General features: G+C 69.9%; 44 protein-coding genes and 1 other RNA gene (1 of these 45 cut by a window edge). 20 read left to right on the forward strand and 25 right to left on the reverse strand.

Annotated features, from left to right (window positions below; genetic code table 11):
- Nucleotides 1–893, reverse strand: partial view of a DNA polymerase III subunit gamma/tau gene (dnaX, locus tag D3A59_RS08200; protein ID WP_119154426.1) — the 5' end (the start) only. 1141 nt of this gene lie to the left of the window's left edge; 893 of the gene's 2034 nt are visible here — the first part of the coding sequence; its start codon is at nucleotides 891–893; its stop codon lies off the left edge, out of view.
- A gap of 61 nt (nucleotides 894–954) precedes the next feature.
- On the reverse strand, nucleotides 955–1647 hold the full coding sequence (locus D3A59_RS08205; RefSeq protein WP_119154427.1) for an MgtC/SapB family protein: 693 nt from the start codon (nucleotides 1645–1647) through the stop codon (nucleotides 955–957).
- 146 nt (nucleotides 1648–1793) lie between these two features.
- Between D3A59_RS08205 and ffs the strand changes: the two genes are divergently transcribed.
- Together ffs and D3A59_RS08215 are read left to right on the forward strand one after the other, a co-directional pair.
- Nucleotides 1794–1891: signal recognition particle sRNA small type (ffs, locus tag D3A59_RS08210), an RNA gene on the forward strand.
- Between the two features lie 223 nt (nucleotides 1892–2114).
- The gene (locus tag D3A59_RS08215) at nucleotides 2115–2414 is read left to right on the forward strand and encodes a hypothetical protein (RefSeq protein ID WP_119154428.1); all 300 of its coding nucleotides are present in this window, start codon (nucleotides 2115–2117) and stop codon (nucleotides 2412–2414) included.
- A 23-nt stretch (nucleotides 2415–2437) separates the two neighbouring features.
- Here the strand turns inward: D3A59_RS08215 and D3A59_RS08220 are convergent, their stop codons facing one another.
- Both D3A59_RS08220 and D3A59_RS08225 read right to left on the reverse strand, forming a co-directional pair.
- The gene (locus D3A59_RS08220) at nucleotides 2438–3016 is read right to left on the reverse strand and encodes a 5-formyltetrahydrofolate cyclo-ligase (protein ID WP_119154429.1); all 579 of its coding nucleotides are present in this window, start codon (nucleotides 3014–3016) and stop codon (nucleotides 2438–2440) included.
- 59 nt (nucleotides 3017–3075) lie between these two features.
- Nucleotides 3076–5358, reverse strand: coding sequence for an HDOD domain-containing protein (locus D3A59_RS08225; protein WP_170162322.1), 2283 nt, complete (start codon nucleotides 5356–5358; stop codon nucleotides 3076–3078).
- Between the two features lie 259 nt (nucleotides 5359–5617).
- On the opposite strand from D3A59_RS08225, the gene trxA reads away from it, so the two are divergent.
- The 5 genes from trxA to D3A59_RS08250 all read left to right on the forward strand — a co-directional run bounded on the left by trxA (nucleotide 5618) and on the right by D3A59_RS08250 (nucleotide 11010).
- Entirely contained in the window at nucleotides 5618–5947 is a 330-nt protein-coding gene (trxA, locus tag D3A59_RS08230) for a thioredoxin TrxA (RefSeq protein WP_119154431.1), read from the forward strand.
- A gap of 249 nt (nucleotides 5948–6196) precedes the next feature.
- Entirely contained in the window at nucleotides 6197–7459 is a 1263-nt protein-coding gene (gene rho, locus D3A59_RS08235) for a transcription termination factor Rho (RefSeq protein WP_119154432.1), read from the forward strand.
- A 95-nt stretch (nucleotides 7460–7554) separates the two neighbouring features.
- Nucleotides 7555–7815, forward strand: a complete 261-nt coding sequence (locus D3A59_RS08240; protein ID WP_119154433.1) for a type B 50S ribosomal protein L31 — start codon at nucleotides 7555–7557, stop codon at nucleotides 7813–7815.
- A 175-nt stretch (nucleotides 7816–7990) separates the two neighbouring features.
- Nucleotides 7991–9652, forward strand: coding sequence for a hypothetical protein (locus D3A59_RS08245; protein WP_119154477.1), 1662 nt, complete (start codon nucleotides 7991–7993; stop codon nucleotides 9650–9652).
- Nucleotides 9652–11010, forward strand: a complete 1359-nt coding sequence (locus tag D3A59_RS08250) for an MATE family efflux transporter (protein ID WP_119154434.1) — start codon at nucleotides 9652–9654, stop codon at nucleotides 11008–11010. The genes D3A59_RS08245 and D3A59_RS08250 overlap by 1 nt, the downstream gene beginning before the upstream one ends.
- On the opposite strand, the gene phoR is transcribed toward D3A59_RS08250, so the two are convergent.
- The 7 genes from phoR to pstS all read right to left on the reverse strand — a co-directional run bounded on the left by phoR (nucleotide 10965) and on the right by pstS (nucleotide 17640).
- A complete protein-coding gene (phoR, locus tag D3A59_RS08255; RefSeq protein WP_119154435.1) occupies nucleotides 10965–12341 on the reverse strand; it encodes a phosphate regulon sensor histidine kinase PhoR in 1377 nt (458 codons plus the stop codon). The two genes, D3A59_RS08250 and phoR, sit on opposite strands and share 46 nt — an antisense overlap.
- Nucleotides 12342–12354: 13 nt before the next feature.
- A complete protein-coding gene (phoB, locus tag D3A59_RS08260) occupies nucleotides 12355–13059 on the reverse strand; it encodes a phosphate regulon transcriptional regulator PhoB (protein WP_119154436.1) in 705 nt (234 codons plus the stop codon).
- 22 nt (nucleotides 13060–13081) lie between these two features.
- Nucleotides 13082–13783 carry a phosphate signaling complex protein PhoU gene (phoU, locus tag D3A59_RS08265; protein ID WP_119154437.1) on the reverse strand — a complete coding sequence of 234 codons (702 nt, stop codon included), beginning with the start codon at nucleotides 13781–13783 and terminating at the stop codon, nucleotides 13082–13084.
- 48 nt (nucleotides 13784–13831) lie between these two features.
- Nucleotides 13832–14617 carry a phosphate ABC transporter ATP-binding protein PstB gene (gene pstB, locus D3A59_RS08270; protein ID WP_119154438.1) on the reverse strand — a complete coding sequence of 262 codons (786 nt, stop codon included), beginning with the start codon at nucleotides 14615–14617 and terminating at the stop codon, nucleotides 13832–13834.
- Nucleotides 14618–14640: 23 nt separating this feature from the next.
- Nucleotides 14641–15510: a phosphate ABC transporter permease PstA gene (pstA, locus tag D3A59_RS08275; RefSeq protein WP_119154439.1), complete on the reverse strand. Its 870-nt coding sequence runs from the start codon at nucleotides 15508–15510 to the stop codon at nucleotides 14641–14643.
- The gene (gene pstC, locus D3A59_RS08280; RefSeq protein ID WP_119154440.1) at nucleotides 15507–16484 is read right to left on the reverse strand and encodes a phosphate ABC transporter permease PstC; all 978 of its coding nucleotides are present in this window, start codon (nucleotides 16482–16484) and stop codon (nucleotides 15507–15509) included. Before pstC ends, pstA begins: the two co-directional genes overlap by 4 nt.
- Nucleotides 16485–16602: 118 nt before the next feature.
- Nucleotides 16603–17640 carry a phosphate ABC transporter substrate-binding protein PstS gene (gene pstS / locus D3A59_RS08285; protein WP_119154441.1) on the reverse strand — a complete coding sequence of 346 codons (1038 nt, stop codon included), beginning with the start codon at nucleotides 17638–17640 and terminating at the stop codon, nucleotides 16603–16605.
- A 218-nt stretch (nucleotides 17641–17858) separates the two neighbouring features.
- On the opposite strand from pstS, the gene D3A59_RS08290 reads away from it, so the two are divergent.
- Nucleotides 17859–18347, forward strand: coding sequence for a fasciclin domain-containing protein (locus D3A59_RS08290; protein ID WP_119154442.1), 489 nt, complete (start codon nucleotides 17859–17861; stop codon nucleotides 18345–18347).
- 241 nt (nucleotides 18348–18588) lie between these two features.
- On the opposite strand, the gene glmM is transcribed toward D3A59_RS08290, so the two are convergent.
- From glmM to D3A59_RS08310, 4 genes are all read right to left on the reverse strand, one after another.
- On the reverse strand, nucleotides 18589–19920 hold the full coding sequence (gene glmM, locus D3A59_RS08295; RefSeq protein WP_119154443.1) for a phosphoglucosamine mutase: 1332 nt from the start codon (nucleotides 19918–19920) through the stop codon (nucleotides 18589–18591).
- A 10-nt stretch (nucleotides 19921–19930) separates the two neighbouring features.
- A complete protein-coding gene (gene folP / locus D3A59_RS08300) occupies nucleotides 19931–20791 on the reverse strand; it encodes a dihydropteroate synthase (RefSeq protein ID WP_119154444.1) in 861 nt (286 codons plus the stop codon).
- Nucleotides 20792–20893: 102 nt separating this feature from the next.
- Nucleotides 20894–22798 (reverse strand): ATP-dependent zinc metalloprotease FtsH, encoded by a 1905-nt coding sequence (gene ftsH / locus D3A59_RS08305; protein ID WP_119154445.1) that lies wholly within the window; start codon nucleotides 22796–22798, stop codon nucleotides 20894–20896.
- A 139-nt stretch (nucleotides 22799–22937) separates the two neighbouring features.
- Nucleotides 22938–23648: an RlmE family RNA methyltransferase gene (locus D3A59_RS08310; protein ID WP_119154446.1), complete on the reverse strand. Its 711-nt coding sequence runs from the start codon at nucleotides 23646–23648 to the stop codon at nucleotides 22938–22940.
- Nucleotides 23649–23668: 20 nt separating this feature from the next.
- Here D3A59_RS08310 and D3A59_RS08315 point away from each other — a divergent pair, with 20 nt between their 5' ends.
- Nucleotides 23669–24148 (forward strand): YhbY family RNA-binding protein, encoded by a 480-nt coding sequence (locus D3A59_RS08315; protein ID WP_119154447.1) that lies wholly within the window; start codon nucleotides 23669–23671, stop codon nucleotides 24146–24148.
- 86 nt (nucleotides 24149–24234) lie between these two features.
- Here the strand turns inward: D3A59_RS08315 and D3A59_RS08320 are convergent, their stop codons facing one another.
- From D3A59_RS08320 to carA, 4 genes are all read right to left on the reverse strand, one after another.
- The gene (locus tag D3A59_RS08320; protein ID WP_119154448.1) at nucleotides 24235–24681 is read right to left on the reverse strand and encodes a DUF4149 domain-containing protein; all 447 of its coding nucleotides are present in this window, start codon (nucleotides 24679–24681) and stop codon (nucleotides 24235–24237) included.
- A 14-nt stretch (nucleotides 24682–24695) separates the two neighbouring features.
- On the reverse strand, nucleotides 24696–25172 hold the full coding sequence (greA, locus tag D3A59_RS08325) for a transcription elongation factor GreA (protein ID WP_119154449.1): 477 nt from the start codon (nucleotides 25170–25172) through the stop codon (nucleotides 24696–24698).
- A 95-nt stretch (nucleotides 25173–25267) separates the two neighbouring features.
- On the reverse strand, nucleotides 25268–28522 hold the full coding sequence (carB, locus tag D3A59_RS08330; protein ID WP_119154450.1) for a carbamoyl-phosphate synthase large subunit: 3255 nt from the start codon (nucleotides 28520–28522) through the stop codon (nucleotides 25268–25270).
- Nucleotides 28515–29687 carry a glutamine-hydrolyzing carbamoyl-phosphate synthase small subunit gene (gene carA, locus D3A59_RS08335; RefSeq protein WP_119154451.1) on the reverse strand — a complete coding sequence of 391 codons (1173 nt, stop codon included), beginning with the start codon at nucleotides 29685–29687 and terminating at the stop codon, nucleotides 28515–28517. The genes carB and carA overlap by 8 nt, the downstream gene beginning before the upstream one ends.
- Before the next feature lie 230 nt (nucleotides 29688–29917).
- Between carA and bfr the strand changes: the two genes are divergently transcribed.
- The 3 genes from bfr (at nucleotide 29918) to D3A59_RS08350 (ending at nucleotide 31068) form a co-directional block, all read left to right on the forward strand.
- Nucleotides 29918–30394 (forward strand): bacterioferritin, encoded by a 477-nt coding sequence (bfr, locus tag D3A59_RS08340; protein WP_119154452.1) that lies wholly within the window; start codon nucleotides 29918–29920, stop codon nucleotides 30392–30394.
- Nucleotides 30395–30613: 219 nt separating this feature from the next.
- Nucleotides 30614–30826: a (2Fe-2S)-binding protein gene (locus tag D3A59_RS08345; RefSeq protein ID WP_119154453.1), complete on the forward strand. Its 213-nt coding sequence runs from the start codon at nucleotides 30614–30616 to the stop codon at nucleotides 30824–30826.
- Between the two features lie 5 nt (nucleotides 30827–30831).
- Nucleotides 30832–31068 (forward strand): hemin uptake protein HemP, encoded by a 237-nt coding sequence (locus D3A59_RS08350; RefSeq protein WP_119154454.1) that lies wholly within the window; start codon nucleotides 30832–30834, stop codon nucleotides 31066–31068.
- An 89-nt stretch (nucleotides 31069–31157) separates the two neighbouring features.
- On the opposite strand, the gene D3A59_RS08355 is transcribed toward D3A59_RS08350, so the two are convergent.
- On the reverse strand, nucleotides 31158–31565 hold the full coding sequence (locus D3A59_RS08355) for a GlcG/HbpS family heme-binding protein (protein WP_119154455.1): 408 nt from the start codon (nucleotides 31563–31565) through the stop codon (nucleotides 31158–31160).
- Nucleotides 31566–31790: 225 nt separating this feature from the next.
- Here D3A59_RS08355 and D3A59_RS08360 point away from each other — a divergent pair, with 225 nt between their 5' ends.
- Nucleotides 31791–32480 carry a Bax inhibitor-1/YccA family protein gene (locus D3A59_RS08360; RefSeq protein WP_119154456.1) on the forward strand — a complete coding sequence of 230 codons (690 nt, stop codon included), beginning with the start codon at nucleotides 31791–31793 and terminating at the stop codon, nucleotides 32478–32480.
- A gap of 97 nt (nucleotides 32481–32577) precedes the next feature.
- Here the strand turns inward: D3A59_RS08360 and rlmD are convergent, their stop codons facing one another.
- From rlmD to D3A59_RS08375, 3 genes are all read right to left on the reverse strand, one after another.
- Nucleotides 32578–33930 (reverse strand): 23S rRNA (uracil(1939)-C(5))-methyltransferase RlmD, encoded by a 1353-nt coding sequence (gene rlmD / locus D3A59_RS08365; RefSeq protein ID WP_119154457.1) that lies wholly within the window; start codon nucleotides 33928–33930, stop codon nucleotides 32578–32580.
- A gap of 70 nt (nucleotides 33931–34000) precedes the next feature.
- Nucleotides 34001–35371 carry a transaminase gene (locus D3A59_RS08370; RefSeq protein ID WP_119154458.1) on the reverse strand — a complete coding sequence of 457 codons (1371 nt, stop codon included), beginning with the start codon at nucleotides 35369–35371 and terminating at the stop codon, nucleotides 34001–34003.
- A 34-nt stretch (nucleotides 35372–35405) separates the two neighbouring features.
- Entirely contained in the window at nucleotides 35406–35885 is a 480-nt protein-coding gene (locus tag D3A59_RS08375; RefSeq protein WP_119154459.1) for an Lrp/AsnC family transcriptional regulator, read from the reverse strand.
- A gap of 165 nt (nucleotides 35886–36050) precedes the next feature.
- Between D3A59_RS08375 and aptA the strand changes: the two genes are divergently transcribed.
- The 7 genes from aptA to D3A59_RS08410 all read left to right on the forward strand — a co-directional run bounded on the left by aptA (nucleotide 36051) and on the right by D3A59_RS08410 (nucleotide 45247).
- Entirely contained in the window at nucleotides 36051–37361 is a 1311-nt protein-coding gene (gene aptA, locus D3A59_RS08380; RefSeq protein WP_119154460.1) for an omega-aminotransferase AptA, read from the forward strand.
- Nucleotides 37362–37567: 206 nt separating this feature from the next.
- On the forward strand, nucleotides 37568–38341 hold the full coding sequence (locus tag D3A59_RS08385; protein ID WP_119154461.1) for a gamma-glutamyl-gamma-aminobutyrate hydrolase family protein: 774 nt from the start codon (nucleotides 37568–37570) through the stop codon (nucleotides 38339–38341).
- Between the two features lie 100 nt (nucleotides 38342–38441).
- Nucleotides 38442–39812, forward strand: a complete 1371-nt coding sequence (locus tag D3A59_RS08390) for a glutamine synthetase family protein (RefSeq protein WP_119154462.1) — start codon at nucleotides 38442–38444, stop codon at nucleotides 39810–39812.
- Nucleotides 39813–39843: 31 nt separating this feature from the next.
- Nucleotides 39844–41247, forward strand: a complete 1404-nt coding sequence (locus tag D3A59_RS08395) for an aspartate aminotransferase family protein (protein WP_119154463.1) — start codon at nucleotides 39844–39846, stop codon at nucleotides 41245–41247.
- Between the two features lie 43 nt (nucleotides 41248–41290).
- Nucleotides 41291–42790, forward strand: coding sequence for an aldehyde dehydrogenase (locus D3A59_RS08400; protein WP_119154464.1), 1500 nt, complete (start codon nucleotides 41291–41293; stop codon nucleotides 42788–42790).
- A gap of 171 nt (nucleotides 42791–42961) precedes the next feature.
- Nucleotides 42962–44188: a DUF4382 domain-containing protein gene (locus D3A59_RS08405; RefSeq protein WP_119154465.1), complete on the forward strand. Its 1227-nt coding sequence runs from the start codon at nucleotides 42962–42964 to the stop codon at nucleotides 44186–44188.
- Between the two features lie 96 nt (nucleotides 44189–44284).
- Nucleotides 44285–45247: a DMT family transporter gene (locus D3A59_RS08410; RefSeq protein WP_240635989.1), complete on the forward strand. Its 963-nt coding sequence runs from the start codon at nucleotides 44285–44287 to the stop codon at nucleotides 45245–45247.
- A gap of 3 nt (nucleotides 45248–45250) precedes the next feature.
- On the opposite strand, the gene dusA is transcribed toward D3A59_RS08410, so the two are convergent.
- A complete protein-coding gene (gene dusA, locus D3A59_RS08415; RefSeq protein ID WP_119154466.1) occupies nucleotides 45251–46252 on the reverse strand; it encodes a tRNA dihydrouridine(20/20a) synthase DusA in 1002 nt (333 codons plus the stop codon).
- Between the two features lie 223 nt (nucleotides 46253–46475).
- Nucleotides 46476–47366 (reverse strand): LysR family transcriptional regulator, encoded by an 891-nt coding sequence (locus D3A59_RS08420; protein ID WP_119154467.1) that lies wholly within the window; start codon nucleotides 47364–47366, stop codon nucleotides 46476–46478.
- Nucleotides 47367–47995: the final 629 nt, after the last annotated feature.

Consider the following 47995-nt stretch of genomic DNA (forward strand, 5'->3'; position numbering starts at 1 on the left):
GCCATCTGCTGCAGGGTGCCCGCCATCTCCTCGAGCGCGCCGTGGGCCGACAGGCCCTGCGCGCGCAGCTCCTCGACGGTGGCGACCACCGCCGCGCCGTCGCCTTCGGCGAGCGAGCCGATCAGCCGGAACACATGGCTGCGGTCGACCGCGCCGAGCATCTGGCGCACCCCGGCCTCGCCGAGGCGGCCGCTGCCGAAGGCGATCGCCTGGTCGGTCAGCGACAGCGCGTCGCGCATCGAGCCGCGCGCGGCGCGCGACAGCAGCCGCAGCGCCCCCGGCTCGGCCTCGACGTCCTCGGCGGCCAGCACCTCGCGCAGGTGCTCGAGCACCGTCTCGGGCGCCATCGGCCGCAGGTTGAACTGCAGGCAGCGCGACAGCACGGTGACCGGCACCTTCTGCGGGTCGGTGGTAGCGAGCACGAACTTCAGGTACTCGGGCGGCTCCTCCAGCGTCTTGAGCATCGCGTTGAACGCGGTGTTCGACAGCATGTGGACCTCGTCGATCATGTAGACCTTGAAGCGCCCGACCACCGGCTTGTAGACGGCCTGGTCGAGCAGCTGCGAGATCTCCTCGACGCCGCGGTTTGACGCCGCGTCGAGCTCGACGTAGTCGGGAAAGCGCCCGCTGTCGATGTCGCAGCAGGGCTGGCAGACGCCGCAGGGATGCGCGGTGATGCCGCCTTGGCCGTCGGGGCCCTGGCAGTTCAGCGATTTCGCAAGGATGCGCGACACCGTGGTCTTGCCGACGCCGCGCGTGCCGGTGAACAGGTAGGCGTGGTGCAGCCGCTGCGCGGTCAGCGCGTTCGACAGCGCCTGCACCACATGCTCCTGCCCCACCATCTGCTCGAAGCTGCGGGGGCGGTACTTGCGCGCCAGAACGAGGTAACTCATGGGCCTGATTCTACGGGCCGGGGGGTTTCCTGCCCGAAGCACCCTCCCGCGCCCCGCGGCGTCAGTCGCTGGCGGGCGTGATGCGGAAGGCGAGCACCTCGCGGGTGGCGGTGAGCGTGTTCGCGAGACGGCGCACGTTCTGCCCGTCGCGCGTGCGGATCATCATGCGGTACTCGAACACCGTGCCCTCGCTGTCAAGCCGGTAGCTCAGCTGCGCCACGGTGAAGCCGTGGCGCTCGAGCAGCGCGCGCAACTCCTCCTCGGGCATCACCGCGTCGCGCGCGAAACGCACCTGGTGGTGCGCGAACAGGTAGGCGGGGATGCGGTTCTCGATGATGCGGAACAGGCTCAACACGCCCAGCGTCAGCACCGTGGCAAGGCTTGCGGCAAAGAAGAAGCCCACGCCGAACAGCACGCCGATCGCCGAGGTGATCCAGATCGACGCCGCGGTGGTGAGTCCGCGCACCGACAGGCCCTCGCGGAAGATCACGCCCGCGCCGAGAAAGCCGATGCCGGTCATGATGCCCTGCGCCATGCGGGTCGGGTCGATGCTGAGGCTCTCGGAGGTGGTGGGCGCGAACCAGCGGGCCTGGTAGAGCGTGATCAGCATCAGCAGCGAGGAGGCCATGCAGACGAGCGTGTGCGTGCGGAATCCGGCCGGGCGGCCATGGAAGCTGCGTTCCATGCCGATCAAGGCGCCGGCCAGCGCGGCGCTTATCAGGTGAATCGTGATATCCGCATAAAGCTGCTGCATCGAGACTCCGTGTTGGCAGGGCCGTCCCGCGCCCCTTGCATACCATTCGACGCAAGATCCACGCCAGCACTGCACGGACCACTTCGGACGCAGATTCCCGCGACATCCGCAGCCCGGAGTCCCAAACCTCGCCTACAATGGGCGTTGACGGGCCTCCCCGCATGGAAGCGCGGCCAACCGGGTCAGGTCGGGAACGAAGCAGCCCCAACCGTTGTGACCAGTGCCGGGGTTAAGGCTCGTCAACCTCCGCTCGTGACGCATCAGCCGTTGCGGCAAGTCCTCCGCACCCCACCCGCCCTCCTCCGCGCCCGCTGCGCAGCGAGCCTGCACACGCCTTTTCCGTGCGCTGGCGCAGCGCCTGCGATCACGCGCATCCTTGCAGCACGCTGACCCGGAGTCGATACCAACCTCTACCTCCAGGCAAAAGCTGCTACTACATTCCCACAATTCAAAGAATCAGGGAAATCATGGACGGCGCCGTCGAGTTTTCCGGGCCGGTGCCGGTGGCGGAGGGCATGGCCTTCTGCGTGTCCGTGCCGGGCCGGCGGAAGTCCGTGGCGGTCGTCACGCGCGACTGCCTGGGCGTGGACGAAGGCACGGACGCCACGCTGATGCGGGCGGCCTTCCACCGGGTCGAGGAAGCGGTGCACGCCGCGGCGGCAAGTCTTGCGAGGCAGGGTGCGCCGACGCCGATCTTCATCGAGCGGCAGCACCTGCAGGCCGTCCAAGCCCACGCCGAGGACGAGTTGCCGGCACGATGTTCGTGACGGTCCCGCCGGGTGCGCCACACTCAGTCCCGGCGCTCCCACATCACGCCGTCCTCGGTCAGCACCGCATCGAGCACCACGTCCGAGGGCCGAGCCCGCAGCATCGGCAGGAAACCGTGCGAATAGCAAAGCCCCACCGTGTAGGGCCGGAGCCGCAGCGTGGCGAGCGAGCGCTCGTAGAAGCCGCCGCCGTAACCGAGCCTCACGCCGCCGGGACCGTAGCCGAGGGTCGGCACGAGCAGCAGCGCGGGCTCGAACGCCTCGGTGTCCCTGGGCTTCGGGATGTCGTAGGCGTCCAGCGCCATCGGGCAGCCGGGGTACCAGACATGGAAGCGCAGCGAACCCTGCTCGCGATCGGCCACCGGCAGGCCGATGCGCCGCTCCAGGCGGTCGACCGCGCCTTCGCTCCAGCGATAGAGCGCCGGCAGCGGATCGAACTCGCCCTTGATCGGCCAGTAGGCACCGATCGCCGTCTCGGGACGCGACACCAGCCACGCCCGCAGCACGCTCTGCAGCTCGACCGCCCGCTCGAGCCGGTCGGAAAGCGCCTGCCGGGCGGCGATCAACTTGTTGCGCAGGACGGCGCGATCAGCATTCTCCATGGCGGGATTCCGGAGTCAGTTTGTATCGAATTGTCGCCCCGCCGACCCCGCCGTGGGAATCAAGTGCCCGCGGCATCCGTTGCATCGAGCACGCTGCGCAGTAGTTCGTCCCGCAGGCTGCGCAGCAGGGACAGTTCGCGATCCGAGAAGCGCAGGCCGCCCGGCTCCGCCGCATCGACATAGAGCAGCCCGATCGGATGCGGCGGCATCTCGCCCGGCCGCATCAGGGGCAGCAGCAGGAAGGCCGGGCAGGCGAAATGCCGGCGATGCCAGTCCGGCAGGCGCGAGGCGATCGAAGTCACGCCTGCGTCCGCGATCAGCGTGTCGGCGCCGCGGGCACAGAGGGTCGCGAACACGTCATTGCCGTCCAGCGCGATCTGGAAGTGGGAATGGATCGACGCCGCGTCCGCGCCGAAACTGAAGCGGGCCAGGAGCCGCTTGCCGCCGGCCTCGCGCATCGCGATCACGACGTGCCGGCAGCCGATCGATCGCACGACGGCTTCGCCCGCGAGTTTCATCGCCTCGTCGCCGGTGTGCTGTCGTTTGCGCATCGCCTGCAGCTCGATCAGCGCACGCGAGAGCGGGTGCACCGGGGCGGGAGCAGGGGCCGCCTCCGCACTGGGGAGCGGTGCGGGGACGTCGGACACTTCGGCGACGCTGCCGTGCGCCTGCAGCGCCGACCATGCTTGGGCGCTGCTCACCCGCAGTGCGGCGCTGTAGCGTTCGATGCTGCTGCGCAGCAGCAGCTGGCGCTCGTGCGGCTCCGCGCCTCGATGCGTCTCGCTCAGTTCGTTGCCGAAGGAGGCGAGCAGGCGCAGCCAGTCGCCGCGCCGCTCGGGCGCCCGCAGCGCAGCCCCGAAGACGGGCCGCCGCAAGCCGTGCAGGAACGCGTCCGGCATGCCCCAGCTGCGCGCCACGCTGACCGTGATGTCCTCGAACGACAGGCCGAGCACCCGCAGCGTGGCCTCGGGCTCGGTGATGCGGCGCTCGCGCAGCAGCTCGCGCACCTGTGCCGCGGCCTCGGGCAGGAAATGGTGCACCAGGATGCGCCCGAGCTGCTGGAGCAGCGCGGTGATGGCGGCCTCCTCCTCCTCGCCGCGCGTGGGACTGAGCTGCGCGGCGATGCGCGCGCCCATGCGGGCGCGGCCATACTCCTCCCGAAGCGCGGCGGCATGGGCCGGATCGGGCAAGTCCTCGAGAGTGGCGAGCGAGCCCGCAAGGTTGCGCACCGCGACGACCCCCAGCAATGCCGACGCGCGCGAGACCTGCGTGACGGAGCCCCCGACCGAGCGGAAGCTCGCGGCATTGCCCATCTTCAGCAGCTTGAGCGTCAGCGCCATGTCCTCGAGCACGGCCTGCGTCAGCTCGTCGAGGTTGACCCGCTCGACGGAGCACAGCTGGCGCACGCGGCGCAAGGCCTCGCGCTGGGCAGGCAGGTCCGGCTGGAACTGGAGGCGCTGCATCAGCGCCCGCAGGGTTCCGCCGGCGCGGTCGTCGAGGGCCCCGTCGAGCAGCGCCGGCGTGAGCCAGTCCAGCAGATCCGCCCGCAGGGTGGCCGCGTCGGGACGGGCGGCGGGGTCCGGCGCCAGGGCACGCCGCACGATCTGCAGCAAGGCTGCGTCGACCGCCTCCGAATCCTCGGCCTCCGGCCATTCCAGCGGCCCGGATGTCAATCGCGCCAGTGCCTGCCCCGGAACCGACTCGTGCAGCACGGGGCGCCCGGTGAGCAACTCCCCCAGCACCAGCGCGAGGCAGAACAGGTCGGCGGGAGGGCCGCACTCGAGGCCCCGCGCCTGCTCCGGCGCGAGGTAGAGCGCCCCCGAGCGGCTCCTCGCGTCCGCCACGCCGGCGATCGGCCCGAGCGTGTAGTCGCACAGCAGCGGCCGCGCCGCCGCGTCGAGCAGCAGCCTCGAGGGACGCAGCCGCCCGTGCACCACGCCGGCCTCGTGCGAGTGCGCGAGCGCGTCCAGCACGCCGAGGGCGGTCTGAACCGCCTGCCGCGCCGGCATCGCCCCATGCTCGGCCACCCAGCTGTCCAGCGGGACGCCGGGGACGAACTCGGCGATCCGAAGCCATTGCCCCGGGGCAGTGTCGATCTCCAGCAGCGGGACGATGTTCGGATGGCGCAGCGCGAGCACGGGTGCTGCCGCCGCCGCCCAGGCGGCGGGCGTCGCGTCCGGCCAGGCTCGCCGGGCCTGCTGGCACAGCGCCACTTCGCGTGCGCTGCTGGCATCGAATGCGAGCCACCATCCCCCGCCCCCGGCGCTCTGGCCGAGACGACGGCGCAACTGGAAACGGCCCGCGACGGCAGCAGGTGTCGGAGTTTCGGGCGGAGCGGACACGGCGTTTTCTCGGCAAGGCAGGGAAGATCGGACATCCCCAGGAGGGTGCCGACGCATTCCAGCACGCGCCATCATGGGCCGATGCGTCGATCAGCGGGACAAAACGGGCTCAAAAACGCGATTCGCCGCCGTGCTCCGCACTATCCCTTTCATCGAAACGCCCTGTGCCGCCGCGATCGAGCGAGAGGGGCTCTTGTGTCAGAATCGACACGACATTTGTCGCGGGTTCCGCCCCGCGCGCTTCCCTGAGGATATTTCAATGAGCAGCGATCTGATCAAACACATCTCGGACGCGTCCTTCGACGCCGACGTGCTGCAGGCCGACCGGCCTGTGCTGGTGGACTACTGGGCCGAGTGGTGCGGTCCCTGCAAGATGATCGCGCCGATCCTCGACGAGGTCGCCAAGGACTACGACGGGCGCGTGCGGATCGCGAAGATGAACGTCGACGAGAACCGCGAGGTCCCTGCCAAGTTCGGCATCCGCGGCATCCCGACGCTGATGCTCTTCAAGGGCGGCCAGCTCGCCGCCACCAAGGTGGGGGCGCTGTCGAAGGCCCAGTTGACCGCCTTCCTCGACAGTCACCTATAATCAGCACCCAGAGCGCCGGATCCGGTTTCCCCAAGCAGCGGGTCCGGCGCTGCGAGATTCGCCACTGCGCCCGATGCCCGGCGCGCAGGGTCGGCACCAAACTCCTGCGCTTTTCGATTCGTTTGCGACGCGATTGACGCGGGTTTCCGCTCAGCGGCAGGCCTCCTGCCTCACTGTGCGGTCCACGACCATCCGATACTGGCTTTCGTCCTTGGCACAGCGACGGCCACCGACCCAGGGTGCTCACCCATGCAACTCTCAGAACTCAAGCTCCTGCACGTCTCGGAACTCATCAAGATGGCCGAGTCGCTGGAGATCGAGAACACCGGCCGCCTGCGCAAGCAGGAGCTGATGTTCGCGATCATGAAGAAGCGCGCCAAGCAGGGCGAGCAGATCTTCGGCGACGGCGTGCTCGAAGTGCTGCCCGACGGCTTCGGCTTCCTGCGCTCGCCCGAGACCAGCTACCTCGCGAGCACCGACGACATCTACCTGTCGCCGAGCCAGATCCGCCGCTTCAACCTGCACACCGGCGACGCGATCGAGGGCGAGGTGCGGGTCCCGAAGGACGGCGAGCGCTACTTCGCGCTCGTGAAGGTCGACCGCGTCAACGGCCTCACGCCCGAGGAGAGCAAGCACAAGATCATGTTCGAGAACCTGACCCCGCTGTTCCCGAAGGAACAGTTCAGGCTCGAACGCGACATCAAGGGCGACGAGAACATCACCAGTCGCATCATCGACCTGATCGCGCCGATCGGCAAAGGCCAGCGCGCGCTGCTGGTGGCGCCGCCCAAGTCGGGCAAGACGGTGATGATGCAGCACCTCGCGCACGCGATCACCGCGAACCATCCGGACGTCTACCTGATCGTGCTGCTCGTGGACGAGCGCCCCGAGGAAGTGACCGAGATGCAGCGCACGGTGCGCGGCGAGGTCATCAGCTCGACCTTCGACGAGCCGGCGCAGCGCCACGTGCAGGTCGCCGAGATGGTGATCGAGCGCGCCAAGCGCCTGGTGGAGCTCAGGAAGGACGTCGTGATCCTGCTCGACTCGATCACGCGCCTCGCGCGCGCCTACAACAACGTGCTGCCGTCCTCCGGCAAGGTGCTCACCGGCGGCGTGGACGCCAACGCGCTGCAGCGCCCCAAGCGCTTCTTCGGCGCGGCGCGCAACATCGAGGAAGGTGGCTCGCTGACCATCATCGGCACCGCGCTGATCGACACCGGCAGCCGCATGGACGAGGTGATCTACGAGGAGTTCAAGGGCACCGGCAACTGCGAGATCCACCTGGACCGCCGCATGGCCGAGAAGCGCGTCTACCCGTCGATCATGCTGAACAAGTCTGGCACGCGCCGCGAGGAGTTGCTGCTGCGCCCGGAGATCCTGCAGAAGACCTGGATCCTGCGCAAGCTGCTCTACCCGATGGACGAGATCGCGGCGATGGAGTTCATCCTCGACAAGATGAAGTCCACCAAGACCAACCACGACTTCTTCGACATGATGCGCCGCGGCGGCTGAGCCGCGGTCCGTCTATAATCCCGGGTTTTTACGCTTACCGGAAAGTGCTGCGCATAGGGCGCAGTGGCTCCCGGCGCATCGAGAAAAGCGCTCTCATGAAACAAGGCATCCACCCCAACTACCGCGACGTCTGCTTCCTGGACCAGTCCAACGGCTTCAAGTTCGTGACGCGCTCGTGCGCGCCGGCGCGCGAGATGATCAAGATGGAAGACGGCCGCGAGCTGCCGCTCTTCAAGCTGGAGACCTCCAGCGAGTCGCACCCCTTCTACACCGGCACGCAGAAGAGCGTGGACTCCCTGGGTGGCCGCGTCGAGAAGTTCCGCAACAAGTTCGCCCGCGTCGGCCTCAAGAAGTAACCCGCGGTCCGGACGGCGCCCCGAGCGCCCCGTCGAAAAGGCAGCCTGGCCCGAGCCAGCTGCTTTTTTTTTGCCTGCGCACTCCTGCGGCGCCCGGCTGTGCAAGACGCCGAATTGCTGCATGATCGGCGTCGCCGCACCGCCCTCCGTCCCTGCCCTGCCCCCTCCGCCCCACTTGAACCGCCCCTCGCCCGCCCTCGTCACCGAACGCGCCGCACAGCGCCTGCCGCGCCTCGCGCTGCTGCTGTTCTGCGCCGCCTACGTGCTTCCCGGCCTGTTCGGCCGCGATCCCTGGCGCAACGCCGACATCGCCGCCTTCGGCTTCATGCAACGCATCGCGACGGGCGCCACCGGGCTGCTCAGTCCCGCGATGGGCGGCCTGGGCGCGGAGGACGGGCTGTTTCCCTACTGGCTCGGCGCGCTGTTCATCCGGCTGCTCGGCGGCCTGCTCGATCCGGCGCTCGCGGCACGGCTGCCGTTCGCGCTGCTGCTCGCGGGCGTGCTGATGCTGACGTGGTACGCGTGCTATCACCTCGCGCGCACCGACGCCGCGCAGCCGGTGGCCTTCGCCTTCGGCGGCGAGCCCGCGCCCGCGGACTACGCGCGCGCCGTCGCCGACGGCTCGGTGCTCGCGCTGATCGCGACGCTCGGCCTGCTGCAACTCGGCCACGAGACGACGCCGGAGCTGCTGCAACTCTTCGGCACCGCGATGTTCCTCTACGCGCTGGCGGCGAGCCCCTTCCGCGGCGGGAAATCGCGGGTCGCGGTGCTGCTGGCGCTGCCGCTGCTGGCCGGCAGCGGGGCGCCCGCCATCGCGCAGGCGCTCGGCGCGGTCGGCCTGATCGTGTGCCTGCGCTCCAGCTACACGCCGGCGCAGCGCTTCGTGCCCTGGGTGCTCGCGGCCATGGTGCTCGCGGCCCTGCTCGCCACTGTCGTCGACCTGTGGCGCTGGCAGCTCGCCGCGCCCGAGGCGAGGCGGTTCGTCCGCCTGCTGCTGTGGTTCATCTGGCCGGCATGGGTGCTGGCCGTCTGGACGCTGTGGCGCTGGCGCCACCACCTGCTGCAGCGCCATATTGCGGTGCCATGGACGCTCGCGGCCGTGGCGATCGTCTCGTCGGCGCTGTCGGGCGGCTCGGACCGGGCGCTGCTGCTCGCGCTGCCGCCGCTCGCGGTGCTCGCCGCCTTCGCGCTGCCGACGCTGCGGCGCAGCGTCGCATCGGCCGTCGACTGGTTCTCGGTATTCTTCTTCAGCGTCTGCGCGCTCGCGATCTGGGTGATCTACCTGGCGATGCAGACCGGCGTGCCAGCCAAGCCTGCGGCCAACGTGGCGCGGCTGCTGCCCGGCTTCGAGCCCTCGTTCTCGGTGCTCGCGCTGCTGCTCGCGGCCCTCGGCACGCTCGCCTGGCTGGCGCTGGTGGGCTGGCGCGCAGGCCGCCATCGCGAGGCCCTGTGGCGCAGCCTGGTGCTGCCCGCCGGCGGCGTGGCGCTGTGCTGGCTGCTGCTGATGACGCTATGGTTGCCGGCGCTGGACTATGCGCGCAGCTACCGGGCACTGGTCGAGCGGCTTGCCGCCCACGTGCCGTCCGGCGCCTGCGTGCAGACCCGTGGCCTGTCGCTCGGACAGATCGCGGCGCTCGAGTACCACGGCGGCTGGCAGGTCCACGCCGGCTCGAGCGCGGTGCCGGAGCACTGCCCCTACCTGATGGTGCTCGGCCGGGCCGGCCGCGTGCCGCAGCCGGGAGAACGCTGGACGCTGGTCGGCCGCGAACGCCGGCCGGCCGAACGCAACGAGTTCACCTATGTCTTCCGCCGCGCCGGGGAGGCGGCGCCGCGCTGATGCAGCACCTTCGCCGCATTGCCCGCCACGCGGGCTCGATCCTGATCGGACAGCTTGCCACCATCGGCTTCGGCGTCGCGGACACGGTGATGACCGGGCGCTTCGCCTCCGAGGACCTCGCCGCGCTGTCGATCGGCGCGGCGCTCTACATCAGCCTATACGTCGGGCTCACCGGCGTCGTGCAGGCACTGATCCCGATCGTCGGCCACCACCACGGCGCCGACGAGCCCGAGCAGGTCGGGGAGACCTTCCGGCAGGCGGTGTACCTCGCGCTGCTCGTCGCGCTGCCCGGCATGGCGGCGATGCTGTGGTCCGGGCCGCTGCTGTCGCTGGCCCGCGCCACGCCCGAGGTGGCGCAGCGCGCCGGCGACTATCTCGGCTGGCTCGCCTGGGGCCTGCCGCTGGCGCTGCTGTTCCGCTGCTACAGCGGGCTCAACCAGGGCATCTCGCGGCCGCTGCTGGTGGCCTCGCTGCAGCTCGGCGCGCTGGCGCTGAAGGTGCCGCTCAACGCCTGGCTGATCTTCGGCGGCTGGGGCCTGCCGGCCTTCGGCGCGGTCGGTTGCGCGATGGCGACCGTGGCGATCAACGCGCTGCTGCTGCTGTTCGGGCTCGCGATGCTGCGGCGCCACCCGATCTACCGGCCCTTCCGGCTGTGGAGCGGCTGGCGCGGGCCGCGCTGGCACGAGCAGCGCGAGCTGCTGCGCCTGGGGCTGCCCACCGGCGCCAGCTACTTCATCGAGGTCACCGCCTTCACGATGATGGCGCTGTTCATCTCGCATTTCGGCACCGGGGCGCTGGCCGGCCACCAGATCGTCGCCAACGTCGCGAGCGTCGCCTACATGCTGCCGCTGTCGATCGCCGTCGCGACCTCGGCCACGGTGGCCCAGCTGCGCGGCGCCGGGCAGGCGGAGCAGGCGCGCAACGCCGGGTGGCAGGGGATCGGGCTCTCGCTCGCGCTGTCGGTGACGCTCGGGCTGCTGCTGTATGCGCTCAGGCAGCCGCTGGTGAGGATCTACACGCCGGACCCGGCGGTGCAGCAGGCGGCACTGCAGCTCTTCGTCTTCATCGCCGCCTACCAGCTCTTCGACGCGATGCAGGTCACGGCCGCCTTCGCGCTGCGCTCGTTCCGCGTCGCGCTGCTGCCGGCGCTGGCCTACGCGCTGTCGCTGTGGGGACTGGGCCTCGGCGGAGGCTACCTGCTCGCCTTCGACCTGCCCGGCGCCGTGCCGGCGGCGCTGCACGGCGCGCCCGGCTTCTGGCTGATGAATGCGCTCGCGCTCGGGCTGGTGGCGGCGCTGCTGGTTGCGCTGTATCAGCGCGTCTCGGCCGCGTCGCTGGCGGCGCGCGCCGCCGACTGAAGCTCGCCCGCCACGGCCTCGGGCGTGCGCACCCGCATCGCCGGGAAGACGAGGCGGAACAGCGAGCCCTTGCCCGGCTCGCTGTCGGCATGCAGCTCGCCGCCGTGGCGCTGCACCACGTGCTTGACGATCGACAGGCCGAGCCCGGTGCCGCCGGTCTCGCGCGAGCGGCTGCCGTCGACGCGGTAGAAGCGCTCGGTCAGGCGCGGCAGGTGCTCACGCGCGATGCCGATGCCGGTGTCGCGCACGGAGAACTCGCCGCTGCCGTCGGGCAGCAGCCGCCAGCCGATGCGGATCGTGCCGCCCGGCGGGGTGTAGCGGATCGCGTTGCTGACGAGGTTGGACCAGGCGCTGAGCAGCTCGCCCTCGGCTCCCGCGACCAGCATCGTGCCGCCGTCGCACTGCGTCTCGATGCGGTGGCGCTCCTGCGACAGGCCGCGCGCGTCGCCCTCGACCTGTGCCAGCAGCCGCGCCACCGGCACCCAGCGATCCGAGGGCGGCCGGGGGCTGCCCTCGAGTTGCGCCAGCGTCAGCAGGTCGGCCACCAGCGTCTGCATGCGCCGCGCCTGCTGGCCCATCAGGTCGAGCACGCGCTTGCGCTCGACCTCGGTGAGCGGCAGCGAGCTCATCGTCTCGATGAAGCCGGCCAGCACCGTCAGCGGCGTGCGGATCTCGTGCGAGACGTTGGCGACGAAGTCGCGGCGCATCGTGTCGGCGCGCTCGCGCTCGGTGATGTCCTGCGACAGCACGAGCGTCATGCCCTCGCCGTAGCGCTGGGCCAGCACCGACAGCGTGCCGCGGCCCTGCGGCCGCGGGAACACCACCGGCTCGTCGAAGTGGCCGCCCTGCAGGTAGGCCACGAAGGCCGGCGCGCGCACCAGGTTCGTCACCCGCTGCTGGCGGTCCCTCACCGGGTCGAGCCCGAAGTGCTCGGCCGCGGTGCGGTTGGCCCATTCGATCTGGTCGCTGGCGTCGAGCAGCAGCACGCCGTTGGGCGAGGCCTCGACGGCCGACAGGAACTGCGACAGGCGGTCGCGCTCCTGCTGCGCCCCCAGCTCGCGCTGGCGCAGCGCGCGCTCGATGCGGTAGCCGAGCTCGCCCCACATGCCGGTGGTGCGGGGCGCGGCCTGGCGCTGGGAGCCGCGCAGCCAGGCCACCAGCCGGTAGGCGCGCAGCGTGTCGAAGAAGCCCAGCAGCGCGCCGAGCCCGCCCGCGCCGACGATGGCGCCGAGCAGCGGGGCATCGAGCAGCTGACCCAGCCAGGCGCCGAGGCTTGCGCCGAGCAGCCCGCACAACAACGCCGCGAGGATGCGGGGCAGCAGCCAGCTCATGCCGTCGCCGCGCTCAGGCCGCCGCCGCGGGCTGCTGCTGCGCGCTCAGGCGGTAGCCGGCACCTCGCACCGTCTCGATCATCTGCGAGCACTGGGCCGGCGCCAGCGCCTCGCGCAAGCGCTTGACGTGCACGTCCACCGTGCGCTCCTCGATGAAGACGTGGTCTCCCCAGACGCGGTCGAGCAGCTGCGCGCGGCTGTGCACGCGCTCCGGGTGCGTCATGAAGAAGTGCAGCAGCCGGAACTCGGTCGGGCCGACCTTGACCTCGATGTCGCCGCGCGAGACGCGCCGCGTGGCCGGGTCGAGCCGCAGCGGCCCGACCTGCACCGCCGAGTCGAGCGCCTCGGGTGCCTTGCGGCGCAGCACGGCGCGGATGCGCGCCATCAGCTCGTTCGGCGAGAAGGGCTTGGTCAGGTAGTCGTCGGCCCCGGCATCGAGCCCGGCCACCTTGTCGGGCTCGTCGCCGCGCGCGGTCAGCATGATGATCGGCAGCTCGCGCGTGCGGGTCTCGGTGCGCCAGCGCTTGGCGAGCGCGAGGCCGCTCGAGCCCGGCAGCATCCAGTCCAGCAGCACCAGGTCGGGCAGCACCCGGTCGACCTCGGCGATCGCGCGGGCCGCGTCCGGCGCCACCGTGACCTCGTATCCCGCATGGCGCAGGTTCAGCGCGACCAGCTCCGCGATCGCGCTCTCGTCCTCGACCACCAGCACTCGGCTCATCGTGCAGCTCCTGCCCGGGCGTTCACTTGATGTAGGACTCGACGTTGGCCATCGGCAGGTGGCGCACGTCGGCGCCCTTGACGATGTAGATGATCTGCTCGGCGAGGTTCTTCGCGTGGTCGCCGACGCGCTCGATCGCCTTCGCGACGAACACCAGGTCGATCGACGCGGAGATGGTGCGCGGGTCCTCCATCATGTAGGTGATGAGCATGCGCATCAGGCCGTCGAACTCCTGGTCGATCTGGTCGTCCTGCTTCATCACCTCGAGCGCCTTGTTCACGTCGAGCCGCGCGAAGGCGTCGAGCGCCTTGCGCAACTGCTCGATCGCGAGGTTGCCCTCGAAGGACACGTCCGACACCGGCAGCCGGGTGGACACGCCGGTGCTGATCAGGCGCAACACGGTGCGCGCGATGCGCGCGGCCTCGTCGCCGACGCGCTCGAGGTTGTTGATCGTCTTGGAGATCGCGATCAGCAGCCGCAGGTCGCGCGCGGTGGGCTGGCGGCGGGCGATGATCGTCGAGAGCGCGCGATCGATGTCGATCTCCATCGCGTTGACCCGCTCCTCCTCCGCGATCACTTGGTTGGCGGCCTCGCCGCTGAACTGCGTCAGCGCGTACAGCGCCTGCGCCACCTGGGACTCGACCAGCCCGCCCATCTCGAGCACGCGGGTGGAGATGCCGCTGAGTTCGGCGTCAAACTGGGTGGAAAGGTGCTTGTCGCTCATGGGGGGCTCCGATGGGAAGGTGGGGACGAAGGGCTGACAACCGCATCATCAGCCGAAACGGCCGGTGATGTAGTCCTCGGTGTCCTTCTTCTTCGGCTTCATGAACAGGTCGGAGGTCGGCCCGAACTCGATCAGGTCGCCCAGGTACATGTAGGCGGTGTAGTCCGAGCAGCGCGCGGCCTGCTGCATGTTGTGCGTGACGATCACCACCGTGTAGTCCTGCTTGAGCTCGCCGATCAGCTCCTCGATCTTGCCGGTGGAGATCGGGTCGAGCGCCGAGCAGGGCTCGTCGAGCAGCAGCACCTCGGGCTTGATCGCGATGCCGCGCGCGATGCACAGGCGCTGCTGCTGGCCGCCGGACAGGCCCGAGCCGCTCTGGTTGAGCTTGTCCTTGACCTCGTTCCACAGCGCGGCCTTCCTCAGCGCCCACTCCACCCGCTCGTCCATCTCGACGCGCGGCAGCGTCTCGAACAGCCGCACGCCGAAGGCGATGTTGTCGTAGATCGACATCGGGAAGGGCGTGGGCTTCTGGAAGACCATGCCGACCTTGGCGCGGATCAGCGACACGTCGAGCTTGCTCTTGAGGATGTCCTCGCCGTCGAGCAGGATCTGCCCCTCGGCGCGCTGCTCCGGGTAGAGCTCGAACATGCGGTTGAAGGTGCGCAGCAGCGTCGACTTGCCGCAGCCCGAAGGGCCGATGAAGGCGGTGACCTTCTTCTCCGGGATGTCGAGGCTGATGTGCTTGAGCGCGTGGAAGCTGCCGTAGTAGAAGTTGAGGTCACGCACCGACAGCTTCTGCTTTACCACGGGGCTCGATTCGACTTTCGTGTCCATCTCTGTCAGACCTTTTCTCGATCTCAATGTTTCTTGCGGAACAGCACGCGCGCCAGGATGTTGAGCGCGAGCACGCCCAGCGTGATCAGGAACACGCCCGCCCAGGCCAGCTTCTGCCAGTTCTCGTAGGGGCTCATCGCGAACTTGAAGATCGTCACCGGCAGGCTCGCCATCGGCTCGGAAAGGCTCGTGGTCCAGAACTGATTGGACAGCGCCGTGAACAGCAGCGGCGCGGTCTCGCCCGAGATGCGCGCGATCGCGAGCAGCACGCCGGTCACGACGCCGGCACGCGCGGCCTTGAGCGTGATCGTCGAGATCACCTTCCACTTCGGCGTGCCGAGCGCGTAGGCGGCCTCGCGCAGCGCGTTGGGCACCAGGCTCAGCATGTTCTCGGTGGTGCGGATCACGACCGGGATGACGATCAGCGCCAGCGCCAGCACGCCGGCCCAGCCCGAGAAGGACTTCACCTGCGCGACGACGACCGCGTAGATGAACAGGCCGATCACGATCGACGGCGCCGACAGCAGGATGTCGTTGATGAAGCGCGTGGCGCTGCCGAGCCAGCTGCGCTGGCCGTACTCGGAGAGGTAGATGCCGGCGAGGATGCCGATCGGCGTGCCGATCAGCGTCGCGAGCGTCACCATCAGCAGCGAGCCGAAGATCGCGTTGGCCAGGCCTCCGATGTCCTCCTGGGGCGGCGGCGTCATCTCGGTGAAGAGATGCAGCGTGATGCCCCCGATGCCGAGGCGCACCGTCTCGAACAGGATCCACAGCAGCCAGAACACGCCGAAGGCCATCGCCGCGAGGGACAGCGTCAGCGCGACCGCGTTGACGCTCTTGCGGCGGCGGTGCTTGGCCATGCGGCCGTCATGGTTTGCGGAGAGGAGACTCATGAGCGCGCGCCCTCGCCTTTCTTGAGGCGCGCCAGCAGCACCTTGGAGGCCGCCAGCACGCAGAAGGTGATGAAGAACAGCACCAGGCCGAGGTAGATCAGCGATGCCTGGTGCAGGCCCTCGCCGGCCTCGGCGAACTCGTTGGCCAGCGCCGACGTGATGCTGTTGGCCGGCTCGAACAGCGACAGCGAGTCGAGCTGGTTCATGTTGCCGATCACGAAGGTGACCGCCATCGTCTCGCCGAGCGCGCGGCCGAGGCCGAGCATGATGCCGCCGACGACACCTGTCTTGGTGTAGGGCAGCACGACGCGGTAGACCACCTCCCAGGTGGTCGAGCCCAGGCCGTAGGCCGACTCCTTGAGCATCGGCGGCGTCACCTCGAACACGTCGCGCATCACCGACGAGATGAAGGGGATGACCATGATCGCGAGGATGATGCCGGCCGACAGGATGCCGATGCCCACCGGCGGGCCCTGCACCAGTGCGCCGAGGTAGGGCACGCCGCCGAGCAGCGACTGCAGCGGCTGCTGCACGTAGGTCGCGAGCAGGGGGCCGAACACGAGCAGGCCCCACATGCCGTAGACGATCGAGGGCACCGCGGCGAGCAATTCGACCGCGATGCCGAGCGGGCGGCGCAGCCAGTTGGGCGACAGCTCCGTCAGGAACAGCGCGATGCCGAAGCTCACCGGCACGGCGATGATCAGCGCGATGATCGAGGTCGCCAGCGTGCCGTAGATCATCACCAGGCCGCCGTAGCTGTCCTGCACAGGGTCCCACTCGCTGCGCCACAGGAAGCTGAGGCCGTACTCGCGGATGGCCGGCATCGCGCCATGGACCAGCGAGCCGATGATGGCGACGAGCAGCAGCAGCGTCAGCAGCGCTGCGCCATGGGCGAGCACGGAGAACAGCGTGTCCGCCCAGGGCGAAGCACGGCGCGCCACAGGCGGCTCGCCGCGCGGTTCGGAACGTTCCATTTCCTTGGAGGTCTTGTATTGGGAGGCAGGAAGTGTAGCGGCCACGCGATTTCTCTCCGATGCTCAAAGAAACGGGGGCGTATGAAACGCCCCCGGCCGGCTGGATCTCAGGTGACGATCACTTGAGCGCTACGGCCTTGCCGCTCGCATCCTTGATCTCGCCCCACTGCTTGCGCACCAGGCCCTTCACGGCGTCGGGCAGCGGCACGTACTCGAGCTCGGCCGCGGTCTTGTCGCCGTTGGCATAGGCCCAGTCGAAGAACTTCAGCGCGGCCGTCGCCTGCGCCGGCTTGTCCTGCGCCTTGTGCATCATGATGAAGGTCGCGCCGGTGATCGGCCACGCGTCCTTGCCCGGCTGCTCGGTCAGGATCTGGTAGAAGCTCTTGCTCCAGTCGGCGCCTGCCGCCGCCGCCTTGAAGTTCGTGTCCTCGGGGGCCACGAAGTTGCCGTCGCGGTTGCGCAGCAGCACGTGCGACATCTTGTTCTGCTTGGCGTAGGCGTACTCGACGTAACCGATCGAGTTCGGCAGGCGCATCACGAAGGCCGACACGCCCTCGTTGCCCTTGCCGCCGGCGCCGGTCGGCCACTTGACGGCGGTGCCCTCGCCCACCTTCGACTTCCACTCGGCGTTCACCTTCGAGAGGTAGTTCGTGAAGATGAAGCTGGTGCCCGAGCCGTCGGCGCGGCGCACCACGGCGATCTGCGCGTCCGGCAGCGGCACGCCCGGGTTCAGCGCGGTCAGCGCCGGGTCGTTCCACTTGGTGATCTTGCCCAGGTAGATGTCGCCCAGCACCTGGCCGTTCATGCGGACCTGACCCGGGGCGATGCCCTTGATGTTGACCACCGGCACGACGCCGCCGATCACGGTCGGGAACTGGATCAGGCCGTCCTGCGCCAGCTCCTCGTCCTTCAGCGGCATGTCGGACGCGCCGAAGTCCACCGTCTTCGAGCGGATCTGCTTCAGGCCTGCGCCCGAGCCGACCGACTGGTAATTGATGCGCACGCCCGTGGCCTTGTTGTAGGCGTCGGCCCACTTGGCATACACCGGCGCCGGGAAGGTCGCGCCGGCACCCGTCACATCCTGAGCGCCCGCCGCGGAGGCCAGCCCCGCGAAAGCCAGGACGGCGAGACCGGAACGCATCGAGAACGATTTCATGTTGGCACCTTTCATCAGGAAAACGGATATGCAACGGCGTCGCACTGTAGGCATGCTTTGTGACGCGTATGTGACAGCAAATGACAGGCCTTGCCGGCGGAGAAGCGAGATGACGGCGCTGTCACGAATGCTTCACCGATTCGTCACATCCGGTTCCTAGGCTGCCGGGGTGCCGCGGACTCGCGCCGAGCGCGGCGAAACCCTCTCACGGAGCCTCCATGAAGAAACAGTTCCCGATGCTCGCCGCCACGCTGCTGCTGGCCGCCCTGGCCGGCTGCGCGACCCCTCAGTCCCAGCCGAAGACGGTGGCCGACACCGCCGCGGCCCACCCGCAACTCGCGACGCTGTCGCGCCTGCTCGACCAGGCCGGGCTGGCGCCGACGCTGCGCGGGTCGGGCCCCTACACGGTGTTCGCGCCGAGCGACGAGGCCTTCCGCGCGCTGCCCGCAGCCGAGCTGCAGGCGCTGGCCGGCGATCGCGAGCGTCTCAAGGAACTGCTGAGCTATCACGTGCTCCCGACCCGCACCGCATCGAGCGAGGTGGGTGTCGGCAGCGCCAAGACGGTGCAGGGTGGCGAGGTCGCGCTGTCGCGCGCCGGCAGCTTCGTGACCGTCGAGGATGCGATGGTGACGCAAGCGGACGTGGCCGCCGCCAACGGCGTGGTGCACGTGATCGACCGCGTGCTGATGCCGCCGAAGAAGAAGTGAAGCGCGTGCGCTCCTTGCGGCGCGCACGGCTGCGGGGTGCCGGCCGGCCGGCACTCGGCCCGTTTTTTCGATTCCCGGTCTTCAGCCGGGGGAAAACGGGCAGCAGGCGCCGGGACGGGACACGGGGCGCATGCGCCCCCTGCTCGCGCGCGGGGCGGCCTGGACACGGGGCCTGAACGAGCCGACGGCCCTGCCGGGCAGCCCGGCAGGCGGCTCCTGCCGCCGGCGCTCCCCGGCAGGCTCAGTCGCGCAGCGTCGCGGCGAGCCGCTCTGCGCAGCGGCGCGCCTGCCCGGCGTCGCGCGCCTCGACCATCACGCGCACCAGCGGCTCGGTGCCGGAGGGCCGGATCAGCACGCGGCCCTGGTTGCCGAGTTCGGCGACCACGGCCTCCTGCTCGGCTGCCAGGCGCGGGTTGTCGCGCCAGTTCTGGCCCGGCTGCAGGCGCACGTTGACCAGCACCTGCGGGAACAGCGTCACGTCCTCGAGCAGCTCGGCCAGCGTGCGGCCCGAGCGGATCACCGCCTGCAGCGCCTGCAGCGCGCTGACGATGCCGTCGCCGGTGGTGTGGCGGTCGAGCACCAGCAGGTGGCCCGAGCCCTCGCCGCCGAGCTGCCAGCCGCGCGCGACCAGCTCCTCCAGCACGTAGCGGTCGCCCACCTTCGCGCGCACCAGCTCGACGTCCCGCGCCTTGAGCGCGAGCTCCACCGCCATGTTCGTCATCAGCGTGCCGACTGCCCCGGGCACCCGCTCGCCCTGCGCGAGGCGGTCCACCGCCAGCACGTAGAGCAGCTCGTCGCCGTTGTAGAGCCGGCCGTCGCGGTCCACCAGCTGCAGCCGGTCGGCGTCGCCGTCGAGCGCGATGCCGTAGTCCGCCCCCTGCGCCCGCACCGCGTCGACCAGCGCCTGCGGGTGCGTGGCGCCGCAATCCTCGTTGATGTTCACGCCGTCAGGCGCGCAGCCGATCGCGTGCACCTCGGCGCCGAGCTCGTGGAAGACGTTGGGCGCGACCTGGTAGGCCGCACCGTGGGCGGCATCGATGACCACCTTCAGGCCCTTCAGCGACAGCTCGCCGCCGACGGTGCTCTTGCAGAACTCGATGTAGCGGCCCTGCGCGTCCTCGAGCCGGCGCGCCTTGCCCAGCGTCGCGGAGTCCGCCCACTGCGGCGGCTGCTCGAGCGCGGCCTCGACCGCCTCCTCCCACTCGTCGGGGAGCTTCTCGCCGCGGGCCGAGAAGAACTTGATGCCGTTGTCGCCGAAGGGGTTGTGCGAGGCGCTGATCACCACGCCGAGGTCGCGCCGCAGCGCGCGCGTCAGGTAGGCGACGCCCGGCGTCGGCAGCGGACCGCACAGCAGCACGTCGACGCCCGCCGAGGCGAAGCCCGCCTCCAGCGCCGATTCGAGCATGTAGCCCGAGATGCGCGTGTCCTTGCCGATCAGTACCGTCGGCCTCGCCTCGCTGCGCTTGAGCACCCGGCCCACCGCGTGGCCGAGGCGCAGCATGAAGTCCGGGGTGATCGGCGCCTGGCCGACCGTGCCGCGAATGCCGTCCGTGCCGAAATACTGCCTGCCCATCAACTACTCCTCAATGTCCTGGGGTTGCCGGGGATTGTCTCAGCCCCGGCAGGCCTGCCGCCCCCCACACTCGCAGGGCGTCGACGGTCATCGCGACATCGTGCACGCGCACGACGCGCGCGCCGTGCAGCACCGCGGCCAGTGCCGCCGCGACGCTGGCCGTCTGCCGCTCGTCCACCGGCCGCCCGGTGACCGCTCCCAGCGAGGACTTGCGCGACCAGCCGGCGAGCAGCGGATATCCCAGCCCGAGCAGCTCGCGCTGCCGGGCCAGCAGCTCGTAGTTGTGGGCCACCGTCTTGCCGAAGCCGATGCCCGGGTCCAGCACGATGCGGCTCGCCGTGACGCCCCGCGCCTGCAGGGCCCGGGCATGCTCCGAAAGGAAGGCCCCGACCTCTGCGACGACGTCCCCGTAGGCCGGAGACGCCTGCATCGAGCGCGGCTCGCCCTGCATGTGCATGAGGCAGACGCCGCAGCGCGGATGGGCCGCCACCGCGTCCACGGCACCCGGCGCCCGCAGCGCGAAGATGTCGTTGACGATGTCCGCGCCGAGCTCGAGCGCCGCGCGCATCACCTCCGGCTTGTAGGTATCGACCGAGACCGGCACGCCGAGCCGCACCGCCTCGCGCAGCACCGGCAGCACGCGCGCGAGTTCGTCATCCAGCGGCAGCGGCGGCGCGCCGGGCCGGCTCGATTCGCCGCCGATGTCCAGGATGTCGGCGCCCTCGCGCAGCAGTTGCTCGCAGTGCGCGAGCGCGCCGCGCGCATCGGCGTGCGTGCCGCCGTCGGAGAAGGAGTCGGGGGTGACGTTGACGATGCCCATCACCTTCGGCTGGCTCAGGTCGATCTCGAAGCGGGTGGTGGTCCAGTGCATGCGGCGTGAGGCCTTCAGGAGTCGAGTGGGGGCCGTCACTGCGAGGGCCCAAAAGAAACGGGGCCGAAGCCCCGTTTGCTGCCGTGCTTGACGCGCGCCGGATCAGGCGGCCGCGGGCGCACCGTCGGTGTTGACCGGCGGCGGGTTGCCGCTGCCGCCCTTGGTGTTGCCGGGCGTCCAGTCCTTGGGCGGGCGCGGCGGGCGGCCGGACATGATGTCGTCGATCTGCTCGGCGTCGATAGTTTCCCACTCCATCAGCGCCTTGGCCATCGCGTGCATCTTGTCCTTGTTCTCCTCGATGTGCCGGCGGGCGATCGCGTACTGCTCGTCGATGATCTTGCGGATCTGGGCGTCGACCTTCTGCATCGTCTGCTCGGACACGTTGACCTGCTTCGTGACCGTGCGGCCGAGGAAGACCTCGCCCTCGTTCTCGGCGTAGACCATCGGGCCGAGCTCGTCCGTCATGCCGTAGCGCGTGACCATGTCGCGGGCGATCTGGGTCGCGCGCTCGAAGTCGTTGCTCGCGCCGGTGGTCATCTGGTTCATGAACACCTCTTCCGCGATGCGCCCGCCGAACAGCACCGAGATCGTCGACAGCATGCGCTCCTTGTCCATGCTGTAGCGGTCGTTCTCGGGCAGCTGCATCGTCACGCCGAGCGCACGGCCGCGCGGGATCACCGTCACCTTGTGGACCGGGTCGGTCTTGGGCATCAGGCGCGCGACCAGCGCATGGCCTGCCTCGTGGTAGGCGGTGTTGCGGCGCTCCTCCTCCGGCATGACCATGGACTTGCGCTCGGGGCCCATCATGATCTTGTCCTTGGCGCGCTCGAAGTCGACCATCTCCACCACGCGGCCGTTGCGGCGTGCGGCGAACAGCGCAGCCTCGTTGACCAGGTTGGCGAGATCGGCGCCCGAGAAGCCCGGCGTGCCGCGCGCGAGGATGTCGGCGCGGATGTCCTGGCCGATCGGCACCTTGCGCATGTGCACGTTGAGGATCTGCTCGCGGCCGCGCACGTCGGGCAGCGTCACGTAGACCTGGCGGTCGAAACGGCCCGGGCGCAGCAGCGCCGGGTCGAGGATATCGGGCCGGTTGGTCGCCGCCATCACGATCACGCCGAGGTTGGTCTCGAAGCCGTCCATCTCGACCAGCATCTGGTTGAGGGTCTGCTCGCGCTCGTCGTTGCCGCCGCCGAGGCCCGCGCCGCGGTGACGACCGACCGCGTCGATCTCGTCGATGAAGATGATGCAGGGCGCGCTCTTCTTGGCCTGCTCGAACATGTCGCGCACCCGCGCCGCGCCGACGCCGACGAACATCTCGACAAAGTCGGAACCGGAGATGCTGAAGAACGGCACCTTGGCCTCACCGGCGATCGCCTTCGCGAGCAGCGTCTTGCCGGTGCCCGGAGGGCCGACCAGCAGCACGCCACGCGGGATGCGGCCGCCGAGCTTCTGGAACTTCTGCGGGTCCTTCAGGAAGTCGACCAGCTCCTTCACCTCCTCCTTGGCCTCGTCGCAGCCGGCGACGTCCGAGAACGTGGTGCTGTTGTTGGCCTCGTCGAGCATGCGAGCCTTCGACTTGCCGAAGCTGAACGCGCCGCCCTTGCCGCCGCCCTGCATCTGTCGCATGAAGTAGATCCAGACGCCGATCAGCAGCAGCATCGGACCCCAGGAGATCAGGATGCTCATCAGCAGCGAGGGCTCCTCGCGCGGCTTGACGTCGAACTTGACGCCGTTGTTGATCAGGTCGCCCACCAAGCCGCGATCGAGATAGGTCGCGGTGGTGCGGATGCGGCGGTCGTCCTGCGTGATGGCAATGATGTCGGTGCCGCCGTTGCCTTCCTGCAGCGTGACGTTCTTGATGCGGTTGTTGCGAACTTCCTCCAGGAAGTCGGAATAGCCGATCTGGCCGGCCGCCGTGGCGCTGCGGTCGAACTGCTTGAAGACGGTGAAGAGCACGAGGGCTATCACCAACCACACAGCCACTTTGGAGAACCACTGATTGTTCACCTCGGCTCCTTTTGAGTCCTAGAAAAAGTATTGCCTGAATGACCGGCAGATGGGGGCAATTTTAGTTCAGTCAAGAGCAGGGAGCCGACGGCCTTCCCCACGCTTGAATCAATGGAATTGATAGTTGTCAAGACTCTTTTCAAGCAGTACCTTTCGTGCTTGCTGGCACTTCTCGTGCCTGGGTCTTGAGACCCATGCCGATCAGGAAGGTTTCAGCGGATTTGTCGCGCGAGGCCTTCGGCTTGAGCGGCTTGACGACACGGAAGTGGTCCTTGAACAGCTTAACGAGTTGGCTGTAGCCGCTGCCGTGGAAGACCTTGCAGACCAGCGCGCCCTGGGGTTTCAGGTGCGCCTGAGAGAACTCGACGGCCAGCTCGACCAGGTGCGTGATGCGCGCCGCGTCGGAGCTCTCGATGCCCGACAGGTTGGGCGCCATGTCGGACACCACCACGTCGACAGGGCGTCCCGCCAGCGCCGCCTCGAGCTCGCGCAGCACCGCCTCCTCGCGGAAGTCCCCCTGGAGGAAGGTGACGCCCTCGATCGGCTCGAAGTCCAGCAGGTCGAGCGCGATGATCGTGCCGTTGAGCTCGCCGACCGCCGCGCCGCCGCTGCCGGCCTCCTTGGGCGCGAACTTGCGCCGCAGGTACTGGCTCCACGCGCCTGGGGCGGCGCCGAGGTCCACCACGACCTGCCCCGGCCTGATCAGCTTGAGCTCCTCGTCGATCTCCTTGAGCTTGTACGCGGCACGGGCCCGGTAGCCCTCCTTCTGCGCCAGCTTGACGTAGGGATCGGTGAGGTGGTCATTGAGCCAAGCCTTGTTGACCTTCTTGCTCTTGGTCTTGATTTTCATGAAGCAACGATAATAAGCGGATGCCAGCCATCCAATTGACTCCTGCCCAGCGCAAGGAGAAGCGTGCCGACGCGCACCATCTCGATCCGGTCGTCCTGATCGGCGGCGAGGGCCTGACCCCCGCCGTCCTCAAGGAGATCGACACCGCACTGAACGCCCACGGCCTGATCAAGGTCCGCGTCTTCTCCGACGACCGCGCCGCGCGCGAGGAACTGCTCGCGCAGCTCAGCGACCAGCTCGATGCGGCCCCGATCCAGCACATCGGCAAGCTGCTGGTGCTGTGGCGCCCCCAGCCCGAGAAGGAGAAGTCCGAGCGCGACGACCGCAAGCCCGGCCCGAAGATCGTGAAGATCGTGAAGCACTCGAAGCGCGGCGGCCAGCGCCCCGAGATTCGCAAGGTCACCGTGCTGGGCAACCAGCGCGTCACGCCGGGCGGCCAGATCAAGCGCGCCCGCACCCACCAGTCCAGCGTGAAGAAGAAGCAGGGCGACGCGAGCTGAGCTGAAGAGGCGCCCTCCGCCCTCCTCGTTCTCCGGCCCGCGATGCGCGGGCCGGTTCGTTTCCTGCCTACGCGAGCCGCCCTGTCTCAGCGTGCCCCCGACGGCGCTGCCCGCCAGGCCAGCGCCAGCACCAGCGCCCCCTTCAGCACGAAGAGCGCACTCGAGATGCCGTGCAGTTGCCCGAAGGACAAGGCGCCCTGCCCTTGCCGCGCCTGCTCCATCATCGGCTGCAGCGCGAAGTAGCCGGCTACGGTGCAGAACAGCGCGCCGAGCACCAGCAGCATCTCGCGGCTGAAGCGCGAGCCCGCCGCTCCCGCCTCCGCCGCCCGGCCCGCCAACTGCCGCTCGATCAGCAGCAGCAGCACACCCGCGGCGAGCCCCGCGTAGGCCTCGATCATGAAGTAGCGGCCCGCGACGCGGCCGGCATCGGAGCGCTCGAGCAGCGCGAACAGCGCTGGCGCGGCGACCGCGCCGAGCGTGAGGATCAGCCCGGCCCACAGGCCGGCGAGCAGGCAGCGCAGTCGCAGCAGCATCGGCGCCCCCGGCTTCAGATGTAGCGGACCTCGACGATCTCGTAGTGCTTGACGCCGCCCGGTGCGCGCACCTCGGCCACGTCGCCAGCCTCCTTGCCGATCAGCGCGCGCGCGATCGGCGAGCTCACCGAGATCAGGCCCTGCTTCAGGTCGGCCTCGTCGTCGCCGACGATCTGGTAGGTGACCTGCTCGCCGCTGTCCTCCTCCTCCAGGTCGACGGTGGCGCCGAACACCACGCGGCCGCCCGCGTCGAGCGCGGACGGGTCGATGATCTGCGCGGCGGCGAGCTTGCCCTCGACCTCGAGGATGCGGCCCTCGATGAAGCCCTGCTTGTCCTTGGCCGCGTCGTACTCGGCGTTCTCCGACAGGTCGCCCTGAGCGCGCGCCTCGGCGATCGCGTTGATCACGGCCGGACGCTCGACCGTCTTCAGGCGGTGCAGCTCCGCGCGCAGCTTCTCGGCGCCGCGCTTGGTCAGGGGAATGGTGGCCATGTGTTTTTTCTCCGACAGCAAAAAATCAGCCGCCGCCACTCTCCTTCTCAGGAGGGCCGGCGGCGGCCGATCGATGTCACTCTAGGTGACTTAGTTTAGCTCAGCTCTTTGTGCAGTTCCTGCACCGAGTAGACCTCCAGGTCGTCCTGGTGCTTCAGGCCCTCGGTCGCCGCCTCGCAGCCCGCCATCGTCGTGTAGTAGGTGATGCGGTTGGCGAGCGCCGCCTGGCGGATGTGGCGCGAATCGGCGATCGCCGTGCGCGTCTCGTCCACCGTCGTGAACACGAGCTGGATCTCGCCGCCCTTGATCATGTCGACGATGTGCGGACGGCCATCCTTGACCTTGTTGACCACGCGCACCGGCACGCCGGCCGCCGCGATCGACGCTGCCGTGCCCTTGGTCGCGACGACCTGGAAGCCCAGCTCGTGCAGGTCGCGTGCGACCGCCGCCGCGCGCTCCTTGTCGGCGTTCTTCACCGTGATGCAGACCGTGCCCTTGGCCGGCAGGCGCGAGCCCGCACCGAGCTGGCTCTTGATCATCGCCTCGCCGAAGCTGCGGCCCACGCCCATCACCTCGCCGGTGGAGCGCATCTCGGGGCCGAGGATCGGATCGACGCCCGGGAACTTGTTGAACGGGAACACCGCCTCCTTGACGCTGAAGTACGGCGGCACGACCTCGGCCGGCGCACGGCCGTTGGGGCTCTTCTGGTCCCTGAGCTTCTGGCCCGCCATGCAGCGCGCGGCGATCTTCGCCAGCGGCTGGCCGGTGGCCTTGGACACGAAGGGCACGGTGCGCGAGGCGCGCGGGTTCACTTCCAGCACGTAGACGACGGCCTTGTCGCCCTCGCCCTGGATCGCGAACTGCACGTTCATCAGGCCCACGACCTTCAGCGCCTTGGCCATCAGCGCGGTCTGGCGGCGCAGCTCGTCCTGCAGCGCGGCCGGCAGCGAGTAGGGCGGCAGCGAGCATGCCGAGTCGCCGGAGTGCACGCCCGCCTGCTCGATGTGCTCCATGATGCCGCCGATCATCACCTCCTCGCCGTCGCACAGGCAGTCGACGTCCACCTCGATCGCGTCGTCGAGGAAGCGGTCGAGCAGCACCGGCGACTTCTCGGAGACCTTGACCGCCTCGCGCATGTAGCGCTCGAGGTCCTTGTTGCCGTGCACGATCTCCATCGCGCGGCCGCCGAGCACGTAGCTGGGACGCACCACGAGCGGATAGCCGATCTCGCGGGCGAGCGTGATCGCCTGCTCCTCGGTGCGGGCGGTGCGGTTGGGCGGCTGCTTGAGGCCGAGCGTGTGCAGCAGCTGCTGGAAGCGCTCGCGGTCCTCGGCGATGTCGATGCTGTCGGGCGTGGTGCCGATGATCGGCACGCCGTTGGCTTCCAGGTCCAGCGCGAGCTTCAGCGGCGTCTGGCCGCCGTACTGCACGATCACGCCGATCGGCTTCTCGACCGCGACGATCTCCAGCACGTCCTCGAGCGTCACCGGCTCGAAGTACAGGCGGTCCGAGGTGTCGTAGTCGGTCGACACGGTCTCGGGGTTGCAGTTGACCATGATGGTCTCGTAGCCGTCCTCGCGCATCGCGAGGGCCGCGTGGACGCAGCAGTAGTCGAACTCGATGCCCTGGCCGATGCGGTTCGGGCCGCCACCGAGCACCATGATCTTCTTCTTGTCCGTCGGCGCCGCCTCGCACTCGTCGTCGTAGCTCGAGTACATGTAGGCGGTCTGCGTCGCGAACTCGGCCGCGCAGGTGTCGACGCGCTTGTAGACCGGGCGCACGCCCTGGGCGTGGCGTGCGCGGCGCACCTCGTGCTGGTTGGTGCCGAGCAGCTTGGCCAGGCGCCGGTCGGAGAAGCCCTTGCGCTTGAGGAAGCGCAGCTCGTCCTTCGACAGGCTCTCGAGCGAGCGGCCCGCCAGCAGCTGTTCGGTCTGCACGATCTGCTCGATCTGCGCCAGGAACCACGGGTCGATGCGGGTCTCCTCGAACACCTCGCGCAGCGTCATGCCGATGCGGAAGGCGTCGCCGACGTAGAGGATGCGCTCGGGGCCGGGCTCGCCGATCTCCTCGATGATCTCGTCGCGGTCGGTGGAGCGCTCGGACAGGCCGTCGATGCCGGTCTCGAGGCCGCGCAGCGCCTTCTGGAAGCTTTCCTGGAAGGTGCGGCCCATCGCCATCACCTCGCCGACCGACTTCATCTGCGTCGTCAGGTGCGAGTCCGCGGCCGGGAACTTCTCGAAGGCGAAGCGCGGGATCTTGGTGACGACGTAGTCGATCGAGGGCTCGAAGCTCGCGGGCGTCGCGCCGCCGGTGATGTCGTTGCGCAGCTCGTCGAGCGTGTAGCCGACCGACAGCTTCGCGGCGACCTTGGCGATCGGGAAGCCGGTGGCCTTCGACGCCAGGGCGGAAGAACGGCTCACGCGCGGGTTCATCTCGATCACGATCATGCGGCCGTTGTCCGGGTTGATCGAGAACTGCACGTTCGAGCCGCCGGTGTCCACGCCGATCTCGCGCAGGATCGCGATCGAGGCGTTGCGCAGCAGCTGGTATTCCTTGTCGGTGAGCGTCTGCGCGGGCGCCACGGTGATCGAGTCGCCGGTGTGGATGCCCATCGGGTCGAGGTTCTCGATCGAGCAGACGATGATGCAGTTGTCCGCCTTGTCGCGGACGACCTCCATCTCGTACTCCTTCCAGCCGATCAGCGACTCCTCGATCAGGAGCTCCTTGGTCGGGGACAGGTCGAGCCCGCGCTTGCAGATCTCCTCGAACTCCTCGGGGTTGTAGGCGATGCCGCCGCCGGTGCCGCCGAGCGTGAAGCTCGGGCGGATCACCATCGGGAAGCCCGAGCCGCCGATCTCGGCCTGGATGCGCTTCTGCACGGCCCAGGCATCCTCCATCGAGTGCGCGATGCCCGACTTGGCCGAATCCAGGCCGATCTTGGTCATCGCGTCCTTGAACTTCAGGCGGTCCTCGGCCTTCTCGATCGCGTGCTCGTTGGCGCCGATCATCTCGACGCCGTACTTCTCGAGCACGCCGTTGCGGTGCAGGTCGAGCGCGCAGTTGAGCGCGGTCTGGCCGCCCATCGTCGGCAGGATCGCGTCCGGGCGCTCCTTGGCGATGATGCGCTCCACCACCTGCCAGGTGATCGGCTCGATGTAGGTCGCGTCCGCCATGTTCGGGTCGGTCATGATGGTCGCAGGGTTGCTGTTGACCAGGATGACGCGATAGCCCTCCTCGCGCAGCGCCTTGCAGGCCTGCACGCCGGAGTAGTCGAACTCGCAGGCCTGACCGATGATGATCGGGCCGGCGCCGATGATGAGAATGGATTTCAGGTCGGTGCGCTTAGGCATTGCGGGTCTCCATCAGCGCGACGAAACGGTCGAACAAATAGGCGATGTCATGGGGTCCGGGCGAGGCTTCCGGGTGGCCCTGGAAGCAGAACGCGGGCTTGTCAGTGCGGGCCAGGCCCTGCAGCGTGCCGTCGAACAGGCTGACATGGGTCGGACGCAGGTTGGCCGGCAGGCTCTTCTCGTCCACGGCGAAGCCGTGGTTCTGGCTGGTGATGCTGACGCGGCCGTTGTCGAGGTCCTTGACCGGATGGTTCGCGCCGTGGTGGCCGAACTTCATCTTGAAGGTCTTGGCACCCGAGGCGAGCGCCATCAGCTGGTGCCCCAGGCAGATGCCGAAGGTCGGGATGCCAGTCTCGATCAGCTCGCGCGAGGCGGCGATGGCGTAGTCGCAGGGCTCCGGGTCGCCGGGGCCGTTGGACAGGAAGATGCCGTCGGGCTTGTACTTCAGCACTTCCGCGGCGGGCGTCTGCGCCGGCACCACGGTGATGCGGCAGCCGCGCTCGGCCAGCATGCGCAGGATGTTGAACTTCACGCCGTAGTCGTAGGCGACGACGTGGAAGCGCGGCTGGTCCAGGCGACCGTAGCCGGTGCGGCCCTCGGCGCCGGCGAGCTTCCACTCGGTCTCGGTCCACTCGTAGGGCTCGCGCACGCTCACGACCTTGGCGAGGTCCAGCCCCGCCATGCTCGGCGCGCCCTTGGCCTGGGCGACGGCTTCCTCGACGATCTGCTGCGTGACGGACTCGCCGGCGGGCAGCGCGACGATGCAGCCGTTCTGCGCGCCGCGGTCGCGCAGGATGCGCGTGAGCTTGCGGGTGTCGATGTCGGCGATCGCCACGGTGCCCTCGTCGCGCAGGTACTGCGGCAACGTGCGGGTCATGCGGAAGTTCGACTCGAGGACCGGCAGGTCCTTGATGATCAGGCCGGCGGCATGGACTTTCGTGGCTTCCACGTCCTCTTCGTTGACACCGTAGTTGCCGATGTGCGGATACGTCAGCGTGACGATCTGCCGGCAGTAGCTGGGGTCGGTGAGGATTTCCTGGTAGCCGGTGAGGGCGGTGTTGAACACCACCTCACCCACCGTGTGACCGGCTGCGCCGATCGAGGTGCCGAGAAAGACCGTGCCGTCTGCGAGTGCAAGAAGAGCTTGAGGCAGTTGCGGCAGCACGGGGGATCTCCGGGTAGGTGCGCGCCCAGCTCTGCTCGACGAGCCGAGTCCGGAGGAAACGGGGGGAGTTTCGCTAGGCGGGATGATTGCGGGTAAACCCGTCGATTATAGCCTGCCCAATGCCCTTGAGTGGTGCGGGCCTTCGGTACCTCAGCGATAGAGGCGGCGATTGAGAAGCCGCCCGAGGCCCCTCAGAATGCGAACTCCTCCCTATCGAAAGGAACCAGGCGATGAAAGGCGACCCCCAGGTCATTGCGCACCTGAACGCACAGCTGAAGAACGAACTGACCGCCACCAACCAGTACTTCCTGCACTACCGGATGCTCAAGCACTGGGGCCTGGACAAGCTGGCCAAGAAGGAATACGAGGAATCGATCGGCGAGATGAAGCACGCCGACAAGCTGATGGAGCGCATCTTCACGCTCGACGGCCTGCCCAACCTGCAGGACCTCGGCAAGCTGCTGATCGGCGAGGACGTGCCCGAGATCCTGCGGGCCGACCTGCAGCTCGAGTCCGCCGCGCAGGGCACGATCAAGGACGGCATCGCCTACTGCGAGTCGGTGCGCGACTACGTCTCGCGCGACCTGCTGGAGGACATCCTCGAGGACACCGAGGAGCACATCGACTTCCTCGAGACCCAGCTCGACCTGATCGACAAGGTGGGCCTGCAGAACTACCTGCAGTCGCAGATGGGCGACGCGTCCTGAAGCCCGCCTTCCAGTCCCTCCCGGAGGCCGCGACAGCGGCCTCTTTTTTTGCCCGCCTCCCCGCCGGATCGCGCTCGAGCAGCGACCGGGCACGCAACGAGCGCCGCCCCCCTCGGGTGCCGCCCGACATCGCCACAGACCCCTGCGCGATGCGGGTTAACGCGATGGATTGCGAATCATTCTTATTTATACTGGCGTTTCCTTGATGAGGGACCTGCCATGATCATCTGCGTTTGCCGACGCGTGAGCGACCGCGACATCGAACATCACGCCCGCCAGGGCTGCACCAGCCTCGACGAGCTCCAGATGGAGACGGGCCTGGGCACCTGCTGCGGCCGCTGCACCGACTGCGCGACCGAAGTGCTCGCCCGCAGCCAGCGCACGGTGATGTGCCATCTGCACGTCGAAGGCAAGGAAATGGCGCTCACGTGAACCCCATGACGCCGACGACGCCCCTCGATTCCCTGCCCCCGGCGCCGCTGCACGGCACGTCCCTGCCGCCGGACGAGGGGGAGGCCTGCGGCGCCGGGTACACGACGCCTGCGCCGGCCGGCGACGCGATCCTCTCCAGCGCGCAGCTGCTGCGGGGGCGCAAGCTCGTGCAGATCGAGCACAACGGTGCCGTCTACATGCTGCGCACCACCAAGCTCGGCAAGCTGATCCTCACCAAGTAGGCATTCCTGTCATCGTGGGGCGACCGCAGCGGTCGCTTTTCGTGCAGCCAGGCCCCCGGGGCCAAGCCACACGTTTTTTCCCGTCGGACTCAGGCGCCCAGCGCCGCGATGCCGGCGCGGCCGATCTGCGCGTCCTCGGACGACTTCACGCCGCTGACGCCCACCGCACCGACGCACTCCCCGTTCACCAGGATCGGCACGCCGCCCTCGAGCAGGCCCTCGACGCCCGGCGCGCTCAGGAAGGACACGCGGCCCTGGTTGATCATGTCCTCGTAGACCTTGCTCTCGCGGCGGCCGAGCGCCGCGGTGCGCGCCTTGGCCGGCGCGATCTGCGCGGACACCGGCGCGGCGCCGTCGAGGCGCTGCAGCCACAGCAGGTGGCCGCCGTCGTCGACGATGGCGATCGTCACCGCCCAATGGTGGGCCAGCGCCTCGGCCTCGGCGGCCTGGGCGATCTTGCGCACGTCCTCGAGCGTCAGGCAAGGCTTGGTTTTCATCTCGGTCGAACTCCTCGTCAGAAAAAACAGAAATGGAGGGAAGGGGCGCGAGCGTAGCGTTTTTCCCTCCACGGTGCACGCCGGCGCCCCCTGCCGCGCCGCGTCGCGGCGCCCGCTCGGCACGCCGCTTGCCGATTCATCGCGATGTCGGTGTCTGTTGCCGAATGCGGGAACTAGAATCCGCTGCGCGGGTCTGATCCTGCACAACTTTTCTGGAGGTGAGCAATGAACGAAAACTTGCAGTCGGTCTACGGCTATGCCGTCGGCGCCGAGCAGCGCAACCGGGTGCTGCGCAACACCTATTGGCTGCTGGCACTGTCGATGGTGCCGACGGTGCTGGGGGCCTGGGTGGGGGTGAGCACCGGCTTCACGTTCATGGCCGGCAGTCCCTTCATCGGCTTCATCGCCTTCATGGCGATCGCGTTCGGCTTCTTCTTCGCGATCGAGAAGTTCAAGAATTCCGGCATCGGCGTCGCGCTGCTGCTGGCCTTCACCTTCTTCATGGGCCTGATGCTGTCGCGACTGATCGGCGCGGTGCTGGGCTTCTCGAACGGCGCCTCGCTGATCATGCTGGCCTTCGGCGGCACCGGCGCGGTGTTCCTCGGCATGGCGACGCTCGCGACGACGATCAAGCGCGACCTGTCCGGCATGGGCAAGTGGCTGATGGTCGGCATGGTGGTGCTGCTGGTGGCGGTCGTGGCCAACATCTTCCTGCAGATCCCGGCGCTGATGGCCACCATCTCGGCACTCGCGATCGTGCTGTTCTCGGCCTTCCTGCTGTACGACCTCAAGCGCATCGTCGACGGCGGCGAGACCAACTACGTCACCGCGACGCTCGGCCTGTACCTGAGCATCTACAACATCTTCCAGTCGCTGCTGAGCCTGCTGGGCATCTTCGGCGGCGAGCGCGAGTAAGCGCTGCGCGCGCCCGCAGAGGGCTGGAATTGGAACGGGGCTCCGCGGAGCCCCGTTTTTTTTCGCCCGCGGCGCCTGCAGGCACCGGGAAGTCCGCTCAGCCGCGCTCGAAGACCGCGATCGACTCGACGTGCGCGGTGTGCGGGAACATGTTGACCGCGCCCGCCGCGGTGCAGCGATAGCCGGCCTGGTGCACCAGCAGCCCGGCGTCGCGCGCGAGCGTCGCCGGGTTGCAGCTGACGTAGACGATGCGGCGCGGCGCGACGTCGCCGGCCCCCGCCTCGGACTGGTGCAGGTCGGCCAGCGCCTTGACGAGCGCGAAGGCGCCCTCGCGCGGCGGATCGACCAGCCACTTCTCGGCCGCGCCGTAGACGCGCAGCTCGTCCGGCCCCATCTCGAACAGGTTGCGCGCCTCGAAGCGCACCTTGTGGCCGAGCTCGTTGAACGCGGCGTTCTCGCGCGAGCGCTGCACCAGCGCCTCGCTGCCCTCGATGCCCAGCACCTCGCGCGCCTGCGTCGCCAGCGGCAGCGTGAAGTTGCCCAGGCCGCAGAACCAGTCGATCACGCGCTCGCCCGGCTGCACGTCCAGCAGCCGCAGCGCGCGGCCCACCAGCACGCTGTTGATGTGGTGGTTGACCTGCGTGAAGTCGGTCGGCTTGAAGGGCATCGTCACGCCGAACTCGGGGAGCCGGTAGGCCAGCAGCGGCCCGCCCTCGTCGAGCAGGTGCACCGTGTCCGGCCCCTTGGGCTGCAGCCACCACTGCACCCCGCGCTCGGCGGCGAAGGCGCGCAGCCGGCCCGCATCGGCCTCGCTCAGCGGCTCGAGATGCCGCAGCACCAGCGCGATCACGAGGCCGTCCGGCCCCTCGCCCACCGCCACCTCGATCTGCGGCAGCCGGTCGCGCGCGTCCATCGACGCGACCAGCGCGCGCAGCGGCACCAGCAGCGCGCTGACCTCGGGCGGCAGCACCTCGCAGCTCGTCATGTCGGCGACGTAGCTCGACTTGCGCTCGTGGAAGCCCACCAGCACCCCGCCCTTCTTCGGCACGTGCCGCACCGACAGGCGCGCGCGGTAGCGGTAGCCCCAGGTCGGGCCCTCGATCGGGCGCAGCATGCGCTCGGGCCGGACCTTGCCGAGGTGCCAGAGGTTGTCCTCGAGCACGCGCTGCTTGACCGCGACCTGCGCCTGCACGTGGAAGTGCTGCATCTTGCAGCCGCCGCAGGTGCCGAAGAAGGCGCAGCGCGGCGCGACCCGCTGGCTGCTCTCCTTGCGGATCGCGGTGACCTGGGCCTGCTCCCAGTTGTTCTTGCGGCGGGTGGTCTGCACCTGCACCTGCTCGCCGGGCAGCGCGCCTTCGATGAACACCACCTTGCCTTCGGCGTTGTGGGCAACGCCCTGGGCCTCCAGGTCGAGCGACTCGACCGTCAGCCATTCGTTGTTTGCTGTCATGGGGCGCGATTATCGAGCCTGCCCGCGACCGGCATTCGCGGCAGGGACACGCCCTCGCCCGGGCCTTCCGTCATGCGAGCAACTCCCCGAGGAAGTCGCGCAGCCCCTGCAGCAGCCGCCCGATCTCCTCGTCGCCGGTCAGCGGCGAGACCAGCATCATGTTGTGGAAGGGCGTCAGCAGCACGCCGCGGTTGAGCAGCCACAGGTGCAGCGCCCGCTCCAGCCCGGCGTCCATCGCGGCGCGCGCCTGCGCGGCGTCGGCCGGGGGCCGATCGCAGAACTGCAACTCCATCCGCGCGCCGAGCCGCGCCACGCTCCACGGCAGCGCGAACCCGGCGATCAGCCCCTGCAGGCCGGCCTCCAGCGCCCGGGCCCCGCGCTCCATCGCCGCGTGGGTTTCGGGCGTCATCAGCTCGGCGAGCGTCGCGTGCAGCGCGGCGACGCCGAGCAGCGGCGCCGACAGCGTCGTGCCGATGCCGGAGTGGCCCTCGGGCGCGGCGCGCCGGGCCGCCTCCATGCGCGCCGCCACCGCGTCGGTGAAGCCGTAGACGGCGCAGGGCAGGCCGCCCGCCACCGCCTTGCCGACGACGAGGAAGTCCGCGTCGAGGCCGTGCACCCGGCAGTAGCCGCCCGGCCCGGTGCTGAGCGTGTGCGTCTCGTCCATCACCAGCAGTGTGCCGTGCGCGTCGCAGGCCTGCCGCAAGGCCTCGAGGAAGCCGGGCTGCGGCGGAACCAGCCCGCAGTTGGTGAGCGCCGGCTCGGTCAGCACGCAGGCGACGTCGCCGGCGGCGAGCGCACGGCGCACCGCGTCGGGATCGTTGAAGGGCACGACGAGCGTCGTCTCGGCGAGGTCGTGCACCTGCCCGAGCAGGCTGGCGCGCGTCAGCGTGCGGCCGTCCTCGGCACGGTCTGCCAGCGTGTCGTCGACGGTGCCGTGGTAGCAGCCGTCGAACACCAGCACGCGGCGGCGGCCGGTGATCGCGCGCGCCCAGCGCAGCACGAAGCGGTTCGCGTCGCTCGCGCTCAGCGCCAGCTGCCAGCGCGGCAGCCCGAAGCGCGCGGCGAGCAGCCGGCCGAGCTCCGGCACGAGCGCCGAGGGCAGCATCGCCGTCAGCCCCTGCTGCGCCTGCGCGGCGAGCGCGCGCGCCACCGCAGGCGGGCTGTGGCCGAACATCGCGCCGGTGTCGCCGAGGCAGAAGTCGGCATAGGCGAGGCCGTCGACGCACTCGAGCCGCGCCCCTTGCGCGCGCTGCACGTAGAGCGGGCTCGGCGTCGGCCAGTCGCGCATCCAGTGCATCGGCAAGCCGAAGAGGTAGTGCGGCGCGCTCTCGAGCGCGAGCTGCAGCGAGCGCGGGTGCAGCCTGCAGAAGCGCGCCGCCTCGTCGCGCTGCAGCGCCGCGAGGCGCTCGCGGGAAAACGGATCGGCACCGGGAGTCTGCATCGGGAGGTCCTCCGCTCGCACCGCAGGGCTGCCTTCAGAGCTCCAGCGCGGTGGTCTTCTTGACGGTGCGCAGCACCAGCATCGAGTTCGAGCGCACCACGCCCGGCAGGTGCGGCAGCACCCCGGTGTGGAAGCGCTCCAGATCCTCGGCGTCGCGGTAGGTGAAGCGCAACAGGTAGTCGTTGCTGCCGGCGACGTAGAAGCAGTCGAGGATCTGCGGCTCGTCGCGCACCGCCTGCTCGAAGCGCGCGAGCATGTCGGGCGTGGTGCGCTCGACGTTGACGATCGTGAACGAGGTGCCGGGCTGGCCGACCGCCTTCGGGTTCAGCAGCGCCACGTACTGCGCGATCACGCCCGCCTCCTCGAGCAGCCGCACGCGGCGCAGGCAGGCCGACGGCGACAGGTGCACCGCCTGCGCGAGCTCGACGTTCGACACCCGCGCGTCGTGCTGCAGCACGCGCAGGATCGCGCAATCGGTCGCGTCGAGTTGCAGGGTGGCGGGGGCGGTTCGCATTTTCTGCCGCGGAGGAGAAGTTTCTTCGCATGTTATGCGAAAGCCCAGCCCTCACCCCCCTCGATTGCGCCTCCCCATTGCGCGGGTGTGCACCTAAACTGGGCTGTCCGTTTCACGTCAGCCCCGGCCCCCTGCAGCGGGTGCCGCCCGAGGGAGTTTCACACGATGGATCAGAAGCTCGACGCCTACTGGATGCCGTTCACCGCGAACCGCCAGTTCAAGTCTTCTCCCCGCATGCTGGCCAAGGCCGCCGGCATGCACTACTGGACGCCGGAGGGCCGCAAGGTGCTCGACGGCGTCGCCGGTCTCTGGTGCGTCAACGCCGGCCACGCGCGGCCGAGGATCGTGCAGGCGATCGCGGAGCAGGCGAGCGAGATGGACTACGCGCCGCCCTTCCAGATGGGCCACCCGAAGGCCTTCGAGCTCGCCGAGCGCCTGGTGCAGCTCACCCCGGCCGGCCTGAACAAGGTCTTCTATGCCAACTCCGGCTCCGAGGCGGTCGAGACCGCGCTGAAGATCGCGCTCGCCTACCACCGGGTGCGCGGCGAGGGCCAGCGCACCCGGCTGATAGGCCGCGAGCGCGGCTACCATGGCGTCAACTTCGGCGGCCTGTCGGTCGGCGGCATGGTCGCCAACCGCAAGATGTTCGGCTCGTTGCTCGCGGGCGTGGACCACGTCCGCCACACGCACGACCTGTCGCGCAATGCCTTCAGCCGCGGCCAGCCGGCCCACGGCGCCGAGCTCGCCGACGACCTGGAACGCCTCGTCGCGCTGCACGACGCGTCCACCATCGCCGCGGTGATCGTCGAGCCCGTGGCGGGCTCCACCGGCGTGCTGATCCCGCCGCAGGGCTACCTGCAGCGCCTGCGCGAGATCTGCGACCGCCACGGCATCCTGCTGATCTTCGACGAGGTCATCACCGGCTTCGGTCGCACCGGCACGCCCTTCGGCGCGGAGACCTTCGGCGTCACGCCCGACCTGATGACGGTGGCCAAGGGCATCACCAACGGCTGCGTGCCGATGGGCGCGGTGTTCGCGAAGCAGCAGATCCACGACGCCTTCATGAGCGGCCCCGAGAACGCGATCGAGCTCTTCCACGGCTACACCTACTCGGCGCACCCGCTCGCCTGCGCCGCCGCGCTCGCGACGCTCGACACCTACGCCGAGGAGGGGCTCCTCACGCGCGGCAGCGGCGAGCTCGCGAAGTACTTCGAGGACGCGGTGCATTCGCTGCAGGGCCTGCCGCACGTGATCGACACGCGCAACATCGGCCTCGTCGGCGCGATCGAGCTGGCCCCGCTCGCGGGCTCGCCGGGCAAGCGCGCCTTCGACGTGTTCCTGAAGTGCTGGGAGGCCGGCATCCTGATCCGCACCACCGGCGACACGATCGCGCTGTCGCCGCCGCTGATCATCGAGCGCGCGCACATCGACCAGCTCGTCGGCACGCTCGCCGAGGTGCTGAAGCAGGGCGCCTGAGCGGTTCCCGGCCGCGGCAGGCGGCGGTCCGCACGGCGCCGCCTGCCCTCCTTCTCCCCCCCGACCCCCGTGGGTCGGGCCCCAACACCCTGCCCCGCGCGTGTCTGGCACACTCGGAGCAAAGCCTGCGACAAGCCGCGAAACCCGAAGTCTCCGCCTCCCAAGCCCAGTGCGGACCGGTCAATAACCGGGCCGCAGCAAGCCCGATGAGCACCCTGACCTTCCCCGCGCCGGCCCGCCGACCGGTCGTCCTGCTTCCCGCCTGCAACCGCACGCTCGGCGCGCATCCCTACCACGTGATCGGCCGCAAGTACGTCGACGCGGTCCGGCTCGCCGGCTGCCTGCCGCTGGTGGTGCCGAGCGCCGCCGCCCAGGACGTCGACGAGCTGCTCGAGACCGCGCACGGCGTGCTGCTGACCGGCTCGCCCTCCAACGTGCACCCCGACCACTTCGGCGAGTCGGTGCTCGACGAGAACCTGCCGCTCGACCCCGACCGCGACAGCCTGACGCTGCCGCTGATCCGCAAGGCGCTCGCGCGCGGCGTGCCGCTGTTCGCGATCTGCCGCGGCTTCCAGGAGATGAACGTGGCCTTCGGCGGCTCGCTGCACCAGGCGGTGCACGACCGGCCCGGCCACCTGGACCACCGCGAGGCCCCGGACGGGCCGCTCGAGGAGCAGTACGGCCCCGCGCACGAGGTCAGCATCGTGCCCGGCGGCCTGCTCGAGACCATCCTCGGCGACTCGCGCTTCCTCGTGAACTCGCTGCACGGCCAGGGCGTGAACCGGCTCGCCGAAGGCCTGCGCGTCGAGGCGGTCGCGCCCGACGGGCTGATCGAGGCCTTCTCGCGGCCGTCGGCGCCGGCCTTCAACCTGTGCGTGCAGTGGCATCCGGAGTGGCAGGCGAGCGAGAACCCAGTGTCCGTCAAGCTGTTCAAGGCCTTCGGCGCGGCCTGCCAGGCCTACCGCGACCGCAACACCTAGCTGCGGCCGGCTTGCGCCGCCCGGAGGAGGAGCGAGCGCCTACGCAGCGTCGCGGCCGGCCGTGCCGGTCGCCCGACCGTCCCAAGAACGAGGTGTTTCCATGGTGCAGCAGCGTAAGAACCTGAACTTCAGCGAACTCGAACAGTGGCTCAACGAGCGCCGCGTCACCGAGATCGAGTGCCTGGTGCCCGACCTGACGGGTGTGGCGCGCGGCAAGATCCTGCCGCGCGAGAAGTTCACCGAGGACCGCGGCATGCGGCTGCCGGAGGCGATCGTCGCGATCGGCGTCACCGGCGAGTTCCCCCAGGAGGGGCCCTACTACGACGTGATCACGCCGACCGACCGCGACATGCACCTGCGCCCGGACCCCTCGACGGTGCGCCTGGTGCCCTGGGCGAGCGACCCGACCGCGCAGGTGATCCACGACTGCTTCGACCGCGACGGCCGGCTCATCCCCTACGCCCCGCGCACCGTGCTGCGGCGCGTGTGCGAGCTCTACGAGGCCGAGGGCTGGCAGGCGGTGGTCGCGCCCGAGCTCGAGTTCTACCTCGTCGAGCGCGCCACCGACCCCAACATGCCGCTGCGCCCGCCCAAGGGACGCAGCGGCCGCGCCGAGACCTCGCGCCAGGCCTACTCGATCGACGCGGTCAACGAGTTCGACCCGCTGTTCGAGGACATCTACGACTACTGCGAGAAGATGGAGCTCAACGTCGACACGCTGATCCACGAGGTGGGCGCCGGGCAGATGGAGATCAACTTCTTCCACGACGAGCCGCTGCAGCTCGCCGACGAGGTGTTCTTCTTCAAGCGCACGATCCGCGAGACCGCGCTGCGCCACGAGATGTACGCCACCTTCATGGCCAAGCCCATGGCGCACGAGCCGGGCAGCGCGATGCACGTGCACCAGAGCGTGGTGGACCGGCGCACCAGGCGCAACATCTTCAGCAACGAGGACGGCACGCCGAGCCGCGAGTTCTACTGGTACATCGGCGGGCTGCAGCGCTACATCCCGGCGGCGATGGCGCTGTTCGCCCCCTACGTCAACTCCTACCGCCGCCTCGTGCGCGCCACCGCCGCGCCGATCAACATCCAGTGGGCCTTCGACAACCGCACCGTCGGCATCCGCTCGCCGGTGGCCACGCCCGCGGCGCGGCGCGTCGAGAACCGCGTCATCGGGGCGGACGCCAACCCCTACGTGGCGCTGGCCGCGACGCTCGCCTGCGGCTGGCTCGGCATCAAGAAGCGCATCGAGCCGACGCCCGAGTGCCGCGGCGACGCGTACCTGGGCGACTACACGCTGCCGCGCAGCCTCGGCGAGGCGCTCTCGCTGCTGCGTGCCGAGAAGGACCTGCACGAGGTGCTGGGCGAGCCCTTCATCACCGTCTACACCGAGATCAAGGAAGTCGAGTACGCCGAGTTCATGAAGGTCATCTCGCCGTGGGAGCGCGAGCACCTGCTGCTGCATGTCTGAGCCGAGCCGGAACGAACCCGAGGAGACCGTCATGAACGCCCGCAATCACCCGCTCGAGTCCCCCGGACGGACCACCGCCGAGTGGCAGGCCGCCGACGCCGCGCACTTCCTGCATCCCTTCACCGACCACCGCGCGCTCGCCGGGCGCGGCACGCGCGTGATCGAGCGCGGCGAGGGCATCCACCTCTGGGACACCGAGGGGAAGAAGATCCTCGACGCGATGTCGGGCCTGTGGTGCGTCAACGTCGGCTACGGCCGGCGCGAGCTGATCGACGCCGCCACGCGCCAGCTCGAGCGGCTGCCCTTCTACAACAGCTTCTTCCAGACCACCACCCCGCCGGCGATCGAGCTCGCCGAGCTGCTGGCCGAGGTGACGCCGCCGCAGTTCGAGCATGTCTTCTTCTCCAGCTCCGGCTCCGAGAGCAACGACACGATCGTGCGCATGGTGCGCCGCTACTGGGACCTGCTCGGCCAGCCGCAGCGCCAGGTCATCATCGGCCGCGAGAACGGCTACCACGGCTCGACGATGGCCGGCGCCTCGCTCGGCGGCATGAAGGGCATGCACGCACAGGGCGGCCTGCCGATCCCCGGCATCGAGCACATCGGCCAGCCTTATCAATTCGAGCACGGCCGCGGCATGGACCGCGCCGAGTTCGGGCGCGTCGCCGCGGGCTGGCTGGAGCAGAAGATCCTCGCGATCGGCCCGGACAAGGTCGCCGCCTTCATCGGCGAGCCGGTGCAGGGCGCGGGCGGCGTGATCGTGCCGCCCGAGACCTACTGGCCCGAGATCCAGCGCATCTGCGACCAGTACGGCATCCTGCTCGTCTCCGACGAGGTGATCTGCGGCTTCGGCCGCACCGGCCACTGGTTCGGCTGCGAGCGCTTCCGAACCCGGCCCGACCTGATGACCTTCGCCAAGGGCGTCACCTCGGGCTACGTGCCGCTGGGCGGCGTGATGGTCGGCGAGCGCGTCGCGCGCGTGCTGATCGAGCAGGGCGGCGAGTTCGCGCACGGCTACACCTATTCCGGCCACCCGGTGGCCTGCGCGGTGGCGCTGGCCAACATCCGGCTGATGCAGCGCGAGGGGCTGGTCGAGCGCGTGCGCGAGGACACCGGCCCCTACCTCGCGCGGCAGTTCGAGGCGCTCGAGGACCACCCGCTGGTCGGCGACGCCGAGACCTGCGGCCTGATGGGCGCGCTGCACCTGCTGCGCGACAAGGCGGCCGGCACGCCCTTCGACCCGGCGCTCGAGGTCGGCATGGTCTGCCGCGCGCACTGCTTCGGCAACGGGCTGATCATGCGCGCGGTCGGCGACCGCATGATCATCGCGCCGCCGCTGGTGATGACGCGCGCGCAGATCGACGAGATGGGGGCGCTGATCCGCCGCTGCCTCGACCTGACCCTGGCCGAGCTGCGCGAGCGCGGCTGGTTCTGAACCGGCCCGGCGCGCGCCCGCCCCCGCACAGGAGACCTCCCCGATGGACACCGCCCGCATCGACTGGCACGCCCGTGCCGCCGCGCTCGCCTTCGACGGCCGCGCCTTCATCGACGGCGCGCGCGTCGCGGCCGCCGACGGCGAGACCTTCGCCTGCCGCTCGCCGATCGACGGCCGCTCGCTGTGCGAGGTGGCGCGCGGCCGCCAGGCCGACATCGACGCCGCGGTGGCCAGCGCGCGCCGCGCCTTCGACGACGGCCGCTGGGCGGCGCGTGCGCCCGCGGTACGCAAGAAGGTGCTGCTGCGCTTCGCCGAGAACATCCTCGCCGCGCGCGAGGAGCTCGCGCTGCTCGAGACCCTCGACATGGGCAAGCCGATCCAGTACAGCCTGTCGGTGGACGTGCCGGCTGCGGCGCGCTGCATCGCCTGGTATGCCGAGGCGGTGGACAAGCTCTACGACGAGGTGGCGCCGACCGGCCCGCAGGCGCTCGCGCTCGTGACGCGCGAGCCGATGGGCGTGATCGGCGCGATCGTGCCTTGGAACTACCCGATGATCATGGCGGCGTGGAAGCTCGGGCCGGCGCTCGCCGCCGGCAACTCGGTGGTGCTCAAGCCGAGCGAGAAGTCGCCGCTGACGGCGCTGCGCCTCGCGGAACTCGCGCTCGACGCCGGGCTGCCACCGGGCGTCCTCAATGTCGTCCCGGGCCACGGCCCCGAGGCCGGCGAGGCGCTCGCGCTGCACGCGGACGTGGACGCGATCGGCTTCACAGGCTCGACCCGCACCGGGCGGCGCATGCTCGAGTACGCCGGCCGCTCGAACCTCAAGCGCGTCTACAACGAGCTCGGCGGCAAGTCGGCCTTCATCGTGTTTCCCGACTTCGACGACCTCGGCCGCGCCGCGAAGACCGCCGCAGGCGCGATGTACTTCAACCAGGGCGAGTCATGCAACGCGCCGTCGCGGCTGCTGGTGCACGAGGACATCGCCGACGAGTTCGTGCAGGCGGTGGTCGCGCAACTGCCCCGCTACGCGCCCGGCAACCCGCTCGACGCGGCCACGGTGATGGGCGCGCTCGTCGACGAGGCGCAGATGAGCACCGTGCTCGGCTACATCGAGGCCGGCCGTGCCGAGGGCGCGGCGTGCCTTGCCGGCGGGCAGCGTGTGCGGGCCGAGACAGGCGGGTTGTATGTTGAACCAACGCTGTTCGACGGCGTGCGCCACGAAATGCGCATCGCGCAGGAGGAGATCTTCGGACCGGTGCTGTCGGTGATCCGCTTCCGGGACGAGGCCGAGGCGCTGAGCCTGGCCAACGGCACGAGCTACGGTCTGCAGGCGAGCGTCTGGAGCAGCAACATCAACCGCGCCCACCGCGTCGCGCGCGCGCTGAAGGCCGGCACCGTGCATGTCAACCAGTACGACGAGGACGACATCACCGTGCCCTTCGGCGGCTACAAGCAGTCGGGCAACGGTCGCGACAAGTCGCTGCACGCCTTCGACAAGTACACCGAGCTGAAGACCACCTGGGTGCGCGTCGACGGCGCGTGAGGACGGCGGGCGCTCGCCGGGGCTGCGGCGACCGGCCTCGCTTGCGGAAGCCGGCGGCTGCGGCGCTCCCGTTACTGCTTGCGACCGGCAGACATCTTCGGAAACCATGGGAAACGGAATGTCTTCCCACCTTCCGTCAAGCTGCGCGCCTCATCGGGAACGGAGCAGTAGATGACGAAGATTTCACGACTCGCCCTCGCGGGCACCACTCTGGCCGCGACCACGGCGGTGCTGAGCGCTTGCGGTGGTGGCGGCGGCTCGGGCGGCGGCGAAGGGACGCTGCGCATGGCGCTCACCGACGCGCCCGCCTGCGGCTTCGAGGAGGTGAACGTGACGGTCGAGCGCGTGCGCGTCCACCAGAGCGGCAGCGCGAACGAAGGCGCCGCGGGCTGGCAGGAGATCGTGCTGTCCACGCCCAAGCGCGTCAACCTGCTCGAGCTGCAGAACGGCGTGCTGGAGGAGCTCGGCAGCACCCGGCTGCCCGCAGGCCGCTACACGCAGCTGCGCCTCGTGCTCGCCGCGGACGGCGCGGCGGTGAACGGCCGACCGGCCCATTCAGTGAAGCCCGTCAACGGCACCGAGATGGTGCTCGAGACGCCGAGCGCGCTGCAGAGCGGGCTGAAGATGAACGCCGACATCGAGGTGGCGCCCAACCAGGTCGCCGACTTCGTGCTCGACTTCGACGCCTGCAAGTCGGTCGTGAGCCGCGGCAACTCCGGCCGCTACAACCTCAAGCCGGTCGTCTCGATCCTGCCCCGCGTGACGAGCCCCGGGCTGGCAGTGCAGGGCCGCGTGGCCGCGCCGCTCGGCGGGACCGCAACGGTCTCGCTGCAGCGCAACGGCGTCGTGGTGCGTTCCACCGTCGCGATGGCTGACAACCCGGCCACGCCGGAGAACGAGGCCGGCCGCTTCCTGCTGTCGCCGGTGCCTGCGGGCAGCTACGAGCTCGTGGTCGGCGCCGAGGGCCGCGTCACCGCGGTGCTCACCGGCGTGCCGGTCAGCGAGGGCGCGGTGACGAGCGTGAGCCCGGGCGGCTTCGCGATCGATCTGCCTGCCGCGACGATGCGTACCGTCTCCGGCACCGTGCGCACCAGCGGCACGACGGCGATCCCGCTGGCCACCGTCAGCGCGCTGCAGTCGCTCGGCAGCACGCGCGTCGAGGTGCAGGCCCGCACAGTCGACGGCGACACCGGCGCCTACGGCCTGACGCTTCCCGCCGAGGCGCCGGTCAGGGCGGCCTACAGCGCCACGGCGAGCGGCTTCACGTTCGCGCCGGACGCCGCCGCCGCGGGCCGGTACACGCTCGAGGCCTCGGTGCCGGGCAAGGACACGCAGTCGCAGCCGGTCGACCTCAGGTCCGGGAACGTCACTGCCGCGCCCTTCTCCTTCGCGCCCTGACCTCGCTGCCGCGCCGGGACCCGCCGCCGGTCCCGGCCGGCGTGGCGGGGAAGCGCACCCGGCCGGGGCGCCGGGGCGCCGTTAAGATCGCGCCCCATGCCGGACCGCTCCCCGACCGCCCTGCCCGCCCGTGCCGCGGCGGCGCTGCCGCTGCTCGCCTACGGCTGCCTCGCGTCGAGCATGGCGCTGGTCGGCAGCTACGTCGCGCTGTCGAAGCTGCTCGTCGGCGTGTTCCCGGTGCTGCTGCTGGCGTGGCTGCGCTTCGGCATCGCGGCGGTGGCGATGGCCGGCTGGGTGCGCCGGGCGCCGGGCGAGCCGCCGCTGAGCCGGCACGACCGCCGGCTGCTGTTCCTCGAGTCCTTCTTCGGCAACTTCCTGTTCTCGGTGTGCATGCTCTACGGCGTCGCGCTGACCTCGGCGCTCGCGGCCGGCGTGATCATGGCCGCGATCCCGGCCGCGGTGGCGCTGCTGTCGCGCTGGCTGCTGAAGGAGCGCATCGCGCCGCGCGTGCGGCTGGGCATCGCCTGCGCGGTCGGCGGCATCGCGCTGCTGTCCTTCGCGAAGGCCGGCGACGCCGCGGCGACCGCGGGCGGCCCGGGCACGCTGCTCGGCCACGCGCTGCTGCTCGCCGCGGTGTTCTGCGAGGCGAGCTACGTCGTGATCGGCAAGCGGCTCACCGGCAGCGTATCGCCGCGGCGCATCAGCGCGCTCGTGAACCTGTGGGGCTGGGCGCTCGTGACGCCCTTCGGCCTCTACCTCGCCTGGCGCTTCGACTTCGCCGCGGTGGGCGCCGCGCAATGGGCGCTGCTGCTGTTCTATGCGCTCGCCGCCAGCATGGTGTCGGTCTGGCTGTGGATGAAGGGGCTGCGCGAGGTGCCGGCCTCCTCCGCCGGCGTCTTCACGGTGATGCTGCCGCTGAGCGCGGCGGCGGTCGGCGTGATCTTCCTCGGCGAGCGCGTCGGACCGGCCCACCTCGGCGCGCTCGCGCTCGCGCTGCTCGGGCTGGTGCTGGCCACCTGGCCGCAGCGCGTTCGCGTGGCGGACGGCCGCGGCCCTTGAAACTCAGGCCGTGACGGCCTCGGGCCGGCGGTGCGCGATCGCGTGCACCTCGCGCGGCGGCAGGCCCTTGAGGCGGTGGTCGGACCAGACCTGGCGCCAGCGGCGCGCGCCGGGCAGGCCGTTATAGAGGCCGAGCGCATGGCGCATCACGCGCGCCCAGGGCACGCCGAGCGCGGCCTGGCGCTCGCAGTACTCGACCATCGCCGCCTCGACCGCCTCGCGCGAGAGCGCGGCCGGCGCCTCGCCGAAGAAGCGCGCGTCCCACTCCGCGAGCGACCAGGGGTTGTGGTAGGCCTCGCGCCCGACCATCACGCCGTCCACGTGTTCGAGCTGCGCCCCGATCTGCTCGGGTGTGGCGATGCCGCCGTTGACGCAGATCACGAGCTGCGGGAACTCGCGCTTGAGACGGTGCACCAGCTCGTAGCGCAGCGGCGGGATCTCGCGGTTCTCCTTGGGCGACAGGCCCTGCAGCCAGGCGTTGCGCGCGTGCACGATGAAGACCTCGCAGCCGGCCTCGGCGACGGTGCCGACGAAGTCGCGCACGAAGTCGTAGCTCTCGATGCGGTCGATGCCGATGCGGTGCTTCACGGTGACGGGAATCGACACCGCGTCGCGCATCGCCTTGACGCCGTCGGCCACCAGCTGCGGTTCGGCCATCAGGCAGGCGCCGAAGGCGCCGCGCTGCACGCGCTCGCTCGGGCAGCCGCAGTTGAGGTTCACCTCGTCGTAGCACCAGCGCTCGGCGAGCTTCGCGCAGGCTGCGAGCTCGGCCGGCTCGCTGCCGCCGAGCTGCAGCGCGAGCGGGTGCTCCTCGGCGTTGAAGTCGAGGTGGCGCGCGACGTCGCCGTGCAGCAGCGCGCCGGTCGTCACCATCTCGGTGTAGAGCCGCGCCCGGCGGCTCAGCAGCCGGTGGAAGTAGCGGCAGTGGGCGTCGGTCCAGTCGAGCATCGGGGCGACGGACAGCCGCCAGGGGCTCAAGACCGTGCCAGCTTGTTGATCGTGCATCTCTGTTTCGATTGCCTCTGCGGGGAAAGAGGACTCTTCGGTGCGTTGGGGGGCGTTCCGGGGCGGCCCGGGATCGGGAGCGCGGCGGGACGGACCCGCAGGCCCGGTCTCCCCTGGGCAGGCGGCCGCCGCGGCTCGTGCGCGAAGGCGGGATTGTGCATGGCGGAGCCCGTCCCCCTCCGGGCAAGGACAAGGCCGGCCGGAAAATGCGCCCCGAACCGCCCTACTGGTACACGGCCGACGGCCACACCCGGAAGACCGTCTCCACCAGCGCCGCCGGCAGCGGCCGTGCGGCATCCTCGGCCCGCAGGATCAGCGACAGCGGGCAGGGAATCCGCTCGCCGTCCCACAGCACGAAGTCCCTCTCGGCCGCCATGTCCTGCGCCAGCCGCTCCCGGATCAGGCACAGCCCGACGCCGGAGCGCACGAGGGCGATCATCGAGGACTCCTGGTCGGCCTCGCCCACGGTGCGGCGAACGAGGCCCTGCTCCTGCATCACCCGGTCCACGAGGGCCGTCTGGGAGCCCGCCTTCGGGGTGCCGATCCACGGCAGGGCGGCGAGATCCACCCAGGACCCGCCCATCACGCGATCCTTCCAGGCGGAGGGCGCCGCGACGACATAGGTCTCGAGACACAGCTGCACGACCTTCAGCGCCGGATCGTCGATGCTGCCGAGGAAGAAGCAGGCATCGAGCGCCTCGTCCCGCAGGCGCTCCAGCACCGAGCCGGAGATGCCGTGCTCGAGCTTGACGTCGATCTCGGGATGACAGCGCTGGATCTCGAGCAGCAGCTCGCCCAGCCGAATGGATTTCGGGTCGATGATGGTGCCCAGCCGGAGCGTGCCGGAAACCCGGCCCTGCATCTCCTTCGCGGCCGAGCTCAGCTCCGCCGCCGCGTCCAGCGTGCGCTTGGCCAGGGGCATCAGGCGCCGGCCGAAGGCGCTCAAGGTCATGCCGAGATTCGAACGCTCGAACAGCGGTGCGCCCAACTCCTCCTCGAGGGCCTTGAGCTGCTTGGAGACCGCCGACTGCGTGATGTGCAACTGCTCGGCCGCGCGCGTCATCTGTCCGGTGCGAGCCACCGCGATGAAGGCCTTCAACTGATAGATTTCCACGCCTGCCTCCGACCTGACTTCATGACGAGCGAGCGCCCGCCCCGGGAGAGGGCGCTGCAGCGCAGGCAGGACTCTAATGCCATCAGGCCGCGCCGCTGCGGCACCCCTGCGCCGCAGGGGTGCGCAGAGACAGGCCGCCGCCGGCGCGGGACCGCTCCCCGCCGGCCCTCGCGCCCCCGGCACCCCCCTGGGGTTTACCCCTGGATCGGTTTCCTTGCAGTGACGCAAGTCCGCGTCGCGCAAGGACATTCCCCAGCGTCATGGGCGCGATGAATCTATCTCGCTCGACGCGCGGGGGGCGGATGAATAGCCTGCGCGACTTGCCCCCTACCGAGCGAGACAGGCCCATGCAAACACCTCTGTCCGAGGACGCGCAGCCGGCGGAGAAGACCGACGCCCGGATCGCCCGGCGCCGGGTCCCCGCCGGCGGGGCTGAGCCGGCAAGCCGCGCGATGAGCGCCCGAGGGGGACGCGGACGTCCACGTTCCCTGCCCGCAGCCGCATGCCCTGCGGGCGGCTGCGATCCGTCCCGCATCCTGCCGCCGCTCCCGGCTCCCATCTTCCTCTGCCCCCCATGAACGCACCCCTGCCCCCCGCTGCTGCGAGCAGCACCGAAGAACAACGCCGGC

It is taken from the genome of Caldimonas tepidiphila (assembly GCF_003569765.1).
Classification (GTDB): Bacteria; Pseudomonadota; Gammaproteobacteria; order Burkholderiales; family Burkholderiaceae_C; genus Caldimonas; species Caldimonas tepidiphila.

What these genes read in the sequence shown, in the direction of transcription:
- D3A59_RS08240 (WP_119154433.1), top strand. Translation starts at nt 7,555, where the DNA reads ATGAAACAAGGCATCCACCCCAACTACCGCGACGTCTGCTTCCTGGAC.
- pstC (WP_119154440.1), bottom strand. Translation starts at nt 16,484, where the DNA reads ATGGAACGTTCCGAACCGCGCGGCGAGCCGCCTGTGGCGCGCCGTGCT.
- D3A59_RS08355 (WP_119154455.1), bottom strand. Translation starts at nt 31,565, where the DNA reads ATGAAAACCAAGCCTTGCCTGACGCTCGAGGACGTGCGCAAGATCGCC.
- dusA (WP_119154466.1), bottom strand. Translation starts at nt 46,252, where the DNA reads ATGCACGATCAACAAGCTGGCACGGTCTTGAGCCCCTGGCGGCTGTCC.
- aptA (WP_119154460.1), top strand. Translation starts at nt 36,051, where the DNA reads ATGGATCAGAAGCTCGACGCCTACTGGATGCCGTTCACCGCGAACCGC.
- D3A59_RS08375 (WP_119154459.1), bottom strand. Translation starts at nt 35,885, where the DNA reads ATGCGAACCGCCCCCGCCACCCTGCAACTCGACGCGACCGATTGCGCG.
- bfr (WP_119154452.1), top strand. Translation starts at nt 29,918, where the DNA reads ATGAAAGGCGACCCCCAGGTCATTGCGCACCTGAACGCACAGCTGAAG.
- trxA (WP_119154431.1), top strand. Translation starts at nt 5,618, where the DNA reads ATGAGCAGCGATCTGATCAAACACATCTCGGACGCGTCCTTCGACGCC.
- folP (WP_119154444.1), bottom strand. Translation starts at nt 20,791, where the DNA reads ATGCACTGGACCACCACCCGCTTCGAGATCGACCTGAGCCAGCCGAAG.
- greA (WP_119154449.1), bottom strand. Translation starts at nt 25,172, where the DNA reads ATGGCCACCATTCCCCTGACCAAGCGCGGCGCCGAGAAGCTGCGCGCG.
- D3A59_RS08405 (WP_119154465.1), top strand. Translation starts at nt 42,962, where the DNA reads ATGACGAAGATTTCACGACTCGCCCTCGCGGGCACCACTCTGGCCGCG.
- D3A59_RS08410 (WP_240635989.1), top strand. Translation starts at nt 44,285, where the DNA reads ATGCCGGACCGCTCCCCGACCGCCCTGCCCGCCCGTGCCGCGGCGGCG.
- D3A59_RS08220 (WP_119154429.1), bottom strand. Translation starts at nt 3,016, where the DNA reads ATGGAGAATGCTGATCGCGCCGTCCTGCGCAACAAGTTGATCGCCGCC.
- glmM (WP_119154443.1), bottom strand. Translation starts at nt 19,920, where the DNA reads ATGGGCAGGCAGTATTTCGGCACGGACGGCATTCGCGGCACGGTCGGC.
- D3A59_RS08215 (WP_119154428.1), top strand. Translation starts at nt 2,115, where the DNA reads ATGGACGGCGCCGTCGAGTTTTCCGGGCCGGTGCCGGTGGCGGAGGGC.
- D3A59_RS08360 (WP_119154456.1), top strand. Translation starts at nt 31,791, where the DNA reads ATGAACGAAAACTTGCAGTCGGTCTACGGCTATGCCGTCGGCGCCGAG.
- D3A59_RS08310 (WP_119154446.1), bottom strand. Translation starts at nt 23,648, where the DNA reads ATGAAAATCAAGACCAAGAGCAAGAAGGTCAACAAGGCTTGGCTCAAT.
- phoU (WP_119154437.1), bottom strand. Translation starts at nt 13,783, where the DNA reads ATGAGCGACAAGCACCTTTCCACCCAGTTTGACGCCGAACTCAGCGGC.
- rlmD (WP_119154457.1), bottom strand. Translation starts at nt 33,930, where the DNA reads ATGACAGCAAACAACGAATGGCTGACGGTCGAGTCGCTCGACCTGGAG.
- D3A59_RS08395 (WP_119154463.1), top strand. Translation starts at nt 39,844, where the DNA reads ATGAACGCCCGCAATCACCCGCTCGAGTCCCCCGGACGGACCACCGCC.
- D3A59_RS08350 (WP_119154454.1), top strand. Translation starts at nt 30,832, where the DNA reads ATGACGCCGACGACGCCCCTCGATTCCCTGCCCCCGGCGCCGCTGCAC.
- D3A59_RS08320 (WP_119154448.1), bottom strand. Translation starts at nt 24,681, where the DNA reads ATGCTGCTGCGACTGCGCTGCCTGCTCGCCGGCCTGTGGGCCGGGCTG.
- D3A59_RS08345 (WP_119154453.1), top strand. Translation starts at nt 30,614, where the DNA reads ATGATCATCTGCGTTTGCCGACGCGTGAGCGACCGCGACATCGAACAT.
- D3A59_RS08205 (WP_119154427.1), bottom strand. Translation starts at nt 1,647, where the DNA reads ATGCAGCAGCTTTATGCGGATATCACGATTCACCTGATAAGCGCCGCG.
- D3A59_RS08315 (WP_119154447.1), top strand. Translation starts at nt 23,669, where the DNA reads ATGCCAGCCATCCAATTGACTCCTGCCCAGCGCAAGGAGAAGCGTGCC.
- carB (WP_119154450.1), bottom strand. Translation starts at nt 28,522, where the DNA reads ATGCCTAAGCGCACCGACCTGAAATCCATTCTCATCATCGGCGCCGGC.
- pstB (WP_119154438.1), bottom strand. Translation starts at nt 14,617, where the DNA reads ATGGACACGAAAGTCGAATCGAGCCCCGTGGTAAAGCAGAAGCTGTCG.
- D3A59_RS08400 (WP_119154464.1), top strand. Translation starts at nt 41,291, where the DNA reads ATGGACACCGCCCGCATCGACTGGCACGCCCGTGCCGCCGCGCTCGCC.
- phoB (WP_119154436.1), bottom strand. Translation starts at nt 13,059, where the DNA reads ATGAGCCGAGTGCTGGTGGTCGAGGACGAGAGCGCGATCGCGGAGCTG.
- pstA (WP_119154439.1), bottom strand. Translation starts at nt 15,510, where the DNA reads ATGAGTCTCCTCTCCGCAAACCATGACGGCCGCATGGCCAAGCACCGC.
- pstS (WP_119154441.1), bottom strand. Translation starts at nt 17,640, where the DNA reads ATGAAATCGTTCTCGATGCGTTCCGGTCTCGCCGTCCTGGCTTTCGCG.
- D3A59_RS08290 (WP_119154442.1), top strand. Translation starts at nt 17,859, where the DNA reads ATGAAGAAACAGTTCCCGATGCTCGCCGCCACGCTGCTGCTGGCCGCC.
- D3A59_RS08370 (WP_119154458.1), bottom strand. Translation starts at nt 35,371, where the DNA reads ATGCAGACTCCCGGTGCCGATCCGTTTTCCCGCGAGCGCCTCGCGGCG.
- rho (WP_119154432.1), top strand. Translation starts at nt 6,197, where the DNA reads ATGCAACTCTCAGAACTCAAGCTCCTGCACGTCTCGGAACTCATCAAG.
- D3A59_RS08390 (WP_119154462.1), top strand. Translation starts at nt 38,442, where the DNA reads ATGGTGCAGCAGCGTAAGAACCTGAACTTCAGCGAACTCGAACAGTGG.
- D3A59_RS08385 (WP_119154461.1), top strand. Translation starts at nt 37,568, where the DNA reads ATGAGCACCCTGACCTTCCCCGCGCCGGCCCGCCGACCGGTCGTCCTG.
- phoR (WP_119154435.1), bottom strand. Translation starts at nt 12,341, where the DNA reads ATGAGCTGGCTGCTGCCCCGCATCCTCGCGGCGTTGTTGTGCGGGCTG.
- D3A59_RS08250 (WP_119154434.1), top strand. Translation starts at nt 9,652, where the DNA reads ATGCAGCACCTTCGCCGCATTGCCCGCCACGCGGGCTCGATCCTGATC.